This window comes from Streptomyces sp. 5K101 (assembly GCF_046506645.1).
In the GTDB taxonomy this organism is placed as follows: Bacteria; Actinomycetota; Actinomycetes; order Streptomycetales; family Streptomycetaceae; genus Streptomyces.
Window position 1 is genome coordinate 112,670 of record NZ_JBKFFO010000015.1, and the last position, 42,001, is coordinate 154,670.

Consider the following 42,001-nt stretch of genomic DNA (forward strand, 5'->3'; position numbering starts at 1 on the left):
AGCCCGCCCACTAGCCAGCCGCCCATCTACTGAGGAAGCCGACCGTGATGCCCATCCGAGTGATGCTCGTCGACGACCAGGTGCTCCTGCGCACAGGATTCCGCATGGTGCTCGCCGCCCAGCCGGACATGGAGGTCGTCGCCGAGGCCGGGGACGGCGCGGAGGCGATCGAGAACCTGCGGACCACCGCCGTGGACGTCGTCCTGATGGACGTCCGCATGCCGCGCCTCGACGGCGTCGAGGCGACCCGCCGCATCTGCGCCGAGCCGAACGCGCCGAAGGTGCTGATCCTCACCACCTTCGACCTCGACGAGTACGCCTTCTCCGGCCTCAAGGCCGGTGCCAGCGGCTTCATGCTCAAGGACGTGCCGCCGGCCGAACTGCTCGGCGCCATCCGCTCCGTGCACAGCGGCGACGCGGTCGTCGCGCCGTCCACCACGCGCCGGCTGCTCGACCGGTTCTCGGCGATGCTGCCGAGCTCGGGAGCGGAGCCGCAGCACAAGGAGCTGCAGCGACTCACCGAACGTGAGCGCGAGGTCATGATGCTCGTCGCGCAGGGTCTGTCGAACGGCGAGATCGCGGCGCGGCTGGTGCTCTCGGAGGCCACCGTGAAGACCCATGTGGGCCGCATCCTGACCAAGCTCGGCCTGCGCGACCGGGTCCAGGTCGTGGTGCTGGCGTACGAGACGGGTCTCGTGCGCGCGGGCGGCGGCGGTCAGGGCTGAGCGCCGGCTCGGTCAGCGCGGCACGGTCCGCTCACGCCAGCCGGCGCACGAACTCACCCACCGCGTCCGACACGTCCCCGGCCGTCCACTCCAGGCCCTCCGACGACACGGTCATCTCCGTCATCGAGACCCCGGGCGGACAGCCGTTCGCGAACCAGCGGCGGAACAGCGTCACCCCCGTCTCCTCCGACTGCGCCAGTGCCGCCTCGTTCAGGACGTCCGCCTCGTACGGCAGCCACACCTGGAACTGGTGCGTGTGCGGGACCGGCGGATTGACGCGCGACCACGGGACGCCCGCCTCGCGCAGCGCGTCCGTCAGCGCCGCCGCGACCACCTTCGCGTGGGCGATGTACGACGGCAGGCGCGGCAGTTCGCGCTCCAGGCCGATGAGGGCCGACAGCACCGCCGGGTACTGCTGGAACGCCTGGCCGCCGTACCGGTGGCGCCAGGCGCGCGCCTCGTCCGCGAGCGACTCGGGCCCCGCGAGCACGGCCCGCCATGCCGCCCAGGGACTTGTAGAAAGACACGTACACGCTGTCCGCGAGCGCCGCGATCTCGGCAGGCGAGCGGCCGAAGTGAGGGGCGCATTCCCACAGACGCGCGCCGTCGATGTGCACCACCGCATCACGTGCTCGCGCCGCCTCCACGACGGCGACCAGGTCCTCCCACGACGGCAGGACGAAACCGGGGTCCAGCAGCGGCAGTTCGAGCATCAGCGTGCCGAAGGGCTCGTCGCACTCGGCCACCTCGTCGGCCGTCGGCAGCCGCGGCCGGTTCGTCGGATGGACCGTGCGCAGGCCGCTGACCACCGAGAGTGCCTAGCGCTCGTGCACCTCGGGATGCGCCTGCGGATGCAGCGCCACCACGCTGTTGCCGGTACGGCCGGCCCAGCAGCGCAGGGCCACCTGCCGCGCCATCGTCCCCGTCGGGAAATACACCGCCGCCGGCAGGCCCAGCAGGGCGGCCGTGCGCCGCTCCAGCTCCGCCACGATCCCGTCGCCGTACAGGTCGACCGGCTCGTCGAGGTCGTACACAGCTGCGGCGCCCGAGGCCAGCGCCGCAAGCCGTCCCCCACGCGCAGTTCGGCGGAGGTCCGCCACAGCACGCGCTCCGACGTGCGCCACGCGGCCAGTCCGCGCCGCCGCTCCCGCTGCTCGTTGTGCTCGCTCGTGTCCGTCACGGGTCCGATCATCGCCCACAGGCTGTGGACAACTGCGGGGGCGGCGGAAGCGCTGGCGTAGCATCGTGACGAGAAATCGTCCGGTACCCCCCGCGGACTGGAACGGAAGGCACCGACGCGTGAACGCCACACCACCACAGGAACCGCTCGACCCGCGGGACCGCCCCGCCCGGTTGACCGTGGGCGTGGTCGGGGCGGGCCGCGTCGGCCCCGCCCTCGCCGCCTCGCTCCAGCTGGCCGGGCACCGGCCGGTGGCCGTCTCGGGTGTCTCGGACGCCTCCCTGCGCCGGGCCGCCGAGATGCTCCCGGACGTGCCCCTCGTGCCGCCCGCCGAGGTGCTCGCCCGTGCCGAGCTCGTGCTGCTCACGGTCCCCGACGACGCGCTGCCCGGCCTCGTCGACGGCCTGGCCGCCGCGGGCGCGGTGCGGCCGGGTCAGCTGCTCGTGCACACCTCGGGCCGGTTCGGCGCCAAGGTGCTCGACGCGGCGACCCGCGTCGGCGCCCTGCCGCTCGCGCTGCACCCGGCCATGACGTTCACGGGGACGGCCGTGGACGTGCAGCGGCTCGCGGGCTGCTCGTTCGGCGTGACCGCGCCCGAGGAGCTGCGGCTCGCGGCCGAGGCGCTGGTCATCGAGATGGGCGGCGAGCCCGAGTGGATCGAGGAGGCGGCCCGCCCGCTGTACCACGCGGCCCTCGCGCTCGGGGCGAACCACCTCGTCACCCTGGTCGCCCAGTCCATGGAGCTGCTGCGCGCGGCCGGGGTCGCGGCCCCGGACCGGATGCTCGGCCCGCTCCTCGGCGCGGCCCTGGACAACGCGCTGCGTTCGGGCGACGCCGCCCTGACCGGCCCCGTCGCCCGCGGCGACGCGGGCACCGTCGCGGCGCACGTCGCCGAGCTGCGCAAGCACGCTCCCGCCGCCGTCGCCGGATATCTGGCCATGGCCCGCACGACCGCGGACCGGGCCCTCGCACACGGCATGCTCAAGCCGGAGCTCGCCGAAGACCTGCTGGGCGTCCTCGCGGAGGGGGACCTGCGATGAGCCGTAAGACCAGGCGCGACGTCGAACTGGTGCCGACACGGGAGGACCTCGGGTACGTCGTCGAGCACTACGCCGTCCCCGGCCGCACCGCCGTCGTGATGACCATGGGCGCGCTGCACGAGGGCCATGCCGGGCTCGTCCGGGCCGCCCGTGAGCACGTCGGCGACAAGGGCTTCGTCATCGTCACCGTCTTCGTCAACCCGCTGCAGTTCGGCGCGGGCGAGGACCTCGACCGCTACCCGCGCACGCTGGACGCGGACCTGGCCGTGGCCCAGGAGGCGGGCGCCGACGTGGTGTTCGCCCCGTCCGTCGACGAGGTCTACCCGGGCGGCGAGCCGCAGGTGCGGATCACCGCGGGCCCCATGGGCGGCGTGCTGGAGGGCAGGACGCGTCCCGGCCACTTCGACGGCATGCTCACCGTCGTCGCCAAGCTGCTGCACCTCACCTCGCCGGACGTCGCGCTGTTCGGCCAGAAGGACGCCCAGCAGCTCGCCCTGATCCGCCGCATGGTCCAGGACCTGAACTTCCCCGTGGAGATCGTGGGCGTGCCCACCGTCCGCGAGGACAGCGGCCTCGCCCGCTCCAGCCGCAACGCCTACCTCTCGCACGCCGAGCGGCGGACCGCGCTCGCCCTGTCGCGCGCGCTGTTCGCCGCCCGCGACCGCCTCGCCGCGCAGCAGGCGCTGCACGCGCGGGCCGAGGCCGTCCACGCCGCGCCCGCCCGCGCCGCCGCCCTGTCCGCGATGGGCGAGGCCAGGGCCGCCGCCGACGCCCACGCGGTGGCGCAGGCCGCCCCGCCGGGCGGCGCGGACGCCGTGCGGGCCGCGGCCCGCGCCGTGCTGGACGAGGCCGCGCAGGCCGACCCGCCGCTCGTGCTCGACTACGTGGCCCTCGTCGACCCCGCCACCTTCACGGAGGTGCCCGACGACCACACCGGTGAGGCGGTCCTCGCCGTCGCCGCCAAGGTCGGCACGACCCGCCTGATCGACAACATCCCGCTGACCTTCGGAGCCCAGCAGTGACCGGAATACGGCTGACCGCCCCCGCCCCCGGCTGGGCCATCGAGGCCGACGTCGTCGTGGTCGGCTCCGGAGTCGCCGGCCTCACCGCGGCCCTGCGGTGCGCCGCGTCTGGCCTGAGCACCGTCGTGGTCACCAAGGCCCGCCTCGACGACGGCTCCACCCGCTGGGCGCAGGGCGGCATCGCCGCGGCGCTCGGCGAGGGCGACACCCCCGGGCAGCACCTCGACGACACCCTCGTCGCGGGTGCGGGCCTGTGCGACGAGGAGGCGGTACGCACCCTGGTCACCGAGGGCCCCGACGCCGTGCGGCGGCTGATCGGCACCGGCGCGCGATTCGACACCGACCCGGCGTCCGGCGAGATCGAGCTCACCCGCGAGGGCGGCCACCACCGCCGGCGCATCGCGCACGCGGGCGGCGACGCCACCGGCGCCGAGATCTCCCGCGCCCTGGTCGACGCCGTGCGCGACCAGGGACTGCGCACCATCGAGAACGCTCTGGTGCTCGACCTGCTCACCGACCCCGACGGCCGCACGGCGGGCATCACGCTGCATGTCATGGGCGAGGGCCAGCACGACGGCGTGGGCGCCGTGCACGCCCCCACGGTGGTGCTCGCGACCGGCGGCATGGGCCAGGTCTTCTCGGCCACCACCAATCCCGCCGTCTCGACCGGCGACGGCGTGGCGCTCGCGCTGCGCGCCGGGGCCGAGGTCTCGGACCTGGAGTTCGTGCAGTTCCACCCCACCGTCCTGTTCCTCGGCGCGGACAGCGAGGGCCAGCAGCCGCTGGTGTCCGAGGCGGTACGGGGCGAGGGCGCGTATCTCGTGGACGCGGACGGGGTCCGCTTCATGACCGGGCAGCACGAGCTGGCCGAGCTCGCCCCCCGGGACATCGTCGCCAAGGGCATCATGCGCCGGATGCAGGAGCAGGGCGCCGCGCACATGTACCTGGACGCCCGCCACTTCGGCACCGAGATGTGGGAGAACCGGTTCCCCACGATCCTGGCCGCCTGCCGCGCCCACGGCATCAACCCGGTGACCGAGCCGATCCCGGTCGCCCCGGCGGCCCACTACGCCTCCGGCGGCGTCCGCACCGACCTGCACGGCCGGACCACCGTCCCGGGCCTGTACGCGTGCGGTGAGGTGGCCTGCACGGGCGTCCACGGCGCCAACCGCCTGGCGTCCAACTCCCTCCTGGAGGGCCTGGTCTTCGCCGAGCGGATCGCGGCCGACGTCGCGGCCCGCACGGACGCCCGCGCCGGTGCGCCCCGGGAGGCGGCCTGCGACACGGTCCCGCTGCTCGCGCCCGAGGAGCGTCGCGAGATCCAGCGGATCATGACCCACGGCGCCGGCGTGATCAGGACGGCGGCCAGCCTGGACGACGCGGCCGACGCCCTGGACGCGCTGTCGCTGAACGCGGCCCACGACGCCGACGGTCCCAAGGCGGCCGAGCCCGGCGTCGAGTCCTGGGAGGCCACCAACCTGCTTCTCGTCTCCCGGGTCCTCGTCGCCGCGGCCCGCGAGCGCGCCGAGACCCGCGGGTGCCACTGGCGCGAGGACCACCCCGACCGCGACGACGCCGGCTGGCGCCGGCACATCACGGTGCGTCTCACGCCCGACCGCCGCCTCGTCCCACGGCGTACCGCCAGTGAAGCCTTTCCGCCCGTAACGCCCATCGCCCCCAGGGAGCCGCAACCGTGACCACGCCCGAAGAACGTCCAGAGCCCGTGGACGTGCCGCTGATCCAGATCGGCGCCCCCGCCGACGGCACGGGCTGCGGCGACGGCTGCGGCTGCGCCGACGAGACGTACGAGAGCGGCCTCGACCCCGCGCTCGCCGAGCTGCTGGCCGCGGCCGGCCTCGACCCTGTGCAGGTCGAGGACATCGCTCACCTCGCCATCGAGGAGGACCTCGACGGCGGCGTGGACGTCACCAGCGTCGCGACCGTCCCGCAGGAGGCCGTGGCCACCGGGGACTTCACGGCCCGGGAGGCGGGCACGGTCGCGGGCCTGCGCATCGCCGAGGCCGTCCTGTCGATCGTGTGCACCTCCGACTTCGAGGTCGAGCGGCACGTCGAGGACGGCGACCGCGTCGAGGCGGGACAGAAGCTGCTCTCCGTCACCGCGGGCACCCGCGACCTGCTCACCGGCGAGCGCAGCGCGCTGAACATCCTGTGCCGCCTGTCGGGCATCGCGACCGCGACGCGCGCCTGGGCCGACGTCCTCGAAGGCACCAAGGCAAAGGTGCGCGACACCCGCAAGACGACGCCCGGCCTGCGCGCCCTGGAGAAGTACGCGGTGCGCTGCGGCGGCGGCGTCAACCACCGGATGTCGCTGTCCGACGCGGCCCTGGTCAAGGACAACCACGTGGTGGCGGCGGGCGGGGTCGCCGCGGCGTTCAAGGCCGTGCGGGACCGTTTCCCCGACCTGCCGATCGAGGTCGAGGTCGACACGCTGCACCAGGTCCGCGAGGTCATCGACGCAGGCGCCGACCTGATCCTGCTGGACAACTTCACCCCGGCCGAGACCGAGGAGGCCGTCACGCTCGTGGCGGGCCGCGCGATCCTGGAGTCCTCCGGCCGCCTCACCCTGGCCAATGCCCGGGCGTACGCGGAGACGGGCGTGGACTACCTCGCGGTGGGCGCGCTCACGCACTCGTCGCCGATCCTCGACATCGGTCTCGACCTGCGCGAGGTCGACGCCTGATGCTGCTCACCATCGACGTCGGCAACACCCACACCGTCCTCGGCCTCTTCGACGGCGAGGAGATCGTCGAGCACTGGCGCATCTCCACCGACGCGCGCCGCACCGCGGACGAGCTCGCCGTCCTGATGCAGGGCCTGATGAGCATGCACCCGCTGCTCGGCGAGGAGCTGGGCGACGGCATCGAGGGCATCGCCATCTGCTCCACCGTCCCCTCGGTGCTGCACGAACTGCGCGAGGTCACCCGCCGGTACTACGGCGACGTCCCGGCGGTCCTCGTCGAGCCCGGCATCAAGACCGGCGTCCCGGTCCTGACGGACAACCCCAAGGAGGTCGGCGCGGACCGCATCATCAACGCGGCCGCGGCGGTCGACCTCTACGGGGGCCCGGCGATCGTCGTCGACTTCGGCACGGCGACCACGTTCGACGCGGTGAGCGCGCGGGGCGAGTACGTGGGCGGCGTGATCGCCCCCGGCATCGAGATCTCCGTCGACGCGCTCGGCGTCAAGGGCGCCCAGCTACGCAAGATCGAGGTCGTCCGCCCCAGGAGCGTGATCGGCAAGAACACCGTCGAGGCGATGCAGGCGGGCATCGTCTACGGCTTCGCCGGGCAGGTGGACGGCGTGGTCCACCGGATGAAGCGGGAGCTGGCGGAGGACCCGGACGACGTGACGGTGATCGCGACGGGCGGTCTGGCGCCGATGGTGCTGGGCGAGTCGTCGGCGATCGACGAGCACGAGCCGTGGCTGACGCTGATCGGTCTGCGCCTGGTCTACGAGCGGAACGTCTCGCGGCTGTGACGGCCGGGGGTGGTCGCCGGAAACCGGCACCACCGCGGGCGCAACGCCCGCGTTCGTACCATTAAACGGAATTTGTGCCGTCGGCTCGTATGGTCGGGCCATGCCCACGCCATACGGATCCCACGGCGGCATGGCGTTCGGCGCCGACGAGCTGCGAGTGCTCCGACGCGCCCTCGCCGCCGCCCTCCATCCCGCCCCCCTCGCCGACGAGGACGTCAGGGACTGCCTGCGCCTGGCCGACTCCGTCGACGAGGCCGTGTGCGAGGCGGGCCGGCTGCGGGACTTCCTCGTCGCCGACCTCGCCCGCTACCGCGCCGCCCTGCCCGGCTCCGCCGCCGGCTATCTGGAGCTCCTCCAGGAAGCGCTGGCCGCCGGCCACGAGCCCCTGACCGACGATCTCGCCGCCCTGCGCGCCCTGCGCGGCCATCCGGTGGCCGCCGCCGTGCTCCGGCGCTGCCTGGCGCTCGCCGAGCAGTCCGTGCGGGCCCGGCTCGCCCGGCAGGACGTCCCCGCGCCGGATCTCCCCGCACCGGCCGTGCACGTGCCGGCACCGGCGGGCGTCCGTCGCGGCCGGCTCCTGGCCCTGCCCGGCGGACGTGCGGCCGACGACCCGAAGAGCAAGCCGCAGCCCCAGCAGCCCCAGCAGCCGAAGCCCGCGCCGCCCGCCCCGGAGGAGCGGCCGGTTCCGAAGCCCTCGGAGGTCTTCCCGCCACGCCGCAAACCGGTGCCCCCGCCGGAGCGGCGCGCCGCCGGATAGCTACTCTGGAGGGCATGGACTACGTTTCCGCGCTCGTGCCCCCGGTGGTGATGGCCGCCTTCTTCATCGGTCTGGTCGTGACGATCGTCAAGAGCCAGGGCGGTTCGAACAAGGCCAAGGAGGACGCGGCGGTGGACGCCGCGCTCGCCCGCGCCGAGTCGGCCAAGCAGGCGGGCTCCGACGCCTGACGCGAGCGGCACAACGAGGACGTACGGCAGATTCGAGGCCGTACGTCCTTTTTGTTCCGTCAATAGGGGATGAGTCCTGGATCTCCCACTATGGTGGCAATGTGCCCCGTCAATTGGGAGAGCTCGAAGACGCCGTCATGACCCGGGTCTGGCAATGGAACCGGCCGGTCACGGTCAGGGAAGTCCTGGAAGACCTCCAGCAGGAACGGTCCATCGCCTACACCACCGTCATGACGGTAATGGACAATCTCCATCAGAAGGGCTGGGTGCGGAGGGAAGTCGAGGGGCGCGCCTATCGATATACGGCCGTCTCGACCCGGGCCGCCTACTCGGCCGCACTGATGAACGAAGCCTGGTCCCAGAGCGACAACCCCGCCGCCGCACTCGTCGCCTTCTTCGGGATGATGTCGCCCGAGCAGCGCGAGCAGCTGCAAGCCGCCATGCGCATCGTTCAGGGCGGCGAGGCCGCCGACGGCCCGGGGGTCGCGGGGCGATAGCGTCTGGCCATGCCTTATGCCGCAGCAAATGCCATCACCGTCCGGCGGGCCCGGACCAGCGATGTGCCGGACGTCCGCCGTCTCGTGGATCCGTACGTGAGTGAAGGCATCCTGCTCGACAAAGCGACGGTCACCCTTTACGAAGCCATCCAGGAGTTCTGGGTCGCGGAACGCGACGCGGACGCCAGGGTTGTCGGCTGCGGCGCCCTCCACGTGATGTGGGAAGACCTCGCCGAAGTGCGCACACTCGCCGTGGACCCGGCCTTCCAGGGGCACGGCATCGGTCATCAGGTGCTGGGCAAGCTGTTGCAGACCGCGCGCTGGCTGGGAGTGCGGAAGGTTTTCTGCCTCACCTTCGAAGTGGACTTCTTCTCCAAGCACGGCTTCGTCGAGATCGGCGAGACGCAGACTCCGGTGGACACGGATGTCTACACCGAGCTGCTGCGGTCCTATGACGAGGGTGTCGCCGAGTTCCTGGGGCTCGAACGAGTGAAGCCGAACACCTTGGGCAACAGCCGGATGCTTCTGCACCTGTGATCGCCGCAAGAGCCCGGATCTCTATGTCCGAATCGCGCACGTTTCCCGCGTTCTCAGGGTTCTGAACCTCTGCCAAGGGTTTGTGTTTTTCCAGGAAAAGCGGTTTCCTTTCCGCGTACTGCATTTTCGATGAAAGGAAATCCGGTGGCACAGAAGGTTCAGGTCCTTCTTGTCGACGACCTCGACGGTGGCGAGGCGGACGAGACGGTGACGTTCGCTCTGGACGGCAAGACCTACGAGATCGACCTCACCACCGCCAATGCGGACAAGCTCCGGAGCCTCCTCGAGCCCTACGCGAAGAACGGCCGGCGTACCGGCGGCCGTGCGGCGACCGGCCGTGGCAAGGGCCGTGCGGCGTCCGGCGGCAACAAGGACACCGCCGAGATCCGCGCCTGGGCCAAGGCGAATGGCTTCGAGGTCAACGACCGCGGCCGCGTCCCGGCGACCGTCCGCGAGGCCTACGAGAAGGCGAACGGCTGAGTTCCGCTCGGTTGCACCCGCGTGCGTCCGACACGCAGCAACCGGGCGCGGTGGCACTCCGTGGCCGCCGTGTCCACCAGCCGTACGAGATCGGGGGCATCCCCACTGTCCCCGAGTCCGGCGAGAGCCGGCAGCCGGTTCCGGCGCCCCGGCGGGCGCAGCCAGCGGGCGGCTCCCCGGACGTCGTCGCGTCCGGGCGGCGGCGGGGCGGTCATCCGCCCGCCCTCGCCCACGGCGGTCAGGTCGAGACCGACCCCGCCCCATTCGAGCCAGTCGAGCAGCCCCGGCAGCTCCTCCGCGCTCCCCGCGGCCACCAGCAGCCGCATCCTGTGCCCCTCCAGGGCCACGGGCCCGGTCCGGTCCGTCCGCCGCAGCACCGCGGCCCCGGCGTCCGCGGGCAGCTCCAGCACGTCGAAGTCCCGTCCGGTCAGCAGCTCGGCGGGTGAGCCGTCGGCCACCGCCCAGCCGAGTGTGGCGCGGTACCAGTGCGCGGCGCCGCCTTCGAGGGGCGCGCGGGGAGACGGGACGGCCAGGACCATGCCGGGGGAACGGCGCACCGGCGTCGGGGGTTACGCAGGGTGGGGGAATCACCGCGCAGCGTGTGCGAATCGGTGGTGTCGGGGCGTGCGGAGGGCGCAAGGTTGTTCGCCCTTAGCTGAGGGAATGGGTGCGCGCCGCATGGACTGTCAGTGCGGACGGGTAAGACATTCCTAGTGGGGAGGGGCGACACGCTCGCAGGGCCGTCTGGCGTTCGCCATCGGCGTACTGATGGCGGGGGTAACTGCCTGGCCTGCGGGAACATCGTCTCGCACCATCGGGTTGGAGCAGTTGTCGGCGTTCAGGGGTCAGGAGGCCACAGACGGGTGTCGGCAGTTGGAATGAGCGGTCCCCGCTTGCGGGACTAAGCTGCGGAAGGACAGGGAGGGGACCGACCCCTTACTGCCTGACCGCTCTGAGGAGCGATTAACGATGTTCGAGAGGTTCACCGACCGCGCGCGGCGGGTTGTCGTCCTGGCTCAGGAAGAAGCCCGGATGCTCAACCACAACTACATCGGCACCGAGCACATCCTCCTGGGCCTTATCCACGAGGGTGAGGGTGTCGCCGCTAAGGCCCTGGAGAGCCTCGGGATTTCGCTCGAGGCGGTCCGCCAGCAGGTGGAGGAGATCATCGGCCAGGGCCAGCAGGCCCCGTCCGGGCACATCCCCTTCACGCCCCGTGCCAAGAAGGTCCTGGAGCTGTCGCTCCGGGAGGCTCTTCAGCTGGGCCACAACTACATCGGCACCGAGCACATCCTGCTCGGCCTGATCCGCGAGGGCGAGGGCGTCGCCGCCCAGGTCCTCGTGAAGCTGGGCGCCGATCTCAACCGGGTGCGGCAGCAGGTCATCCAGCTGCTCTCCGGCTACCAGGGCAAGGAAGCCGCCACCGCAGGCGGCCCGGCCGAGGGCACCCCCTCGACCTCCCTGGTCCTCGACCAGTTCGGCCGGAACCTCACCCAGGCCGCTCGTGAGTCCAAGCTCGACCCGGTCATCGGGCGCGAGAAGGAGATCGAGCGGGTCATGCAGGTGCTGTCCCGCCGGACCAAGAACAACCCCGTGCTCATCGGCGAGCCCGGCGTCGGCAAGACGGCGGTCGTCGAGGGCCTGGCGCAGGCCATCGTCAAGGGCGAGGTGCCCGAGACCCTCAAGGACAAGCACCTCTACACCCTCGACCTGGGTGCACTGGTCGCCGGCTCCCGCTACCGCGGTGACTTCGAGGAGCGCCTGAAGAAGGTCCTCAAGGAGATCCGCACCCGCGGTGACATCATCCTGTTCATCGACGAGCTCCACACCCTCGTGGGTGCGGGCGCCGCCGAGGGCGCGATCGACGCCGCGAGCATCCTCAAGCCGATGCTGGCGCGCGGCGAGCTGCAGACCATCGGTGCCACCACGCTCGACGAGTACCGCAAGCACCTGGAGAAGGACGCGGCCCTGGAGCGCCGCTTCCAGCCCATTCAGGTCGCGGAGCCGTCGCTGCCGCACACGATCGAGATCCTCAAGGGTCTGCGCGACCGCTACGAGGCCCACCACCGGGTCTCCATCACGGACGAGGCGCTGGTCCAGGCCGCCACCCTGGCCGACCGGTACATCTCGGACCGCTTCCTGCCGGACAAGGCGATCGACCTGATCGACGAGGCCGGTTCCCGGATGCGTATCCGCCGGATGACCGCGCCGCCGGACCTGCGCGAGTTCGACGAGAAGATCGCCGGCGTGCGCCGGGACAAGGAGTCCGCGATCGACTCCCAGGACTTCGAGAAGGCGGCTTCCCTCCGCGACAAGGAGAAGCAGCTGCTGGCGGCGAAGGCCAAGCGGGAGAAGGAGTGGAAGGCCGGCGACATGGACGTCGTCGCCGAGGTCGACGGCGAGCTGATCGCCGAGGTCCTCGCCACGGCCACGGGCATCCCGGTCTTCAAGCTGACCGAGGAGGAGTCCTCGCGTCTGCTGCGCATGGAGGACGAGCTCCACAAGCGCGTCATCGGCCAGAAGGACGCCATCAAGGCGCTGTCCCAGGCTATCCGGCGTACCCGCGCCGGTCTGAAGGACCCGAAGCGCCCCGGTGGGTCGTTCATCTTCGCCGGCCCCTCCGGTGTCGGTAAGACCGAGCTCTCCAAGACGCTCGCCGAATTCCTCTTCGGCGACGAGGACGCGCTGATCTCCCTCGACATGTCGGAGTTCAGCGAGAAGCACACGGTTTCCCGTCTCTTCGGTTCCCCGCCCGGATACGTGGGTTACGAAGAGGGCGGCCAGCTCACCGAGAAGGTGCGCCGGAAGCCGTTCTCCGTCGTCCTCTTCGACGAGGTCGAGAAGGCCCACCCCGATATCTTCAATTCCCTTCTGCAGATCCTGGAGGACGGTCGGCTGACCGACTCCCAGGGCCGCGTCGTGGACTTCAAGAACACGGTCATCATCATGACGACCAACCTCGGGACCCGGGACATCTCCAAGGGCTTCAACCTGGGCTTCGCCGCCCAGGGCGACGTCAAGACCGGTTACGAGCGGATGAAGGCGAAGGTCAACGAAGAGCTCAAGCAGCACTTCCGGCCGGAGTTCCTCAACCGTGTCGACGACACGGTCGTCTTCCACCAGCTCACCGAGGAAGACATCATCCAGATCGTCGACCTCATGATCGCCAAGGTGGACGAGCGTCTGAAGGACCGGGACATGGGCATCGAGCTCAGCTCCACGGCCAAGTCGCTCCTCGCCAAGAAGGGCTACGACCCGGTCCTGGGTGCCCGGCCGCTGCGCCGGACCATCCAGCGCGAGATCGAGGACGTTCTGTCGGAGAAGATCCTCTTCGGCGAGCTGCGCCCCGGTCACATCGTGGTCGTGGACACCGAGGGCGAGGGCGAGCAGCAGAAGTTCACCTTCCGCGGCGAGGAGAAGTCGGCTCTGCCGGACGTCCCGCCGATCGAGCAGGCGGCCGGCGGCACGGGGCCGAACCTGTCGAAGGACGCGTGACGGCCCTGCCGGGCCGAGTCGTGACGGGGCCGGGCCCCGGATCCTGACGGATCCGGGGCCCGGCCCTTTGTGCGCCGCAAAGGCGGCCCCTGGGCGGGCGCGGCCGCATGGCGCGGCCCGCCGCGGGGCCGACCGCATCGGCCAGGTCCGGGGGGCGACCGCATCGGTCCGGTCTGCGGGGCCGACCGCATCGGTCCGGTCTGCGGGGCCGACCGCATCGGTCCGGTCTGCGGGGTCGACCGCATCGGTCCGGTCCGCCGGGCCTGTGGTCTCAGCCACAACCCCAGCGCCGGTCCCCGGGGCCGCGGCCCGCTTCGGCCGGGCGTCGAGGGTCGGGTCGGGCCGTCGCGGACCGGCTCAGCAGCGCGCGGGCTTGCGCCAGGAGCATTCGAGGGCGGTGTCCGGTTCCGTCGCGCGGGCACCGGTGGGCCGCGCCGTTGTGATTGTGCCCTTGGCGGTGTCCGAGGACGCCAGCGTCACCACGACCGCGTCCTCGATGCTCTTGACCGACGACGCCAGGTAGCCGTTCAGGACGACGCTGTAGACGAGCTCACGGCCGCCCGCGTCCGTGACGTACCCCGACAGCGCCGAGGCGCTGGTGAGCGAGCCCGTCTTGCCGCGGGCGTTGAGCGCGGCGGGCGTGGAGCACATCCGGGAGCGCAGGGTGCCGCCGACCGCGCGGTCCTGGGCGCACGCCACCGGCAGGGACGCGTACCAGTCCGCGTACCAGGACTCGTCGCGCACGGAGAGCAGCAGGGTGGCCAGCTCCTCGGCCGGGAAGAGGTTCATCCGCGAGAGGCCGGAGCCGTCGGCCTGGCGTAGGGACCCGGTCCGTACGCCTTCCTTCGCCAGATGACCGCCGATGGCTTTCAGGCCCGCCTCCCACGTGCCGCGGCCGGCGGCCCGGTGGCCGATGGTCTTCGTCAGGGCCTCCGCGTGCATGTTGTTCGAGAGCTTCATGAAGGGCCGCAGGAGCTCCTTGAGCGGCATGGAGCGGTGCGAGGCGAGCGTGCGGGCGCCGGGCGGGGTGGGGTGGCCCAGGCGCGGGCTGCCCGAGATCCGTACGCCGTGGGCGGCGAGCGCGTCCGCGAAGACGGCGGTGGCGTAGCCGGTGGGCTCCCACACGGTGATCCACTCCTTGGTGGGGTTCGCGCCGAGGGGGATGTCGCCGCTGACGGTGATCGTGTTGGTGCCGTGGCGGCGCTCGACCGTGAGGGTGTCGGGGCGGCCCTGCTCCACGGTCGTGCCCTGGACGTCGAGGCGCACGTAGTCGTTCGGCGGGGTCAGCTTCACGGTCGGCCGCGCGCCGGGGCGGGCACCCGGGGCGGTCTCGACGACGACCGTGCCCGAGTCGTAGTCGGTGTCGGGCGCGAGGGTGAGCGGGGAGATCTGGGCCGAGTAGTACGAGGACTCGTCGTCGGCCGCCCAGGAGCGGCCGAGGCGCTGGTCGTCGAAGCGGGTGTCGTCGGCGACGAGGCGTCCGGTGACCCGCCGGATCCCGCTCGCGGCGAGGTCGGCGGCGAGGCGCTCGTAATCCTTGGCGAGCGTCGTGGGGTCGCCGCTGCCGCGCAGGTAGAGGTCGCCGTGCAGGGTGGAGCCGTGTCGGGTGCCCGTGGTCAGGACGTCGGTGGTGTAGCGGTGCTCGGGGCCGAGGAGAGCCATGGCGGCGACGGACGTGGGGAGCTTGGTGTTGGAGGCGGGCATCAGGCGGTCGGCCGCGTCGCGCCGGTAGAGGCGCTCCCCGGTGGTGGCGTCGGCGATCACGACGCTCACCGCCCCGCCGTCGAGGCGGGCGTCGGCGAGGATCGTGTCGATCGCGTCCCCGAGGCCGGTGTCCGCGGGGCCGGCCCCCGCGGGAGAGCTGAGGGTGAGGGTGCAGGCGAGTCCGGCGACGGCGGTCCAGATCCATCCGCGGCGGAGTCCGGGGCGACGGTTCACGGGATTCATCGGTCTGCTCATGGCACGGGAGGATCCCGCAGGCGCACCCGCTCCGGAAGGACGCCTCCGGGCCGTGTCGTGTGGCCCCGGTCACCGTGAAATGTGCCGCATTCCGGGTGTCCTTCGCGTCCCTCCGGATGCCCTGAATCCGTGGCCTGGGTCACGATCCGGGGGGCTCCGGGAGGGTGCTGTCCGTGACAAGGCGCACAGGACGAATCGGACCTACTAGCCGGAATAGTGTCGTTGTGGTGCCGGTGGCGAGCTCTGCGGCCCACTGCGGGGCGGATTTTCGCCCCTTCGCCGGCCGCTGCCGCCCGAGGCGCCTTGCGCAACACGCGGGCAGGCCCCCGACATGGGGCTAAACCCCTGCCTGTAGGTATATGTCGGCCTTGTTTCGATCGCCGGTGCGGTGTTTCCCGAGGCGTCAAGAGATGCCGTTCACAGCGTCTTCGCTACGACGTGATGTCGTAGTTGAGGCATTTGAGGCGACTTGGGGGGCCGGGTTACCAATGTGGAGCCAGCCCGGCGAGCACGCCGGGTCCTTTCATGCCCGGAGGTTCTCCCGTATGTCGAAGCGCGCCATGATCCACCGTCTCCGCCCGTCCGTGCTCCGTACCCGTGGGGCCGTCGTGGCCGCCGGAATGGGCGCCGTGATGGTCGTCGGAGCCGGTGCGGGTGTCGCCTCCGCGGATGCGGGCCAGGCCACCAAGCCCACCGTCGTGGACGCCGCGTCCGCCGTCGCCGCCCAGGCCGACGCCCAGGCGAAGGCCGCCGCGCAGCTGAAGGCGGAGGCCGCGACGGCCAAGGCCGAGGCCGCCAAGAAGGCCGAGGCTGCCAAGAAGGCCGCGGCGAAGAAGGCCGCCAAGAAGCCGGCCGCGTGGGTCAAGCCCGTCAACAAGTACACGCTGACCGCGAGCTTCGCCCAGGGCGGCGCCATGTGGTCCAACAAGCACTCCGGCCAGGACTTCGCCGTTCCGGTCGGCACCCCGGTCAAGGCCGCCGGCGCCGGTACGGTCGTCAAGGCCGGCCCGAACGGCGGCGGCGACGGCCCCGCGTACGGCAACGCCGTCGTGATCAAGCACGCCAACGGCAAGTACTCGCAGTATGCGCACCTGTCGGTGATCAACGTCTCCATCGGCTCGACCGTGAAGGCCGGCCAGACGATCGCCAAGTCGGGCAACACCGGAAACTCGTCCGGCCCGCACCTGCACTTCGAGATCCGTACGACCCCGAACTACGGCTCGGCGCTCAACCCGGTGTCCTTCCTGCGCACCGTCGGGGTCACCATCTGACGCACCCCGAAGCGCTCGGCCCCGCGCGCAGCGCGCCCGGCGACCTCATCGAGGGCGACCCCGAGGACGGCATCACGCCGCTCCTCGCGGTCGCCCTCGACGTCGTTGCGCGTCCGCGGCGCGGTGTCCGCCGGGGGAGCCGCCCCGTCCGTGCCGGTCAGTCGTCCAGGGGGAGCATGGGGAAGCTGCCCGTGTTCGTCGGGGCGTGTTCCGGCAGCCAGAGCACCGCGATCGCCCCGCCGGACGCGCCCAGCGGCGTGGAGCCCTCCGGGGCCGCGTTGCGGAAGGTCAGCCGGGCGCCCAGCACCCGTGCCTGCCCGGCCGCGATCGTCAGGCCCAGGCCGTGGCCCGTCCCCGCCCGGTCGCTCGCACCCGTGCGGAAACGGCTCGGCCCCTCGCGCAGCAGCGCTTCCGGGAAGCCCGGCCCGTGGTCCCGCACGCGCACCACGCGGCCCTCGACGGTCACCTCGACCGGGCCCTTGCCGTACTTCACGGCATTGGTCAGCAGGTTGCCCAGGATGCGCTCCAGGCGCCGCGGATCGGTGTTCACCCACGACTCGTGGACGACCCGGATCTCCGCCTCGGGGTGCAGGGCGGCCACCCGCCGGCCGACGAACTCCCCGAGCTGGATCTCCTGGAGCTCGGCCCGCTCCGACGCGCTGTCGAGGCGCGCCACCTCCAGCACGTCCTCCACCAGCGTGCGCATCGCCTGCGCCCGGTCCCGTACGAGCTCGGTGGGGCGGCCCGGCGGCAGCAGCTCGGCCGCGGTCAGCAGCCCGGTCACGGGGGTGCGCAGCTCGTGCGCGATGTCGGCCGTGACCCGGCGCTCCGCCTCGATGCGGGACTGCAGCGCGTCCGTCAGGGCGTCCACGGCCCGGGCCAGCTCGTCCGTCTCGTCGCGCACGACCCCGCCGATGGCGTCCCTGACCCGGACGTCGGTGTTGCCCTGCGCCACGTTGCCGGCGGCGGCGGCCGCCTTGCGCAGCCGGCGCGAGAGCTGCCCGCCGATGAGCACGCCGAGCGCGGAGCCGCACAGCACGACGGACACCGAGCCGATGATCAGCGCCCGGTCGAGGTCCTTCATCACGGTGGCGCTGCGGCCGGCGAACTCGGTGTGCAGGGACAGCACGTCACCGTTGGCCAGCGGTACGGCGGCCCAGATCTCGGGCGTCTCGCCGTGGTCGTCGACGTAACTGCCGCGCCGGTTCTCGCGCATCAGCTTCTGCAGCTCGTCGGGGAGGGCCGGATCGTTGATCTTGCTGTTGAAGCGCGGGTCGCGGTTCTTCGCGGTCTCGTACCAGCGCTGGGCGAGCAGGATGCGGTCCATCTGCACGTCACGGGCGTTGTCGAGCATGGAGACGCGCGCCGCGTTGTGCACGACCAGGCTCAGCGCCATGGCGATGAGCGCGCCGACGGCGGCGATGGCGATGCTGATCTTCCACCGGACGCCGGTGCGCAGCGTCCCGGCGCGCAGGGTGGGGCGTCTCATCCGACGGGGTCCTGTCCGGAGCTCATACGGCCTGCGTCACGCCTTCAGCTTGTAACCGAAGCCGCGGACCGTCTCGATGCGGTCCTGGCCGATCTTGGTACGCAGCCGCTGCACATGGACGTCCACGACCCGGGTGTCACCGCCCCAGCCGTAGTCCCAGACGCGCTCCAGCAGCTTGTCGCGGGAGAGCACCGTTCCGGGCGTCGAGGAGAACTCCAGCAGCAGCCGCATCTCCGTGGGGGTCAGTCCGACCGGCTTGCCGCCCTTGCGGACCTCCATGCCCTCGGTGTCGATCGCCAGGTCGCCGAAGACCAGCACGCCGCCCTGGTCCTGCTGCCCGGCGGACTCCTCGGCCGTGCCGCCGCTCGCATGCCCGAAGCGGCGCAGCACCGCGCGGATACGGGCCACCAGGACCGCGCCGTCGAACGGCTTCGTCACGTAGTCGTCGGCACCGGCCTCCAGGCCGAGCACCACGTCGATGGCGTCCGCGCGCGCCGACAGCATGATCACGGGGACCGTCGACTCGTCGCGTATGCGGCGGCACAGGCTCACGCCGTCCATACCCGGCACCATCACGTCGAGCAGCGCGATGTCCGGCCGGTCGGCCCGGAACGCCTCCAGGCCTTGGAGCCCGTCGGGCACGGCCGTGACCGTGAAGCCGACGCGTTCCAGCGCGAGCTGGGTGGCCTCGCGGATGACATCGTCGTCTTCGACGAACAGGACATGGGTCTCGGCCATCCGTCAGCTCTCAGTTCTCGTTTCGGGGTCGTTCGTCTGCGGACATGTCTCAGGAGGCGGGCGGTGCGTCAGCCATCGCTCGGGGCGGGCGGTTCCGTGGCCACGACCTCTCCCTCGCCGACCGACCGGCTGTACTCGTTGCGCACCCAGAACTGCTGGATGAACTTCCCCGCGGACCAGCGGTAGGTGGTGACCTCCTCGCCGGACGGTTCGGCCACCGGATCGCCCTTGGCGTACACCTGCTTGGTCACCACCAGGTCGCCCCGGTCGATCGCCGCGTACACCGCGGGCTCCTCGACGGAGAAGACGTTCTCGTACGTGTCGCCCTTCTCCCGGTACACGTACATGCCCATGCCGACGGCGTCGGCGCAGGTCATCACGTTCACCACGACGTCGGGGCCGGAGCTGCCGGTGAGGACCCCGTACGAGGTGTCCACCGGGTACGAGTCCTTGGCGCACGGCCGCAGGTCCGCCTTGACCCGGGCGCTGACCTTCGGGTCGTTCTTGAGCAGCTCCACCGCGTCCACCGCCTTCGTGAACTGCCCGGCGCTCCCGGACGGCGCCGGGGAGGGCGTGGCGTTCGCCGCGTGCTCGGACGGGGCGGCCCCCTCGTCCTGCAGCCCCGAGCCGCCGGTGGAACAGCCGACGGCCAACAGGGCGAAGGCGACCAGCCCGGCCGTCGCCGTGCTGCCCGCCACCCATCTCCCGCTGCCTCTGTCTGTCAGGCCGCGCACCGCTCCCGCTCCCGTTCGCCCTGCTGGTGAGTACGCCGCGACTCGTCGCGCTCCAGGGCGCGGGCGTCCAGGTCCCGCGACTCGAGCTCCTGGCGGAGCTTTGCGAGTGCCCGGTGCAGCGTGCTCTTCACCGTACCCGCCGACATTCCCAGCGCGGCAGCGGTCTCCTCGGTGCTCATCTGCTCCCAGTGCCGCAGCACGACCACGCTGCGCTGCTTGGGGGCCAGCACCTTGAGGACGTCCATCAGCAGGGCTCGGTTCGCGCGCTGCTCGCTGCCGTCGTCGACGCTCGCGTCCGGGAGCTGCTCGGTGGGGACCTCTTCGAGCTTGCGGGCACGCCACCACTCGGTGCGCGTATTGATCATCACGCGGCGAAGGTACGCGTCCGCGAGCGACTTGTCCGCGATTCCGTCCCAGCGGCCGTACGTACGCACCAGTGCGGTCTGCAGGAGGTCCTGGGCCTCCACGGGGTCGGGGACGAGACGCCGGGCGCTGCGCAGCAGCGCCTCCTGCCGGGTGCGTACGTACTCCTCGAATTCGAGCACCTCGCCGTGCGCCATGTGAACCGCCTCCGTCCCCGTGAAACCCCGTGTGTCGTTGCGCGACAGAAGCTACGGAGGCGTTGTCACGGCGCTGTGCGGAGCAGCCGTCGGGCGGCGCACGGCCGTCCATCGGTTGTGTAACAAGCGATGTTTGAGACGGGGTGGTGACGGGGTAGAGCTTGTGGTTCAGCCGAGGGGGAGCCGGTAGCGGCCGCCCGCCAGAGGCTCGACGAGACCGTCGGCGACGAGCCCGTCGAGTGCCCGGGCCCGCTGCACCGGCTCGTCCCAGACCGCGTCCAGCGCCGACTGCGGCACCGGTGCCGGGGCCTCGCGCAGCACCGCCAGCAGCCGGCCGCGCACCTGGCGGTCCGTGCCGGCGTACGTCTGGCCGCGGCGGGCGGGACCGTCGTGCGCGGGCTTCCCCGCGAGCCGCCACGCGCACCGCGCGGCGATCGGGCAGCGGCCGCAGTCCTCGTTCCTGGCGGTGCACACCAGCGCGCCGAGCTCCATGGACGCCGCCGCCCAGCGGGCCGCGGTGCTCTCCTCGTCGGGGAGCAGGGCGCGCGCCAGGCGGCGCTCGGCAGCCGTCGTCGCGTTCGGCGGGTACTGGATGCCGGTCGCGGCCCGGGCGAAGACCCGCCGCACGTTGGTGTCCAGCACCGCGTGCCGCTGGCCGTACGCGAAGGAGGCCACCGCCGCCGCCGTGTACTCGCCGATGCCCGGCAGGGCGAGCAGCTGCGCGTGGTCGCGCGGCACCTCGCCGCCGTGCCGCTCCGTTATGGCGCCCGCCGCGCCGTGCAGCCGCAGCGCGCGGCGCGGGTAACCGAGCCGCCCCCAGGCGCGGACGGCCTCGCCGGGAGCCTCCGCCGCGAGGTCGGCGGGGCGCGGCCAGCGGGCCAGCCACTGCTCGTACACCGGGAGCACCCGGGACACCGGGGTCTGCTGCAGCATGAACTCGCTGACCATCACGCCCCACGCGCCGGCCTCCGGGCGACGCCAGGGCAGGTCACGCGCGTGCTGGTCGAACCAGGCGATGACGGGGACGTGGAGGGCTTCGGGGTCGAGGGCGTCGGGCGTCTGGGAATCATGAGTGACAGTCATGGCAGGCACGATCCTGACACGCCCCGGCGGCCATGCGCCGCATGCACCGCCACGGGCGGGCCCGCGCGGCGACCTCGTGCGGCCTGCCCGGCGGGGCGGGTGCTCCTGGCCTGCGCCTGGCGGGTCCGGGTGCGGAGGGCTCCACCCGGAGCGTGTCCCCGCCTCACGGCACCGGGGTGAGGCGGGGGGTGTCGTCGGCGGGCCGCGAGGCGGGGCCCGGGCCGGTGAACCAGAGCACGATCCCCGTCCTGCTCGTGCGCATGGTGCCGAGCAGGGTCCGGGCGGGGCGCAGCAGTGCCGCCGCGCAGACCGCCGCGACGAGCGCGCCGACCACCAGGCCCGTCAGTACGTCGTGCGGATAGTGCACCCCGACGAAGACACGGGAGAAGGCCATGAGCACCGCCATCGGCACCGTCAGGACCGCGATCCGCGGCCACGCGATCGCGAGCGCCACGGCCGCCGCCCCGGCGATGGCCGAGTGGTTGCTCGGGAAGGACCAGTCGCCGTGCGGCGGGCAGGGGACCAGCGACGCGGCGGCCTCCGTGACAGTGCGGCACGGACGCTCCTCGTCCACCAGGGACTTGAGGGATTCGCTGACCACGTAACCGGCCGCCGTCGTGAGCGGTGCGAGGACCGCGAGGGCTATCGCGCGCAGGTCGCCGCCGCGCGCCCGCCACCAGGCCACGAGGAACAGCACGCCGAAGAGCAACAGCCCGGCCTCCGTCCAGAGTTCGGCGAGGTGCTGCACCCATGCCGGCGTGGTGTGGGCGAAGTCGGTGATGTCGCGGTAGAGATCGCGCGTGATGCTGCTGTCCATGATCACGGACCGTATCGTCCCAGGTGGTCCGGTCACCCTTCGCTGTCGTCCGGAGGCGCCCCCGACGCCGGTGACGGCCTTGCCGGCGCCGTGCGGGACGCGGTCCGTGATGATGATCAGCAGAACTTCGCGCTGAGGCGGCGGGTGGGGCGGGAGTTGGACGGGATCTCTCGTAGAGTTCGGTCCGTGGGATCTCTGCGCAATCCGATCGGGCCGCTTCCCTCCTCCATCTACTGGCGACGGAGGGCAGTCGCGGCGTCACTGGTCGCGCTGCTCGCGGTGCTGATCGTGTGGGCCGTCACGTCCGGCGGGGACGACGGCAAGAACACGGCGGACGGCAAGGGCCCGACCCCCGCCCACTCGATCACCCCCGGACCCGACCAGTCCGGCCCCGCGATCAGCCAACAGCCCGGCGGACGCGACGAGTCGGACGACGGTACGAGCGGTTCCGACGCTACGGGCGGTTCCGGCGACGGCTCCGCGAGCCCCGGCGGGACGGGCGGCGCGAGCGGCGGTGACGGTGCGACCGCGAGTGGCCCCGGTGCCACGGGCGGTGCCTCGGGAGGGGCCCCCGGCGTACAGGTCCCGGCCGGTTCGACGCTCCCCGACTGCGCACCCGGCGCACTGAAGTTGACCCTCCGCACCTCGGAGGTGTCCTACGCACCGGGCGAGAGGCCCGCCTTCAGGCTTGTCGTCGCCAATTCGTCGCCCACGACGTGCAAGGCGGACTTCGGCCCCAAGGCCGCCGTGTTCACCGTCACCGACAGCGAGGACAAGGACGTGTGGTCCTCGGCCCACTGCCCGCGCACGGCCCCGGCCCGCTTCCTGCGCGTCCCCGGCAACGGGACCATCGCGCACACCGTCGAGTGGGACAGGATGCGCAGCGCCCCGCAGTGCCCGACGACGTCCCCGGGCGGCGCGGCCCCGGGCACCTACCTCGTCGAGGTGTCGTTCCCGGGCGCGAAGGTGCTGCCCGCGTCGTTCCGCCTCGACAAGGACTGACCGGCTCCCCGGCCGGCCGAACAGCCGCCGGGATACGGCGAGGGGCCCCATGACCAGGTCAGGGGCCCCTCGCCGTACACGTCCCAGGCGTACCGCTCAGCCGTACGGCTCAGGCGTACGGCTCAGACGTACCGCTCCAGGATCGACGACTCCGCGAGCCGCGACAGGCCCTCCCGCACGCTGCGCGCCCGCGCCTCCCCGACGCCGTCCACGGCCTGGAGGTCGTCCACGCTGGCCGCCAGCAGCTTCTGGAGGCCGCCGAAGTGCTCCACGAGCCGCTCGATGATCGCGCCCGGCAGCCTCGGCACCTTCGCCAGCAGGCGGTAACCCCGGGGCGAGACCGCGGAGTCCAGCGTCTCGGGCGAGCCGCTGTAGCCCAGAGCCCGGGCCACGACGGGCAGTTCGAGAAGCTCGGTGTGGGTGAGGGCGTCCAGCTCCGCCAGCGCCTCGTCCACCGTGCGCGAACGCTGGGGGCCCCTGCCGCCGGCAGCTCTGGGAGACGTCGGCTCGGGCACGTAGTCGCGGACGACCAGCTCGCGCTCGGGCTCCACGCCCGCGATCAGCTCGTCGAGCTGGAGCGCGAGCAGGCGGCCGTCGGTGCCGAGCTCCACCACGTACTCGGCGATCTCGGTGGCGATCCGGCGCACCATCTCCAGGCGCTGCGCGACCGCCGTGACGTCCCGGACGGTGACCAGGTCCTCGATCTCCAGCGCCGAGAGCGTGCCGGCGACCTCGTCGAGGCGGAGCTTGTAGCGCTCCAGGGTGGCGAGCGCCTGGTTGGCCCGCGACAGGATCGCGGCCGACTCCTCCAGGACGCGGCGCTCCCCGTCCACGTACAGCGCGATCAGCCGCATCGACTGGGACACGGACACCACGGGGAAGCCGCACTGGCGCGAGACCCGGTCCGCGGTGCGGTGGCGGGTGCCGGTCTCCTCGGTAGGGATGGAGGCGTCCGGGACCAGCTGGACACCGGCCCGGTGGATCTTGGAGATGTCCTTGTCGAGGATCAGCGCGCCGTCCAGCTTGCACAGCTCGCGCAGCCGGGTCGCGGTGAACTCCACGTCCAGCACGAAGCCGCCGGTGCACATCGACTCGACGGTCTTGTCCATGCCGAGAACGATCAGTCCACCGGTGTTCCCCCTCAGGATGCGCTCCAGGCCGTCGCGCAGGGCGGTGCCCGGGGCGACCGCGCTCAGGGCGGCGCGGATCAGCGCTTCGTTGCCCGTGCCTTGGCCGGACTTTCCGGGTGCTGCTGCCCCGTCCTTGGCTGCCACTGCACTCCTCCGGCTCGTACGGGTGGGCGAGACCAGGGCAAAGTCTACCGGCGAGCCTCGTCGTCCCGGGGGGCGTACGCCTCAGGCGCTGTCGGGAGCCTTCCGGCGGGCGCGGGGGAGCACCCGCAGAGCGTCCCCCATGTCGGCGACCTCCGTGACCTTCATGCCCGCCGGAATCTTTCCCGGATCGGACGGCACCAGGGCGTGGGTGAAGCCGAGACGGTGCGCCTCGGCGAGCCGCCGCTGCACGCCCGTCACCCGTCTGACCTCGCCCGCGAGCCCCACCTCGCCGATCGCGACCAGGTTCTTCGGGAGCGGGGTGTCGCTCGCCGCCGAGGCCAGCGCGAGGGCGATCGCGAGGTCCGCCGCGGGCTCGGAGAGCTTCACGCCGCCGACCGTCGCGCTGTAGATGTCGCGCTTGCCGAGCGCGGAGATCCGGCCGCGCTGCTCCAGGACGGCGAGCATCATCGACACCCGTGAGGTCTCCAGGCCCGAGGTGGTGCGCCGGGGGGAGGGGATCTGCGAGTCGACCGTCAGCGCCTGCACCTCGGCGACGAGCGGGCGGCGGCCCTCCAGGGTGACCGTCAGACAGGTGCCGGGGACGGGCTCGTCGCGACGGGTGAGGAACAGGCCCGAGGGGTCGGCCAGTCCGGTGATGCCCTCGTCGTGGAGCTCGAAGCAGCCCACCTCGTCCGTCGCCCCGTATCTGTTCTTCACGCCGCGGACGAGGCGGAGGCGGGCGTGCCGGTCGCCCTCGAAGTGGAGCACCACATCGACGAGATGCTCCAGCAGCCGGGGTCCCGCGATCGCGCCGTCCTTCGTCACGTGGCCCACCAGCAGCGTGGACATGCCGCGCTCCTTGGACGCCCGGATCAGGGCGCCCGCGACCTCGCGGACCTGGGCCATGCCGCCGGGCGCGCCGTCGATCTCCGGTGAGGCCACCGTCTGCACGGAGTCGAGGATCAGCAGGGAGGGCTTTACCGCGTCCAGATGGCCGAGGACTGCGGACAGGTCGGTCTCCGCCGCCAGATAGAGGTGGTCGTGCAGGGCCCTGATCCGGTCGGCACGCAGCCTGACCTGGCTCGCGGACTCCTCGCCCGTCACGTACAGCGTGCGGTGGTCGTCGCTCGCCGCCTTGGCCGCGACGTCGAGCAGCAGCGTCGACTTGCCGACGCCCGGCTCGCCCGCGAGCAGCACGACGGCCCCCGGCACGAGACCGCCGCCGAGGACCCGGTCCAGCTCGTCCACGCCCGTGGAGCGCGCGGTCGCCTGCCGGCCGTCGACCTGGCCGATGGGCAGCGCGGCGGTGGAGACCCGGCCCGCGGCCGTGGTGCGGACGGCGGGCGCGCCGTACTCCTCGACCGTGCCCCACGCCTGGCACTCGGGGCAGCGGCCGAGCCACTTCGCGGTGGTCCAGCCGCATTCGGTGCAGCGGTAGGACGGCCGGTCCTTCGCGGATTTCGTACGGGCAGCCATGCGCAAACCGTAGCGGGGCCCACTGACAGCCCGGCCGGGCGCCCGCTCCCGGAGGGGCGCGCTGCCGAGCGCACGGCGTGCAACGGTGGGTGTCCGGGGCGCGGACCCTGTCCCTCCCGTCCTCCCGCGCAGGAACGGTTCACCCGTATGGATTAAAAGTGCGCAAGGGGTACGAACAGGGTCCGGTGCTGCCCCTACGGTCACGGAGTGACGAGCAGCAGGCTGGAATCCCCTACCCACACCACCGGCGCACACCGGGCGCACCGTCGCGCGACCCGTCCGACCGCCGAGCGACCGCCCGCGCGCCACGAGCCGTATCTCGACGGCCTGTTCACCTACTGCCTCTCCGTGCTGTGCGACCACGACGCGGCGACGGCGGTCCTCGGTGACGTCCTCGCCATCGCCGGACGACAGCACGGACGCTGCCCGTCCGGCGAGGCCGAGAGGAAGGCCTGGATGTACGCGCTCGCGCGCTGGGTCTGTCTGCGCCGGCTCAGCGAGCAGCGCCGCAGGCGCCAGGGCGCCCACACCGGACGGCCCGTGGCCGCCGAGGAGCCCGCGCCCCGCGTCGCCCCCGAGGCCGAGCGCCGCCGCGCCGAACTGGCGCTGCTGGCGTGGCCCGAGGCCGCCGGCACCACCCCCGAGCAGCGCGAAGCCCTCGAACTGGCCGTGCGTCACGGGCTCGGCCCGGCCGCCGTCGCCTCGGTCCTCGGCCTCGGCGAGGTCGCGGCCCGCGAGCTGCTGGCCGCGGCGGCCTGCGAGGTGGAGCGCACCCGGGCCGCCCTCGCCGTCGTCGAGACCGGCAACTGCCCGGCCGTCGCCCGGCTCACCGGCGACAACCGCGTCCTGCTCTCGGCCGCGCTGCGCCGCGAACTCGTGCGCCACGTCGACGACTGCCCCCGGTGCCGCCGCGCCGCCGAGCGCGTCGGCGCGCGGGGGCCCTGGCCCGGCTCGTCCGTCACACCCGCCGCGCTGCCCCTGGTGGAGGCGCCGCGCGCCGCCGCGTACGCCGCGATGCGGCAGGTCCCGCGCGCCCGCGCCGGCGGCCCGCGCTTCGGCCCCGGCGGCTTCCCGCTCGATCCCAAGGACCACGCCGCGCGGCGCGACCGCATGCGCGCCCGCGCGGTGACCACCACGGTCGTGGCCACGGTCGTGGCCGCGCCGGTGCTCGCCCTGTGGGCGGCGTACCGGGGGGCTCCGGTGACCGGTGAGGGGCATCGCGGGCCGGCCATCAGCATCGGCGACCAGCACGGCTCGGCCGAGGGCGACCCGTACGGCCACTACGAGAACGCGGGCAACGCGAGCGCGAAGCCCGATCCCCGTTTCACGGCCGACCGCCACTCGCCCGACGTCTCCGTCGAGGTGATCAGCACGGGCACCTCCACACCGCCCGCCGCTACCGGGCGGGGCCCGGGCAGGCTCACCGTCGAGGCGCAGCCCGCGGGGGAGACCACCGTCATCACGCTCATCGCGTCGGGCGGCGCCCCGGTCGACTGGTCGCTGTGGACGGACGCGCCGTGGCTGCGGCCCACGCGCTCGTCCGGCACGCTGTACCCCGGCGAAACGATCACTCTGTACATCAGCGTCGACTCCTGGCGCGAGCCGTCCGGCTACTGGCACGCACAGGTCGGCATCGAGCCGGCCGGCGCGGTCGTGGCGATCCACGGCCGCGGGGCGACCAGCCCGCCGCCGTCGTCGCCGGATCCGACCCCGACACCGCCGTCGAGTCCGCCGCCGTCCAGTCCGCCCCCGTCGAGTCCGCCGCCCTCCAGCCCGCCGCCGTCCTCGCCGGACCCGTCCACGCCACCGACGCCCCCGGCTTCGTCGCAACCGCCGCCCGAACCGGCGCCCCCGCCGCCCGCGGACTGACCCGGCAGAACGGCCCCCGCGGGCGCCCCTGTGACCGCTTGCGCGGGGCACGCCGGCTGCCCGGCCGTACCGGATACGGCGGGCGCGCCGCCCGACCGGTCCGCCCAGGCCCCGGCCGGCCACGCGGAAGGGGCGCGCGCCGACCGTCCGCCGGCCCGCGCCCCGAGAGGCGCACCGCCTTCGATGCTCGCGTCGCCGCGGCGGGCAGCCTCCCGGGGCACGCGGGCGCGCCGACGGTCCGACCGGCCTGCGCCCCACGGACGCAGGACTCGGGCGTGCCGAGGTCCTGAGGGGCGGGCCGTCCCGGTGGGCACGGCACGAGGCCGCCTACCCGACCGGCCCGCCGCTCCTGCGCCCCAGGGGCGCAGGACCCCGGCGTGCCGAGCTCTGAGGGGCGCGCCGTCCCGGTGGCCGCAGCGTGAGGTCGCTCACCCGGCCAGGCTGGACACCCGGGGCGCGTCACCAGCCGGTCGGCGGCCCGTCAGCGGGTCTTCGGGTCCGCCGGGTGGGGGGCCAGCAGGGGGAGCGACGACGCCAGGCGGGCCTCGCACAGCTCCGCCAGTACGTCGTACGCCGCCTTGCCCATCAGCTCCGTCAGCTCCGGGCGGTACGTCACGTACACCGGCTCGCCCGCGCCGTGCGCCGACGTCGCCGACGTGCACCACCAGTGCAGGTCGTGCCCACCCGGCCCCCAGCCCCGGCGGTCGTACTCGCCGATCGACACCTGCAGCACGCGCGTGTCGTCCGGCCGGTCGATCCATTCGTACGTCCGCCGCACCGGCAGCTGCCAGCACACGTCCGGCTTGGTCTCCAGCGGCTCCCGGCCCTCGCGCAGCGCGAGGATGTGCAACGAGCAGCCCGCGCCGCCCGCGAAGCCAGGACGGTTCTGGAAGATGCAGGAGCCCTCCCAGCGGCGCGTCTGGCGTTCACCGTCCTCGTCCTGCTGCACCCAGCCCGTCCGGGTCCCCACGTCGTGGAACTGCCACAGGTCCGGCGTCAGGCGGGCCACGTGCTCCGCCACGCGCTGCTCGTCCTCCTCGTCGGAGAAGTGCGCGCCCAGCGTGCAGCAGCCGTCGTCCGCCCGCCCGGCCTGGATGCCCCGGCACCCGCTGCCGAAGATGCAGGTCCAGCGTGACGTGAGCCACGTCAGGTCGCACCGGAAGACCTGTTCGTCGTCGGCGGGGTCGGGGAACTCCACCCAGGCACGGGGGAAGTCCAGGCCCTTCTCGTCGGGCTCGGTCCTCACGGAGCGCTTGTCGGGCTTTCCGGGCTGCTCGGACGTCGTGGCGGGCGCTGCTTTGCCCGGCTTCGCCTTTTTCGTCTTTGGCACGGCTCCAGCGTATGCGCGCGACCGCAGTAGCGTTCCGTCCATGAGACTCGGAGTCCTCGACGTCGGTTCGAACACGGTTCACCTGCTCGCGGTGGACGCCCACCCAGGTGCCCGCCCTCTTCCCGCGCACTCCCACAAGGCGGAGCTGCGTCTCGCCGAGCTGCTCGACGGCGGCGCCATCGGCGAGGAGGGCATCGAGCGGCTGGTCCACACCGTTGCCGACGCTTTGCAGGCCGCAGAGGACAAGGGCTGCGAAGAAGTCCTCTCGTTCGCCACCTCCGCCGTGCGGGAGGCGACCAACGCGGACATGGTGCTGTCCCGCGTCAAGGCCGAGACCGGGGTCGAGCTGACGGTCCTCACCGGCGAGGAGGAGGCCCGCCTCACGTTCCTCGCGGCCCGCCGCTGGTTCGGCTGGTCGGCCGGGAAGCTGCTGGTTCTGGACATCGGCGGCGGCTCGCTGGAGATCGCGTTCGGCATAGACGAGGAGCCCGACGCCGCCGTCTCCCTGCCGCTCGGCGCGACCCGGCTGACCGCGGGGCTGCTGCCCGGCGACCCGCCGGACCCGCAGGACGTGAAGGCGCTGCGGCGCCACGTACGCGCCGAGATCGCCCGTGTCGTCGGCGAGTTCAGCCGGCTGGGCCCGCCGGACCACATCGTCGCCACCTCCAAGACCTTCAAGCAGCTGGCCCGGATCGCGGGTGCGGCCCGTTCCGGCGAGGGCCTCTACGTCCAGCGCGTGCTGAGTCGTTCGTCACTCGTCGGCTGGGTGCCCAAGCTCGCCGCCATGACCGTGGAGCAGCGCGCCGGCCTGCCCGGCGTCTCCCCCGGCCGGGCCCGCCAGCTCCTGGCCGGAGCCCTGGTTGCGGAGGGAGCGATGGACCTCTTCGGCGCCGAGGAACTGGAGATCTGCCCCTGGGCGCTGCGCGAGGGCGTCATCCTGCGGCGCCTCGACCATCTGCCGACCGCCTAGCCAGTGCCTTTAGGCTGTCTCCGTGGCAGAACCAGTCGTGCGCATCCCGGATGCGAAGGTTGTCCTGTCGACGGCTTCCGTGTATCCCGAGTCGACGGCGACCGCCTTCGAGATCGCCGCACGCCTCGGCTACGACGGCGTCGAGATCATGGTCTGGACGGACCCCGTCAGCCAGGACATCGAGGCACTGCGCAGGCTCTCCGACTACCACCAGGTCCCCATCCACGCCATCCACGCCCCCTGCCTGCTGATCACCCAGCGGGTCTGGTCCACCGACCCGTGGGTCAAGCTCCAGCGGGCGCAGGCCGCCGCCGAGAAGCTCGGTGCCTCCACGGTGGTCGTGCACCCGCCGTTCCGCTGGCAGCGGCAGTACGCGCGCGACTTCGTCCGAGGCATCTGGCGCATGGCGGACGAGACGGACGTCCGGTTCGCCGTGGAGAACATGTACCCCTGGCGCTACCGGGACCGGGAGATGCTCGCGTACGCCCCCGACTGGGACGTCACCAAGGACGACTACCGGCACTTCACCATCGACCTGTCGCACACGGCGACCTCCCGCACCGACACGATGGCGATGGTGGACCGGATGGGCGACCGGCTCGGCCACGTGCACCTGGCCGACGGCAAGGGGTCCGCCAAGGACGAGCACCTGGTGCCGGGCCGCGGCGACCAGCCCTGCGCCGAGCTGCTGGAGCGCCTGGCCGGCAACGGCTTCGACGGCCACGTCGTCATCGAGGTCAACACGCGGCGCGCCATGTCCACCGCCGAACGCGAGGCCGATCTGGCGGAGGCGCTGGCCTTCACGCGGCTCCACCTGGCCTCGGCGGCCTCGTCGCGCGTCCACGACGGAACGGGCAGGGCGCGATGACGGGCGCGGCGCGATGACCGGTACGGCCCGATGACCGACGCGGCCCCCCGGCGGCGCGGGCGGCCCGCCCGCAAGGCGGCCGACGAGGGACCCGGCGCGCGCGAGCGGATCCTCCAGGCGGCGCGCACCGAGTTCGCCGAGCGCGGCTACGACAAGACCACGATGCGCGGGATCGCGCGGGCCGCCGGGGTCGACGCGGCGCTCGTGCACCACTACTTCGGCACCAAGGACGACGTCTTCGCCGCGGCGATCGAGGTCTCCTTCGAGCCCGCGCTCGCCCTCCCGGTGATCCTCGGCACGAGCACCGAGGGCATCGGCGAGCGGCTCGCCCGCTACTTCATCGGCGTCTGGGAGAACCCGACGACCCGTGCCCCGCTGCTCGCCATCCTCCGTTCCGCGCTGACCCACGAGGCGGCGGCGAAGGTGCTGCGCGGATTCGTCCTGCGGCGGCTGCTGGAGCGGGTGGCGGGCGAACTCGACGTACCGGACGCGACCTTCCGCGCCGAGCTCGCCGCGTCCCACATGATCGGTATCGCGATCCTGCGGTACGTGATCAGGGCGGAGCCGCTGGCCTCGGTGGACACCGAGGAGATCGTGCGGATGGTGGCGCCCACACTGCAGCGCTACCTCACGGACCCCGGCCCGGCCCGGGCCTGAGCCGGAGCCCGGTCGGGAGCCGGCCCCCCGGAAGTGCGGCCGGACGCCGGCCCCACCCGGCCCGGGTGAGCAGGAGCGACCGCCTGCTGAGCCGGGCGTCCCGCATTCCGGACGTGCTGTCCAGATCTTGGAGCCGCGGCGTACGCTCGACACAGGTACACCCATCACGACGAGGAGCGAGCGACGATGCCCGAGCTGAGGTCCCGCACTGTCACCCACGGCCGCAACATGGCGGGCGCCCGCGCCCTTATGCGGGCCTCCGGTGTACCGGGCGCGGACATCGGCCGCAAGCCGATCATCGCCGTCGCCAACTCCTTCACAGAGTTCGTGCCGGGCCACACCCACCTCCAGCCGGTCGGCCGGATCGTCTCCCAGGCGATCACTGAGGCGGGCGGCATCCCGCGCGAGTTCAACACGATCGCCGTCGACGACGGCATCGCGATGGGCCACGGCGGCATGCTCTACTCGCTGCCGTCCCGCGACCTGATCGCGGACAGCGTGGAGTACATGGTCGAGGCGCACTGCGCCGACGCCCTGATCTGCATCTCCAACTGCGACAAGATCACCCCGGGCATGCTGAACGCGGCCCTGCGCCTGAACATCCCGACGGTCTTCGTCTCCGGCGGCCCGATGGAGTCCGGCCGGGCCACCCTGGTTGACGGCACGGTCCGCACGCTCGACCTGGTCGACGCGATCTCGGACGCGGTCAACGACAAGATCTCGGACGAGGACATCCTCCGCATCGAGGAGAACGCCTGCCCGACCTGCGGTTCGTGTTCCGGCATGTTCACCGCCAACTCGATGAACTGCCTGACCGAGGCCATCGGCCTGTCCCTCCCGGGCAACGGCTCGACCCTCGCCACCCACACGGCCCGTCGCGCCCTGTACGAGACCGCCGCCCGTACGGTCGTCGACATCACCGAGCGCTACTACGACCAGGGTGACGAGTCGGTCCTGCCGCGCAGCATCGCCTCGTTCGCGGCCTTCGAGAACGCCATGGCCCTCGACATCGCCATGGGCGGCTCCACCAACACGATCCTGCACCTGCTGGCCGCCGCACAGGAAGCGGGCGTCCCCTTCGGCCTCGACGAGATCGACGCCGTCTCGCGCCGCGTGCCGTGCCTCGCGAAGGTCGCGCCGAACGTCGCGAAGAACCGCACGTACTACATGGAGGACGTCCACCGCGCCGGCGGCATCCCCGCCCTGCTGGGCGAGCTGCACCGCGGCGGGCTGCTGAACGAGGACGTGCACAGCGTCCACAGCCCGTCCCTGGCCGACTGGCTCAAGACGTGGGACGTGCGCGGCGGCTCCCCGTCCGCGGAGGCCGTCGAGCTGTGGCACGCGGCCCCCGGCTGCAAGCGCTCCGCCGAGGCGTTCTCCCAGTCCGAGCGCTGGGACACCCTCGACGAGGACGCCGAGGGCGGCTGCATCCGCTCCGTCGAGCACGCGTACTCCAAGGACGGCGGCCTGGCGGTGCTGAAGGGCAACCTGGCCGTCGACGGCTGCGTCGTGAAGACGGCCGGCGTCGACGAGTCCATCTGGACCTTCGAGGGCCCGGCGGTCGTCTGCGAGTCGCAGGAGGAGGCCGTCGAGAAGATCCTCAACAAGCAGGTCACGGACGGCGACGTGGTCGTCATCCGCTACGAGGGCCCCAAGGGCGGCCCCGGCATGCAGGAGATGCTCTACCCGACGTCCTTCCTCAAGGGCCGTGGCCTCGGCAAGACCTGCGCCCTGATCACCGACGGCCGCTTCTCCGGCGGCACGTCCGGCCTGTCGATCGGCCATGCCTCCCCGGAGGCCGCGTCCGGCGGCACCATCGCCCTCGTCGAGGACGGCGACCGCATCCGCATCGACATCCCGAACCGCTCGATCGCGCTGCTGGTCGACGACGCCGAGCTGGCCCGCCGCGAGCAGGCGCTGGGCGGGGCGTACGCGCCGAAGTCCCGCGAACGCAAGGTCTCGGCCGCGCTGCGGGCCTACGCGGCGATGGCGACGAGCGCGGACAAGGGCGCGGTGCGGGACGTCTCCAAGCTGGGCTGACCCGCCCGTATCGGCAGTCACCGGGGACCCGGCGCGCTCACCAGCGCGCCGGGTCCTTCGCGTCGACGGCGAAGACGGACCCGTCGGGGGCGGTGGCGAAGACCGTGCCGGGCGCGGTGACGGGGGCGGGCAGCAGGGCCGCGTAGGTGAACTGCCCGTCGTCCATCCGGGGCCTGGTCTGGCCCGTGAGCGTGCCGCGGGCGACGTCGACCGCGAGCAGGCGCCCGTCACCGGCCGACACGTACACGGAGCGGTCGTCGGCCGCCGGCCGGGACAGGTGGGTCACGGCCGTCTCCAGGCGCCACAGCTGCGCGTCCCCGGCGGACCGGGACGTGTCGACGGCGAGGAGCGAACCGCCCGCGCCCGACAGGTAGACGACGGACCCGGCGACCGTGGCCTGCGCCTGGTCGACCGGGGCGGCCAGCGGGACGCGACTGACGGCGCGGTCCCCGGACGCCGTGTCCACACGGACCACTGCGTCGGTGAACCCCTCCGCGTCGGACGAGAGCAGGTACAGCGAGCCGTCCGCGGCCCCCGCCGGGGTCAGCGCCCCCTGGAGCCGCTCGCTCCACAGCCACCGCCCGTTCGCCGGATCGATCGCGCCGACGCGGGTGGTCGTTCCGTCCGCGGACGGCGTCGCGGCGAACGCGGGACCGTCGCCGCCCGCGGCCCGGACCCACTGCGTGCCCGGCCCGCCGAGCCGCTCGCGCCAGCGGTCCGCGCCCGTCGCGGCGTCGACGGCCCGCACCTGCCCGTTCTCCGCGACCAGCAGCACGACGTCACCGAGGGGGTGGACCGTGGCGTACGCGGAGATGTCGAGGTCCCACCGCACCGCGCCGGTCGCGGGGTCGAGCGCCTCGTGGCGGCCACCGCCCGCCGTGACGACGTGCAGCAGGCCACCCGCGAGCACGGGCTCCTGATCCCCCTCGCCCTGGCCCCGGCCCGTCCGCGGTCCCGCGCTCGCCGCCGACCAGTCGGTGCTGCCGTCGGCCGGGTCGAGCCGTACGGCTCCGGTGCCGGGAGCCGTGCAGAAGAGGCCGGGGCCGGCCCCGGCGCAGACGGGGGTGCGGTTCTCGGCGTCGCCGCGGTGCAGCGCCACGCTCCAGGGGTGGAAGGGCTGCTCGGCGCGCGGAGCCGCGCGGCCCGGTTCCGGATCGTCCGACGAGGCGGTGACGGCCACGGCCGTGCCGGCGGCGAGCACGGCGAGGGCGGCGGCGACGGCCGCCCGACGGACCCGGCCGCGGCGCTTCCCGCCGGCCTTCCCGCTGCCCTTCACGGCGGCGTCTGCGGGCTCCGCCGCCGCGGGGAGCCGCCCCTGCCGCGGCTCCGGTTCGCGCTGCGCCGGTATGTAGGCCTGGGTGTCGCACCCCGACGACGGCGACGACGCGCGCAGCGCCACCATGAGTTCGTACGGCGTGGGCCGCTCCCGCGGATCCTTCGCCAGGCACCTGCGCAGCAGCGGTACGAGATCCTCCGGCACGCCCGCCAGATCGGGCTCGTTGTGCACGACCCGGTACGCCACGATGTACGGGCTGTCGGAGTCGAACGGGCCGCGGCCGGTCGCCGCGTGCACGAGCACGGCGCCCACGGCGAACACGTCGGCCTCGGGCCCGACTTCGCGCGGGCGCTGGAACTGCTCGGGAGCCATGAACGGCGGCGTCCCGATCAGCTTCCCGGTCTCGGTGCGCAGATCGCTGTCCGCGGGACGGGAGATGCCGAAGTCGATGACTTTCGGCCCGTCCGGCGCCAGCAGCACATTGCTGGGTTTGAGATCCCGGTGCACCACGCCGGCGCGATGGATGTCGCGCAGCGCCTCCGCGAGCCCCGCGCCGACCCTGCGCAGCTCCGGCGCAGCGAGCGGACCGTTCCGCTTGACCCGGTCCGACAGCGTCGGCCCGTCGATGAAGAGCGTTGCCATCCAAGGGCGTGCGGCGTCGGGGTCGGCGTCCACGACCGGTGCGGTGAACGCGCCGCTGACCCGGCGGGCGGCGGCGACCTCCTGCCGGAAACGCGCCCTGAACTCGGGGTCCGAGGCATGCTCGGCATGAATGACCTTGACCGCGAGCCGCAGGCCCGAGGCCGAGGTGGCGAGGTGGACGACGCCCATGCCGCCGTTGCCCAGGCAGGCCTCGAGGCGGTACTGCCCGGCATATTCCGGATGCTCCGCTTCCGGGAACGACCCGGTACTGCGCAGCGGTGGCATCTCCCACCCCCGTCTGATGGTGCGCACGCGCGACGCTCGGAGCCTAGTCGATGGCGCGTGCGATCCAGCCATGGCTTGCTAGCCTGCGCGCGGCGAACCAAGCCGCTTCACAGGACGTCCATCAAGACGTCCATCAAGACGTGCAGGACGACGTACATCAGACGTGCACCAGGACGTGCACCAACGGGGGGAGAAATCCATGGCTGTTGAGGAAGTGCAGGGCGAACAGGCGTCGGCCGAGGGCGTGGAGACCTTCACGGTCAAGCGCTACCCGGTCGCACCGGGGGTCCGGCTGAACGTGCGCTCCGGCCCCGGCACCCAGTACTCGATCGTCCGGGTGCTGCCGTACGGCGCGAGCGTCCCGATCAACTGCCAGAAGCCGGGCGAGACGATCACCGGCCCCTACGGCACCAGCAACATCTGGGACAACATCGCCAACGGCGAGTTCGTCTCCGACGCCTACGTCCAGACGGGCAGCGACGGCTACGTCACCATCCGCTGCTCCTGACCGTCTCCCTCGCTCCGGGGATAATCGACCCGTGAGCGAGCACACCGAGAACCCCGGCGACACCACCGGCAGCGGCACCGGCCCGCGGCCCGAGCCCATCCGTTACTTCGGCACCACCTGGGTCGAGCACGACGGGGGCTACGGGCTGCGCCGGGCCGCCGTCGGGGCCGGGGCGCTGGTCACCGCCTTCGCCGCCGCCCTCGTGCTGCGCTTCGCCTACCAGGGCCTGGCCATCGCCGAGGTCGGCGGCTTCGTGAACGTCCTCGTCGTCGTGATGTTCGCCGTCTGCAGCGCCATCGCCTTCCGCAAGACCTGGGAGAGCTTCGGCCGGCGTCCGAGCGGCTCCGCCGCCGAGGACTCGCTGCGCAGCCTCAAGGCGATCGGCTTCATCGGCTCCCTCATCGCCTACTCCCTGCGCTGCCTGACGGAGGCCCCCGGCGAGCAGCTGCGCCGCGCCGAGTACGAGACGGCGCTGCGGCAGTACGAGAAGCGCCGTGGCAGCCGCTCCGGAAACCCGGCGACCCGCGCCGCCCGCGCCCGCAAGAAGACCCCGCGACGCAGCTAGGGCTTGTGCGGCCGGGGAAGGATGAGGCGCATGACGGATTCCGCTCAGGCCCAGCGCGCCCTCTCCTTCGACACCGCTGCGGACCAGTACGACGCCGCCCGCCCCGGCTATCCGCCCGCCCTCTTCGACGCCGTCGAGGAATTGGTTGGCCGCCCGCTCACCGGTGCCCAGGCCGTGGACGTCGGCGCGGGCACCGGAATCGCCACCCGGCTGCTGCGCGAGCGCGGGGCGCGCGTCACCGCCGTGGAGCCGGGCGCCGGAATGGCCTCCCGGTTCCGCCGGTCGCTGCCCGGCGTGCCGCTCGTCCGCGGCGTCGGTGACGCCCTCCCCCTCGCCGACGCGAGCGCCGACGTCGTCACCTATGCCCAGTCGTTCCACTGGACGGACCCCGCCCGCTCCCTCCCCGAGGCCCTGCGTGTCCTGCGGCCCGGCGGCGCGCTCGCCCTGTGGTGGAACGTCGCGGACGCGGACGTCCCCTGGATCGCCGCGCAGGGAGAGCGGCTGATGTGCGACTTCGCCGACGCGGCCCACGGCCGGCCCGGCGGCGCCGACCGGGCCCTGCCCGACGACGTGCCCCGCGCCGAACGCCGCGTGTACTGGACCCGGCGCGTCCCCCTCGACACCCACCTCGCCAACCTCGGCAGCCACTCGCTGTTCCTGGTGGCGGGCAAGGAGGCGGCCCGCGCCTTCCTCGACCGCGAGCGGGCCGAGCTGCTGCGGCTGTTCCCGGACGGATCGGTGGAGGAGGCGTACGCCGTCGACCTCATGGTCACCCGCCGCCCGGCGTGAGCCCCCAACAACCACGACCATTCCTTGTCCTTGACGCCCGGACACCCCCAGGCGCATTATTCATCGCATGATGAATTCCTCTGGCGTCGCCGTACTGGCCCGCGGCCTCACCGTCGTACGAGGAGACCGCACCGTCCTCCGCGGCCTCGACTTCACCGTCCTGCCCGGCCGCATCACCGGGCTCCTCGGCCCCTCCGGATGCGGCAAATCGACCCTCATGCGCGCCGTCGTCGGCACCCAGGCCAAGGTCACCGGCACCTTGGAGGTCCTCGGCCGCCCGGCCGGCGACGCCGGACTCCGCTCCCGGATCGGCTACGTCACGCAGGCCCCCTCCGTCTACGACGACCTCACCGTCCGCCAGAACCTCGACTACTTCGCCTCCGTCCTGCTCCCCGGCCGGGCCCACCAGGACGCCCGCGAGGAACACGTCGCGCGCGCCGTCGCCGACGTGGACCTCACCTCGCACGCCGACGCCCTCGCCGGCCGCCTCTCCGGCGGCCAGCGCAGCCGCGTCTCGCTCGCCGTCGCCCTGCTCGGCACCCCCGAGGTCCTCGTGCTCGACGAACCCACCGTCGGCCTCGACCCCGTCCTGCGCCGCGACCTGTGGGACCTCTTCCACCGCCTCGCCGACGACCGCGGCGCGACGATCCTCGTCTCCTCCCACGTCATGGACGAGGCCGAGCGCTGCCACCGGCTCATGCTCATGCGCGACGGCGAGATCCTCGCCGAGGACACCCCGGACGACCTGCGCGCCCGCACCCGCACCGAAACCGTCGAAGCGGCCTTCCTCCACCTGGTCGACGAGGCCGATGCCCTCCAGGAGAACCCCCGATGAGCTCAGCCCGCACCCTCGCCACCGCCGCCCGCGTCCTGCGCCAGCTCCGCCACGACCCGCGCTCCATCGCCCTGATGCTGCTCGTGCCGTGCGTGATGCTCCTGCTGCTGCGCTACGTCTTCGACGGCAGCCCGCGCACCTTCGACTCCATCGGCGCCTCGCTGCTCGGCATCTTCCCGCTCATCACGATGTTCCTGGTGTCCTCCATCGCGACCCTGCGCGAACGCACCTCGGGCACCCTGGAACGCCTGCTCGCCATGCCCCTCGGCAAGGGGGACCTCATCGGCGGATACGCCATCGCCTTCGGCCTCGTCGCCGTCGTCCAGTCGCTCCTCGCCACCGGGCTCGCCCTGTGGGCCCTCGGCCTCGACGTCGTCGGATCGCCCTGGCTGCTGCTCCTCGTCGCACTCCTCGACGCGCTGCTCGGCACGGCACTCGGCCTGTTCGTCTCGGCCTTCGCCGCCTCCGAGTTCCAGGCCGTCCAGTTCATGCCCGCCGTGATCTTCCCGCAGCTGCTGCTGTGCGGCCTGTTCACCCCGCGCGACCGGATGCAGCCCGTGCTCGAAGCCCTCTCGAACGTGCTGCCCATGTCGTACGCCGTCGACGCCATGAGCGAGGTCCTGCACCACACCGACATGACCGCCGACTTCCTCCGCGACATCCTCGTCGTCGCCGCCTGCGCCGTCCTCGTCCTCGCCCTCGGCGCGGTCACTCTGCGCCGCCGCACCGCCTGACCGCCCCGGTCGTGCCCGCCACGTGGACGGCCACGGCACGCCACCGGCCCCGGTGCGAGGATGTGAGCGCACGCATCCCGACCGGCGAGGTGAACAGAGCCATGACCCAGACAGTCGCAGTCCTCGGTACGGGCAAGATCGGTGAGGCCCTGCTCAGCGGCATGATCCGCGCCGGCTGGCACCCCGGTGACCTGCTGGTCACCGCCCGCCGCCCCGAGCGTGCCGAGGAGCTTCGCACCCGTTACGGGGTCGAGCCGGTCACCAACGCCGAGGCGGCCAAGCGTGCCGACACCCTCATCCTGACCGTCAAGCCCCAGGACATGGGCAAGCTCCTCGACGAACTCGCCCCCCACATCACCCCCGACCGGCTCGTCATCAGCGCCGCGGCCGGCATCACGTCCTCCTACATCGAGGAGCGTCTGGCCGCGGGAACCCCCGTCGTCCGCGTCATGCCGAACACCCCGGTTCTCGTCGACGAAGGGATGTCCGTCATCTCCGCCGGCAGCCACGCCACCACCGAGCACGTCGTGCATGCCGAGGAGATCTTCGGCGGCGTCGGCAAGACCCTGCGCGTCCCGGAGTCCCAGCAGGACGCGGCCACCGCGCTGTCCGGCTCGGGCCCGGCCTACTTCTACTTCCTCGTCGAGGCCATGACCGACGCCGGCATCCTCCTCGGCCTCCCACGCGCCCAGGCCCACGACCTCATCGTCCAGGCAGCCATCGGCGCCGCGGTGATGCTCCGCGACAGCGGCGAGCACCCCGTGAAGCTCCGCGAGGCCGTCACGTCCCCGGCCGGCACCACGATCAGCGCCATCCGCGAACTGGAGAACCACGGCGTACGGGCGGCCCTCATCGCCGCCCTGGAAGCCGCCCGGGACCGCAGCCGCGAACTCGCGTCCGGCAACGGCTGACCGCCTCGTGCGCGGCCGCCCGCCGACTACGGCGGGCGGCCCGTGCTCCCCGCTTCAGGCCGGCAGCAACCCGATCGCGCGATACGCGGCGTCGACCGTCGGACGCGCCATCCCCCTGGCCCGGTCGGCGCCCTTGCGCAACACGTCGTCGATGTACGCCGGGTCGGCCGCGAGCTCCGCATGCCGCTCCCTGACCGGCCGCAGCACCTCCACCAACGCGTCGGCGACGTCCTTCTTCAACGCGCCGTACGAGCCGTACTCCCCGGCCAGCTCCTTGGGATCGCGCCCCGTACAGGCCGCCACGATCTCCAGCAGGTTGGTGACACCCGGCCGCTGCTCCCGGTCGTACGCGACCTCGCGCCCGCTGTCGGTGACCGCGCGCATCACCTTCTTGCGCACCACGTCCGCTTCGTCGAGCAAGTACACGATCCCGGCGCCCGACTCGTGGGACTTGCCCATCTTCGACGTGGGGTCCTGCAGATCCATGACCCGCGCGGCCACGGTCGGATTCGTCGCCCGCGGCACGGTGAAGGTGTGCCCGTACCGCTGGTTGAACCGCACCGCGAGGTCCCTGGTCAGCTCCACGTGCTGGGTCTGGTCCTCACCGACCGGCACCTCGTCCGTCCCGTAGGCCAGGATGTCCGCCGCCATCAGCGCCGGATACGTGAGCAGGGACAGCCGCACGCTCTGGCCGGAGGCCCGCGCCCGCACGCTCTTCTCCTTGTACTGGATCATGCGCCGCAGCTCGCCGTCGGTCGCGGTGCACTCGATGAGGTACGACAGCCGCGTGTGCTCGTCCACATGGCTCTGCACGAAGAGCGTGCACCGCTCCGGGTCCAGCCCGGCCGCCAGCAGCAACGTCGCCGCCTGCCTGCTGAGCCTGCGCACCCGTGCCGGATCGTGCTCGACTGTCAGCGCGTGCAGATCCACGACGCTGAACAGGGCGTCCGACTGGTGCTGGTCGACATCGACCCACCGGCGCATGGCCCCGAGGTAGTTGCCGAGGGTCAGGTGTCCGGTCGGCTTGACGCCGCTGAAGATCCGTTTCATTCCGTACTCCACTCCGTGTCCGATGCGGAGCCGCCGCTGTCGACGGCCGGGCCCCGGAGCGGGGATACGCGAACGGCCGCCGAAGCGGCGGCCGTTGAAGAGCATGCGCAGGTGCCGGCCGCCGTCAGGCGGCCCACCAGAGGTTGCGGCACGTGCGCGTGGTCATGCGGACCAGCGTACGCCGCCAGGGGCGGGGTTGACACCGGGTTCCGCCATCCGTAGTGTTCTCCGAGTTGTCCGACGTGAGCACCGGCTCAGGCTGGTCCCCGGACACCATTCCGCAAGACCCACTCGAGCGAGCGACAGACTTTCTGGCGTCCGTCTTTTGCGTCCGTTTTCACGGAATGAGGAATCCTCGTTCGATCTTCGAACGAGCGGGACCCCGATTAGCGTCGGGGGCCGGGATTCCGCTAAAGTCTCACCTCGTCGGAACGGCCCAAGGGCCGGGAAGACAAGCCCCGCTGACTGGGAATCGGGCCCGAAAGGATCTGATAGAGTCAGAACCGCCGGAAAGGGAAGCGCGAAAGCGAAGAACTGGAAGGCGTCGAGGAAATCGGATCGGAAAGATCTGATAGAGTCGGAAACGCAAGACCGAAGGGAAGCGCCCGGAGGAAAGCCCCAGAAGATGTTCTGTGGGTGAGTACAAAGGAAGCGTCCGTTCCTTGAGAACTCAACAGCGTGCCAAAAATCAACGCCAGATATGTTGATACCCCGTCCATCTCTGGATGGTCGAGGTTCCTTTGAAAAGTCCATCCCGCTCGCGGGGTGGCAATCACAGCGAGGACGCTGTGAACGACCGGTCCTATTCCGACCGGTTGTTCCGCTCTTCGGATGTGCACCCGCGCTTTTA

Annotated in this window: 40 protein-coding genes and 1 pseudogene (1 of these 41 only partly in view); 26 read left to right on the forward strand and 15 right to left on the reverse strand. The window is 72.5% G+C overall.

From position 1 onward, the window contains the following. Together ACLB9X_RS26360 and ACLB9X_RS26365 are read left to right on the forward strand one after the other, a co-directional pair. Positions 1–14: the 3' portion of a sensor histidine kinase gene (locus ACLB9X_RS26360; RefSeq protein WP_410362891.1), read on the forward strand. Its footprint begins 1,186 nt before the window's first position; 14 of the gene's 1,200 nt are visible here — the last part of the coding sequence; its start codon lies beyond the left edge, outside the window; its stop codon occupies positions 12–14. A gap of 33 nt (positions 15–47) precedes the next feature. After that, positions 48–725, forward strand: coding sequence for a response regulator (locus tag ACLB9X_RS26365; RefSeq protein WP_410362892.1), 678 nt, complete (start codon positions 48–50; stop codon positions 723–725). Positions 726–756: 31 nt separating this feature from the next. Here ACLB9X_RS26365 and ACLB9X_RS26370 read toward each other — a convergent pair. Next, a pseudogene (locus ACLB9X_RS26370) lies at positions 757–1,917 on the reverse strand (threonine aldolase family protein). Positions 1,918–2,024: 107 nt separating this feature from the next. On the opposite strand from ACLB9X_RS26370, the gene ACLB9X_RS26375 reads away from it, so the two are divergent. The 10 genes from ACLB9X_RS26375 (at position 2,025) to ACLB9X_RS26420 (ending at position 9,924) form a co-directional block, all read left to right on the forward strand. Continuing rightward, a complete protein-coding gene (locus ACLB9X_RS26375) occupies positions 2,025–2,945 on the forward strand; it encodes a Rossmann-like and DUF2520 domain-containing protein (RefSeq protein WP_410362893.1) in 921 nt (306 codons plus the stop codon). Next, entirely contained in the window at positions 2,942–3,967 is a 1,026-nt protein-coding gene (gene panC / locus ACLB9X_RS26380) for a pantoate--beta-alanine ligase (protein WP_410362894.1), read from the forward strand. Before ACLB9X_RS26375 ends, panC begins: the two co-directional genes overlap by 4 nt. After that, entirely contained in the window at positions 3,964–5,664 is a 1,701-nt protein-coding gene (locus ACLB9X_RS26385) for an L-aspartate oxidase (protein ID WP_410362895.1), read from the forward strand. Before panC ends, ACLB9X_RS26385 begins: the two co-directional genes overlap by 4 nt. After that, on the forward strand, positions 5,661–6,668 hold the full coding sequence (gene nadC / locus ACLB9X_RS26390; protein WP_410362896.1) for a carboxylating nicotinate-nucleotide diphosphorylase: 1,008 nt from the start codon (positions 5,661–5,663) through the stop codon (positions 6,666–6,668). The genes ACLB9X_RS26385 and nadC overlap by 4 nt, the downstream gene beginning before the upstream one ends. Then, positions 6,668–7,465, forward strand: coding sequence for a type III pantothenate kinase (locus ACLB9X_RS26395; protein ID WP_410362897.1), 798 nt, complete (start codon positions 6,668–6,670; stop codon positions 7,463–7,465). The genes nadC and ACLB9X_RS26395 overlap by 1 nt, the downstream gene beginning before the upstream one ends. Positions 7,466–7,565: 100 nt before the next feature. Continuing rightward, positions 7,566–8,222, forward strand: coding sequence for a hypothetical protein (locus ACLB9X_RS26400; protein ID WP_410362898.1), 657 nt, complete (start codon positions 7,566–7,568; stop codon positions 8,220–8,222). Between the two features lie 14 nt (positions 8,223–8,236). Further along, entirely contained in the window at positions 8,237–8,410 is a 174-nt protein-coding gene (locus ACLB9X_RS26405; RefSeq protein WP_177149520.1) for a hypothetical protein, read from the forward strand. Between the two features lie 101 nt (positions 8,411–8,511). Then, positions 8,512–8,907, forward strand: a complete 396-nt coding sequence (locus ACLB9X_RS26410; RefSeq protein WP_410362899.1) for a BlaI/MecI/CopY family transcriptional regulator — start codon at positions 8,512–8,514, stop codon at positions 8,905–8,907. A gap of 9 nt (positions 8,908–8,916) precedes the next feature. Continuing rightward, positions 8,917–9,444, forward strand: a complete 528-nt coding sequence (locus ACLB9X_RS26415; RefSeq protein ID WP_410362900.1) for an amino-acid N-acetyltransferase — start codon at positions 8,917–8,919, stop codon at positions 9,442–9,444. Positions 9,445–9,588: 144 nt separating this feature from the next. Further along, positions 9,589–9,924, forward strand: a complete 336-nt coding sequence (locus tag ACLB9X_RS26420) for a histone-like nucleoid-structuring protein Lsr2 (protein ID WP_307714162.1) — start codon at positions 9,589–9,591, stop codon at positions 9,922–9,924. On the opposite strand, the gene ACLB9X_RS26425 is transcribed toward ACLB9X_RS26420, so the two are convergent. Continuing rightward, complete coding sequence (locus tag ACLB9X_RS26425; RefSeq protein ID WP_410362932.1) at positions 9,903–10,463, reverse strand: SCO3374 family protein; 561 nt, start codon at positions 10,461–10,463, stop codon at positions 9,903–9,905. The genes ACLB9X_RS26420 and ACLB9X_RS26425 overlap by 22 nt on opposite strands. 430 nt (positions 10,464–10,893) lie before the next feature. On the opposite strand from ACLB9X_RS26425, the gene ACLB9X_RS26430 reads away from it, so the two are divergent. Next, positions 10,894–13,419 (forward strand): ATP-dependent Clp protease ATP-binding subunit, encoded by a 2,526-nt coding sequence (locus tag ACLB9X_RS26430; protein WP_410362901.1) that lies wholly within the window; start codon positions 10,894–10,896, stop codon positions 13,417–13,419. A 357-nt stretch (positions 13,420–13,776) separates the two neighbouring features. On the opposite strand, the gene dacB is transcribed toward ACLB9X_RS26430, so the two are convergent. Further along, positions 13,777–15,378 carry a D-alanyl-D-alanine carboxypeptidase/D-alanyl-D-alanine-endopeptidase gene (gene dacB / locus ACLB9X_RS26435; RefSeq protein ID WP_410362902.1) on the reverse strand — a complete coding sequence of 534 codons (1,602 nt, stop codon included), beginning with the start codon at positions 15,376–15,378 and terminating at the stop codon, positions 13,777–13,779. Positions 15,379–15,923: 545 nt separating this feature from the next. Between dacB and ACLB9X_RS26440 the strand changes: the two genes are divergently transcribed. Further along, positions 15,924–16,649: a M23 family metallopeptidase gene (locus ACLB9X_RS26440; RefSeq protein ID WP_410362903.1), complete on the forward strand. Its 726-nt coding sequence runs from the start codon at positions 15,924–15,926 to the stop codon at positions 16,647–16,649. Positions 16,650–16,806: 157 nt separating this feature from the next. On the opposite strand, the gene cseC is transcribed toward ACLB9X_RS26440, so the two are convergent. The 6 genes from cseC to ACLB9X_RS26470 all read right to left on the reverse strand — a co-directional run bounded on the left by cseC (position 16,807) and on the right by ACLB9X_RS26470 (position 22,070). Beyond that, on the reverse strand, positions 16,807–18,123 hold the full coding sequence (gene cseC / locus ACLB9X_RS26445) for a two-component system sensor histidine kinase CseC (RefSeq protein WP_410362933.1): 1,317 nt from the start codon (positions 18,121–18,123) through the stop codon (positions 16,807–16,809). Positions 18,124–18,174: 51 nt separating this feature from the next. Then, complete coding sequence (gene cseB / locus ACLB9X_RS26450; protein ID WP_410362904.1) at positions 18,175–18,876, reverse strand: two-component system response regulator CseB; 702 nt, start codon at positions 18,874–18,876, stop codon at positions 18,175–18,177. A 68-nt stretch (positions 18,877–18,944) separates the two neighbouring features. Continuing rightward, on the reverse strand, positions 18,945–19,574 hold the full coding sequence (locus tag ACLB9X_RS26455; RefSeq protein ID WP_410362906.1) for a hypothetical protein: 630 nt from the start codon (positions 19,572–19,574) through the stop codon (positions 18,945–18,947). A gap of 23 nt (positions 19,575–19,597) precedes the next feature. Further along, positions 19,598–20,170 carry a SigE family RNA polymerase sigma factor gene (locus tag ACLB9X_RS26460; protein WP_410362907.1) on the reverse strand — a complete coding sequence of 191 codons (573 nt, stop codon included), beginning with the start codon at positions 20,168–20,170 and terminating at the stop codon, positions 19,598–19,600. A 168-nt stretch (positions 20,171–20,338) separates the two neighbouring features. Further along, on the reverse strand, positions 20,339–21,253 hold the full coding sequence (locus ACLB9X_RS26465) for an A/G-specific adenine glycosylase (RefSeq protein WP_410362908.1): 915 nt from the start codon (positions 21,251–21,253) through the stop codon (positions 20,339–20,341). 163 nt (positions 21,254–21,416) lie between these two features. Beyond that, entirely contained in the window at positions 21,417–22,070 is a 654-nt protein-coding gene (locus ACLB9X_RS26470; RefSeq protein WP_410362909.1) for a phosphatase PAP2 family protein, read from the reverse strand. A gap of 186 nt (positions 22,071–22,256) precedes the next feature. Here ACLB9X_RS26470 and ACLB9X_RS26475 point away from each other — a divergent pair, with 186 nt between their 5' ends. Continuing rightward, positions 22,257–23,072: a hypothetical protein gene (locus ACLB9X_RS26475; RefSeq protein WP_410362910.1), complete on the forward strand. Its 816-nt coding sequence runs from the start codon at positions 22,257–22,259 to the stop codon at positions 23,070–23,072. A 122-nt stretch (positions 23,073–23,194) separates the two neighbouring features. Here the strand turns inward: ACLB9X_RS26475 and disA are convergent, their stop codons facing one another. Then, positions 23,195–24,346 carry a DNA integrity scanning diadenylate cyclase DisA gene (disA, locus tag ACLB9X_RS26480; protein ID WP_410362911.1) on the reverse strand — a complete coding sequence of 384 codons (1,152 nt, stop codon included), beginning with the start codon at positions 24,344–24,346 and terminating at the stop codon, positions 23,195–23,197. 81 nt (positions 24,347–24,427) lie between these two features. Beyond that, a complete protein-coding gene (gene radA, locus ACLB9X_RS26485) occupies positions 24,428–25,822 on the reverse strand; it encodes a DNA repair protein RadA (protein ID WP_410362912.1) in 1,395 nt (464 codons plus the stop codon). Between the two features lie 207 nt (positions 25,823–26,029). Here radA and ACLB9X_RS26490 point away from each other — a divergent pair, with 207 nt between their 5' ends. Beyond that, positions 26,030–27,691, forward strand: a complete 1,662-nt coding sequence (locus tag ACLB9X_RS26490) for a hypothetical protein (RefSeq protein WP_410362913.1) — start codon at positions 26,030–26,032, stop codon at positions 27,689–27,691. Between the two features lie 481 nt (positions 27,692–28,172). On the opposite strand, the gene ACLB9X_RS26495 is transcribed toward ACLB9X_RS26490, so the two are convergent. Next, positions 28,173–29,021 carry a hypothetical protein gene (locus ACLB9X_RS26495; protein ID WP_410362914.1) on the reverse strand — a complete coding sequence of 283 codons (849 nt, stop codon included), beginning with the start codon at positions 29,019–29,021 and terminating at the stop codon, positions 28,173–28,175. Between the two features lie 40 nt (positions 29,022–29,061). Between ACLB9X_RS26495 and ACLB9X_RS26500 the strand changes: the two genes are divergently transcribed. The 4 genes from ACLB9X_RS26500 to ilvD all read left to right on the forward strand — a co-directional run bounded on the left by ACLB9X_RS26500 (position 29,062) and on the right by ilvD (position 33,556). After that, positions 29,062–29,991: a Ppx/GppA family phosphatase gene (locus tag ACLB9X_RS26500; RefSeq protein ID WP_410362915.1), complete on the forward strand. Its 930-nt coding sequence runs from the start codon at positions 29,062–29,064 to the stop codon at positions 29,989–29,991. A gap of 22 nt (positions 29,992–30,013) precedes the next feature. After that, positions 30,014–30,859, forward strand: a complete 846-nt coding sequence (locus ACLB9X_RS26505) for a sugar phosphate isomerase/epimerase family protein (protein WP_410362916.1) — start codon at positions 30,014–30,016, stop codon at positions 30,857–30,859. A 30-nt stretch (positions 30,860–30,889) separates the two neighbouring features. Further along, the gene (locus ACLB9X_RS26510) at positions 30,890–31,516 is read left to right on the forward strand and encodes a TetR family transcriptional regulator (protein WP_410362917.1); all 627 of its coding nucleotides are present in this window, start codon (positions 30,890–30,892) and stop codon (positions 31,514–31,516) included. A gap of 186 nt (positions 31,517–31,702) precedes the next feature. Then, complete coding sequence (ilvD, locus tag ACLB9X_RS26515; protein WP_410362918.1) at positions 31,703–33,556, forward strand: dihydroxy-acid dehydratase; 1,854 nt, start codon at positions 31,703–31,705, stop codon at positions 33,554–33,556. A 37-nt stretch (positions 33,557–33,593) separates the two neighbouring features. On the opposite strand, the gene ACLB9X_RS26520 is transcribed toward ilvD, so the two are convergent. Further along, entirely contained in the window at positions 33,594–35,759 is a 2,166-nt protein-coding gene (locus ACLB9X_RS26520) for a protein kinase domain-containing protein (protein WP_410362934.1), read from the reverse strand. A gap of 199 nt (positions 35,760–35,958) precedes the next feature. Here ACLB9X_RS26520 and ACLB9X_RS26525 point away from each other — a divergent pair, with 199 nt between their 5' ends. The 6 genes from ACLB9X_RS26525 to proC all read left to right on the forward strand — a co-directional run bounded on the left by ACLB9X_RS26525 (position 35,959) and on the right by proC (position 40,101). Then, positions 35,959–36,267, forward strand: coding sequence for an SH3 domain-containing protein (locus tag ACLB9X_RS26525; protein ID WP_410362919.1), 309 nt, complete (start codon positions 35,959–35,961; stop codon positions 36,265–36,267). 31 nt (positions 36,268–36,298) lie between these two features. Next, positions 36,299–36,832: a hypothetical protein gene (locus ACLB9X_RS26530; RefSeq protein ID WP_410362920.1), complete on the forward strand. Its 534-nt coding sequence runs from the start codon at positions 36,299–36,301 to the stop codon at positions 36,830–36,832. 30 nt (positions 36,833–36,862) lie between these two features. Next, positions 36,863–37,621, forward strand: coding sequence for a class I SAM-dependent methyltransferase (locus ACLB9X_RS26535; protein WP_410362921.1), 759 nt, complete (start codon positions 36,863–36,865; stop codon positions 37,619–37,621). 67 nt (positions 37,622–37,688) lie between these two features. Continuing rightward, on the forward strand, positions 37,689–38,456 hold the full coding sequence (locus ACLB9X_RS26540) for an ABC transporter ATP-binding protein (RefSeq protein WP_410362922.1): 768 nt from the start codon (positions 37,689–37,691) through the stop codon (positions 38,454–38,456). Continuing rightward, positions 38,453–39,190: an ABC transporter permease gene (locus tag ACLB9X_RS26545; protein ID WP_410362923.1), complete on the forward strand. Its 738-nt coding sequence runs from the start codon at positions 38,453–38,455 to the stop codon at positions 39,188–39,190. Before ACLB9X_RS26540 ends, ACLB9X_RS26545 begins: the two co-directional genes overlap by 4 nt. A 101-nt stretch (positions 39,191–39,291) precedes the next feature. Then, the gene (proC, locus tag ACLB9X_RS26550) at positions 39,292–40,101 is read left to right on the forward strand and encodes a pyrroline-5-carboxylate reductase (protein ID WP_410362924.1); all 810 of its coding nucleotides are present in this window, start codon (positions 39,292–39,294) and stop codon (positions 40,099–40,101) included. Positions 40,102–40,155: 54 nt separating this feature from the next. Here proC and trpS read toward each other — a convergent pair whose 3' ends face one another. Then, on the reverse strand, positions 40,156–41,151 hold the full coding sequence (gene trpS, locus ACLB9X_RS26555) for a tryptophan--tRNA ligase (RefSeq protein WP_410362925.1): 996 nt from the start codon (positions 41,149–41,151) through the stop codon (positions 40,156–40,158). A 497-nt stretch (positions 41,152–41,648) separates the two neighbouring features. Beyond that, positions 41,649–42,001, reverse strand: a 353-nt coding sequence (locus ACLB9X_RS26560; RefSeq protein ID WP_410362926.1) for a hypothetical protein, incomplete at its 5' end; no start/stop codon positions are given.

What these genes read in the sequence shown, in the direction of transcription:
- dacB (WP_410362902.1), bottom strand. Translation starts at nt 15,378, where the DNA reads ATGAGCAGACCGATGAATCCCGTGAACCGTCGCCCCGGACTCCGCCGC.
- ACLB9X_RS26400 (WP_410362898.1), top strand. Translation starts at nt 7,566, where the DNA reads ATGCCCACGCCATACGGATCCCACGGCGGCATGGCGTTCGGCGCCGAC.
- ACLB9X_RS26520 (WP_410362934.1), bottom strand. Translation starts at nt 35,759, where the DNA reads ATGCCACCGCTGCGCAGTACCGGGTCGTTCCCGGAAGCGGAGCATCCG.
- ACLB9X_RS26500 (WP_410362915.1), top strand. Translation starts at nt 29,062, where the DNA reads ATGAGACTCGGAGTCCTCGACGTCGGTTCGAACACGGTTCACCTGCTC.
- ACLB9X_RS26395 (WP_410362897.1), top strand. Translation starts at nt 6,668, where the DNA reads ATGCTGCTCACCATCGACGTCGGCAACACCCACACCGTCCTCGGCCTC.
- ilvD (WP_410362918.1), top strand. Translation starts at nt 31,703, where the DNA reads ATGCCCGAGCTGAGGTCCCGCACTGTCACCCACGGCCGCAACATGGCG.
- cseB (WP_410362904.1), bottom strand. Translation starts at nt 18,876, where the DNA reads ATGGCCGAGACCCATGTCCTGTTCGTCGAAGACGACGATGTCATCCGC.
- ACLB9X_RS26415 (WP_410362900.1), top strand. Translation starts at nt 8,917, where the DNA reads ATGCCTTATGCCGCAGCAAATGCCATCACCGTCCGGCGGGCCCGGACC.
- ACLB9X_RS26545 (WP_410362923.1), top strand. Translation starts at nt 38,453, where the DNA reads ATGAGCTCAGCCCGCACCCTCGCCACCGCCGCCCGCGTCCTGCGCCAG.
- proC (WP_410362924.1), top strand. Translation starts at nt 39,292, where the DNA reads ATGACCCAGACAGTCGCAGTCCTCGGTACGGGCAAGATCGGTGAGGCC.
- ACLB9X_RS26535 (WP_410362921.1), top strand. Translation starts at nt 36,863, where the DNA reads ATGACGGATTCCGCTCAGGCCCAGCGCGCCCTCTCCTTCGACACCGCT.
- ACLB9X_RS26440 (WP_410362903.1), top strand. Translation starts at nt 15,924, where the DNA reads ATGTCGAAGCGCGCCATGATCCACCGTCTCCGCCCGTCCGTGCTCCGT.
- ACLB9X_RS26405 (WP_177149520.1), top strand. Translation starts at nt 8,237, where the DNA reads ATGGACTACGTTTCCGCGCTCGTGCCCCCGGTGGTGATGGCCGCCTTC.
- ACLB9X_RS26470 (WP_410362909.1), bottom strand. Translation starts at nt 22,070, where the DNA reads ATGGACAGCAGCATCACGCGCGATCTCTACCGCGACATCACCGACTTC.
- radA (WP_410362912.1), bottom strand. Translation starts at nt 25,822, where the DNA reads ATGGCTGCCCGTACGAAATCCGCGAAGGACCGGCCGTCCTACCGCTGC.
- ACLB9X_RS26425 (WP_410362932.1), bottom strand. Translation starts at nt 10,463, where the DNA reads ATGGTCCTGGCCGTCCCGTCTCCCCGCGCGCCCCTCGAAGGCGGCGCC.
- trpS (WP_410362925.1), bottom strand. Translation starts at nt 41,151, where the DNA reads ATGAAACGGATCTTCAGCGGCGTCAAGCCGACCGGACACCTGACCCTC.
- ACLB9X_RS26540 (WP_410362922.1), top strand. Translation starts at nt 37,689, where the DNA reads ATGATGAATTCCTCTGGCGTCGCCGTACTGGCCCGCGGCCTCACCGTC.
- ACLB9X_RS26430 (WP_410362901.1), top strand. Translation starts at nt 10,894, where the DNA reads ATGTTCGAGAGGTTCACCGACCGCGCGCGGCGGGTTGTCGTCCTGGCT.
- ACLB9X_RS26365 (WP_410362892.1), top strand. Translation starts at nt 48, where the DNA reads ATGCCCATCCGAGTGATGCTCGTCGACGACCAGGTGCTCCTGCGCACA.
- panC (WP_410362894.1), top strand. Translation starts at nt 2,942, where the DNA reads ATGAGCCGTAAGACCAGGCGCGACGTCGAACTGGTGCCGACACGGGAG.
- ACLB9X_RS26460 (WP_410362907.1), bottom strand. Translation starts at nt 20,170, where the DNA reads ATGGCGCACGGCGAGGTGCTCGAATTCGAGGAGTACGTACGCACCCGG.
- ACLB9X_RS26525 (WP_410362919.1), top strand. Translation starts at nt 35,959, where the DNA reads ATGGCTGTTGAGGAAGTGCAGGGCGAACAGGCGTCGGCCGAGGGCGTG.
- ACLB9X_RS26510 (WP_410362917.1), top strand. Translation starts at nt 30,890, where the DNA reads ATGACCGACGCGGCCCCCCGGCGGCGCGGGCGGCCCGCCCGCAAGGCG.
- ACLB9X_RS26465 (WP_410362908.1), bottom strand. Translation starts at nt 21,253, where the DNA reads ATGACTGTCACTCATGATTCCCAGACGCCCGACGCCCTCGACCCCGAA.